This is a genomic window from Reyranella sp., assembly GCF_030651995.1.
In the GTDB taxonomy this organism is placed as follows: Bacteria; Pseudomonadota; Alphaproteobacteria; order Reyranellales; family Reyranellaceae; genus Reyranella.
Window position 1 is genome coordinate 1 of record NZ_JAUSBN010000067.1, and the last position, 53,769, is coordinate 53,769.

The 53,769-nt window shown below is 67.1% G+C and carries 58 protein-coding genes (1 of these 58 only partly in view); 31 read left to right on the forward strand and 27 right to left on the reverse strand.

The window, feature by feature from the left end; translation table 11 throughout:
- Nucleotides 1-142 precede the first annotated feature (142 nt).
- Nucleotides 143-571, reverse strand: coding sequence for a lasso peptide biosynthesis B2 protein (locus Q7V45_RS20400; protein WP_304855472.1), 429 nt, complete (start codon nt 569-571; stop codon nt 143-145).
- Nucleotides 568-1,512: a hypothetical protein gene (locus tag Q7V45_RS20405; RefSeq protein ID WP_304855474.1), complete on the reverse strand. Its 945-nt coding sequence runs from the start codon at nt 1,510-1,512 to the stop codon at nt 568-570. Before Q7V45_RS20405 ends, Q7V45_RS20400 begins: the two co-directional genes overlap by 4 nt.
- A gap of 135 nt (nt 1,513-1,647) precedes the next feature.
- On the opposite strand from Q7V45_RS20405, the gene Q7V45_RS20410 reads away from it, so the two are divergent.
- Together Q7V45_RS20410 and Q7V45_RS20415 are read left to right on the forward strand one after the other, a co-directional pair.
- Nucleotides 1,648-2,436 (forward strand): phytanoyl-CoA dioxygenase family protein, encoded by a 789-nt coding sequence (locus Q7V45_RS20410; protein ID WP_304855476.1) that lies wholly within the window; start codon nt 1,648-1,650, stop codon nt 2,434-2,436.
- Nucleotides 2,436-3,431, forward strand: coding sequence for a phytanoyl-CoA dioxygenase family protein (locus Q7V45_RS20415; protein ID WP_304855478.1), 996 nt, complete (start codon nt 2,436-2,438; stop codon nt 3,429-3,431). Before Q7V45_RS20410 ends, Q7V45_RS20415 begins: the two co-directional genes overlap by 1 nt.
- Here Q7V45_RS20415 and Q7V45_RS20420 read toward each other — a convergent pair.
- The 3 genes from Q7V45_RS20420 to Q7V45_RS20430 all read right to left on the reverse strand — a co-directional run bounded on the left by Q7V45_RS20420 (nt 3,350) and on the right by Q7V45_RS20430 (nt 7,182).
- Nucleotides 3,350-4,321, reverse strand: a complete 972-nt coding sequence (locus Q7V45_RS20420; RefSeq protein ID WP_304855480.1) for a hypothetical protein — start codon at nt 4,319-4,321, stop codon at nt 3,350-3,352. The two genes, Q7V45_RS20415 and Q7V45_RS20420, sit on opposite strands and share 82 nt — an antisense overlap.
- A complete protein-coding gene (locus Q7V45_RS20425; RefSeq protein ID WP_304855483.1) occupies nt 4,318-5,997 on the reverse strand; it encodes an ABC transporter ATP-binding protein in 1,680 nt (559 codons plus the stop codon). Before Q7V45_RS20425 ends, Q7V45_RS20420 begins: the two co-directional genes overlap by 4 nt.
- Nucleotides 5,998-6,066: 69 nt before the next feature.
- Nucleotides 6,067-7,182 carry an LLM class flavin-dependent oxidoreductase gene (locus Q7V45_RS20430; protein ID WP_304855484.1) on the reverse strand — a complete coding sequence of 372 codons (1,116 nt, stop codon included), beginning with the start codon at nt 7,180-7,182 and terminating at the stop codon, nt 6,067-6,069.
- 76 nt (nt 7,183-7,258) lie between these two features.
- Between Q7V45_RS20430 and Q7V45_RS20435 the strand changes: the two genes are divergently transcribed.
- The 6 genes from Q7V45_RS20435 to Q7V45_RS20460 are packed head-to-tail and all read left to right on the forward strand — an operon-like array spanning nt 7,259 to nt 11,736.
- Nucleotides 7,259-7,945 carry an outer-membrane lipoprotein carrier protein LolA gene (locus tag Q7V45_RS20435; protein WP_304855486.1) on the forward strand — a complete coding sequence of 229 codons (687 nt, stop codon included), beginning with the start codon at nt 7,259-7,261 and terminating at the stop codon, nt 7,943-7,945.
- Between the two features lie 41 nt (nt 7,946-7,986).
- Nucleotides 7,987-8,517 (forward strand): GNAT family N-acetyltransferase, encoded by a 531-nt coding sequence (locus Q7V45_RS20440; RefSeq protein WP_304855488.1) that lies wholly within the window; start codon nt 7,987-7,989, stop codon nt 8,515-8,517.
- Between the two features lie 53 nt (nt 8,518-8,570).
- Nucleotides 8,571-8,828, forward strand: coding sequence for a type II toxin-antitoxin system Phd/YefM family antitoxin (locus Q7V45_RS20445; RefSeq protein WP_304855491.1), 258 nt, complete (start codon nt 8,571-8,573; stop codon nt 8,826-8,828).
- A gap of 18 nt (nt 8,829-8,846) precedes the next feature.
- A complete protein-coding gene (locus Q7V45_RS20450) occupies nt 8,847-9,257 on the forward strand; it encodes a type II toxin-antitoxin system VapC family toxin (RefSeq protein ID WP_304855493.1) in 411 nt (136 codons plus the stop codon).
- The gene (locus Q7V45_RS20455) at nt 9,254-10,789 is read left to right on the forward strand and encodes a class I adenylate-forming enzyme family protein (RefSeq protein WP_304855495.1); all 1,536 of its coding nucleotides are present in this window, start codon (nt 9,254-9,256) and stop codon (nt 10,787-10,789) included. Before Q7V45_RS20450 ends, Q7V45_RS20455 begins: the two co-directional genes overlap by 4 nt.
- A complete protein-coding gene (locus tag Q7V45_RS20460; RefSeq protein ID WP_304855497.1) occupies nt 10,789-11,736 on the forward strand; it encodes a DMT family transporter in 948 nt (315 codons plus the stop codon). Before Q7V45_RS20455 ends, Q7V45_RS20460 begins: the two co-directional genes overlap by 1 nt.
- On the opposite strand, the gene Q7V45_RS20465 is transcribed toward Q7V45_RS20460, so the two are convergent.
- Entirely contained in the window at nt 11,684-12,061 is a 378-nt protein-coding gene (locus Q7V45_RS20465) for a YkvA family protein (protein ID WP_304855498.1), read from the reverse strand. The genes Q7V45_RS20460 and Q7V45_RS20465 overlap by 53 nt on opposite strands.
- Before the next feature lie 79 nt (nt 12,062-12,140).
- Between Q7V45_RS20465 and Q7V45_RS20470 the strand changes: the two genes are divergently transcribed.
- A complete protein-coding gene (locus Q7V45_RS20470) occupies nt 12,141-12,902 on the forward strand; it encodes an SDR family NAD(P)-dependent oxidoreductase (RefSeq protein ID WP_304855501.1) in 762 nt (253 codons plus the stop codon).
- Between the two features lie 20 nt (nt 12,903-12,922).
- Nucleotides 12,923-13,291, forward strand: a complete 369-nt coding sequence (locus Q7V45_RS20475) for a hypothetical protein (protein WP_304855503.1) — start codon at nt 12,923-12,925, stop codon at nt 13,289-13,291.
- A gap of 10 nt (nt 13,292-13,301) precedes the next feature.
- Here Q7V45_RS20475 and Q7V45_RS20480 read toward each other — a convergent pair whose 3' ends face one another.
- Complete coding sequence (locus tag Q7V45_RS20480) at nt 13,302-13,916, reverse strand: hypothetical protein (RefSeq protein WP_304855505.1); 615 nt, start codon at nt 13,914-13,916, stop codon at nt 13,302-13,304.
- 195 nt (nt 13,917-14,111) lie between these two features.
- On the opposite strand from Q7V45_RS20480, the gene Q7V45_RS20485 reads away from it, so the two are divergent.
- From Q7V45_RS20485 to Q7V45_RS20505, 5 genes are read left to right on the forward strand one after another with little or no spacing between them, the layout of a single operon-like run.
- Nucleotides 14,112-14,942, forward strand: a complete 831-nt coding sequence (locus tag Q7V45_RS20485) for a sulfurtransferase/chromate resistance protein (protein ID WP_304855507.1) — start codon at nt 14,112-14,114, stop codon at nt 14,940-14,942.
- Nucleotides 14,939-16,303 (forward strand): chromate efflux transporter, encoded by a 1,365-nt coding sequence (chrA, locus tag Q7V45_RS20490; RefSeq protein WP_304855508.1) that lies wholly within the window; start codon nt 14,939-14,941, stop codon nt 16,301-16,303. Before Q7V45_RS20485 ends, chrA begins: the two co-directional genes overlap by 4 nt.
- 7 nt (nt 16,304-16,310) lie before the next feature.
- The gene (locus tag Q7V45_RS20495) at nt 16,311-16,553 is read left to right on the forward strand and encodes a DUF3297 family protein (RefSeq protein ID WP_304855509.1); all 243 of its coding nucleotides are present in this window, start codon (nt 16,311-16,313) and stop codon (nt 16,551-16,553) included.
- A gap of 10 nt (nt 16,554-16,563) precedes the next feature.
- On the forward strand, nt 16,564-17,562 hold the full coding sequence (locus Q7V45_RS20500) for a TAXI family TRAP transporter solute-binding subunit (RefSeq protein ID WP_304855511.1): 999 nt from the start codon (nt 16,564-16,566) through the stop codon (nt 17,560-17,562).
- 49 nt (nt 17,563-17,611) lie between these two features.
- Nucleotides 17,612-17,833 carry a hypothetical protein gene (locus Q7V45_RS20505; RefSeq protein ID WP_304855514.1) on the forward strand — a complete coding sequence of 74 codons (222 nt, stop codon included), beginning with the start codon at nt 17,612-17,614 and terminating at the stop codon, nt 17,831-17,833.
- Nucleotides 17,834-17,837: 4 nt separating this feature from the next.
- On the opposite strand, the gene Q7V45_RS20510 is transcribed toward Q7V45_RS20505, so the two are convergent.
- Nucleotides 17,838-18,812: a tripartite tricarboxylate transporter substrate binding protein gene (locus tag Q7V45_RS20510; RefSeq protein ID WP_304855516.1), complete on the reverse strand. Its 975-nt coding sequence runs from the start codon at nt 18,810-18,812 to the stop codon at nt 17,838-17,840.
- A 94-nt stretch (nt 18,813-18,906) separates the two neighbouring features.
- The gene (locus tag Q7V45_RS20515; protein ID WP_304855517.1) at nt 18,907-20,016 is read right to left on the reverse strand and encodes a mechanosensitive ion channel family protein; all 1,110 of its coding nucleotides are present in this window, start codon (nt 20,014-20,016) and stop codon (nt 18,907-18,909) included.
- Between the two features lie 146 nt (nt 20,017-20,162).
- On the opposite strand from Q7V45_RS20515, the gene Q7V45_RS20520 reads away from it, so the two are divergent.
- Nucleotides 20,163-20,621, forward strand: a complete 459-nt coding sequence (locus tag Q7V45_RS20520) for a CBS domain-containing protein (protein ID WP_304855521.1) — start codon at nt 20,163-20,165, stop codon at nt 20,619-20,621.
- Nucleotides 20,618-20,950: a hypothetical protein gene (locus Q7V45_RS20525; protein ID WP_304855522.1), complete on the forward strand. Its 333-nt coding sequence runs from the start codon at nt 20,618-20,620 to the stop codon at nt 20,948-20,950. Before Q7V45_RS20520 ends, Q7V45_RS20525 begins: the two co-directional genes overlap by 4 nt.
- On the opposite strand, the gene Q7V45_RS20530 is transcribed toward Q7V45_RS20525, so the two are convergent.
- On the reverse strand, nt 20,947-21,318 hold the full coding sequence (locus Q7V45_RS20530) for a copper-binding protein (protein ID WP_304855524.1): 372 nt from the start codon (nt 21,316-21,318) through the stop codon (nt 20,947-20,949). The two genes, Q7V45_RS20525 and Q7V45_RS20530, sit on opposite strands and share 4 nt — an antisense overlap.
- A 203-nt stretch (nt 21,319-21,521) precedes the next feature.
- Nucleotides 21,522-21,845 carry a 4a-hydroxytetrahydrobiopterin dehydratase gene (locus Q7V45_RS20535; protein WP_304855526.1) on the reverse strand — a complete coding sequence of 108 codons (324 nt, stop codon included), beginning with the start codon at nt 21,843-21,845 and terminating at the stop codon, nt 21,522-21,524.
- 45 nt (nt 21,846-21,890) lie between these two features.
- On the opposite strand from Q7V45_RS20535, the gene Q7V45_RS20540 reads away from it, so the two are divergent.
- On the forward strand, nt 21,891-23,432 hold the full coding sequence (locus Q7V45_RS20540; RefSeq protein ID WP_304855529.1) for an ABC transporter substrate-binding protein: 1,542 nt from the start codon (nt 21,891-21,893) through the stop codon (nt 23,430-23,432).
- Nucleotides 23,433-23,531: 99 nt separating this feature from the next.
- On the opposite strand, the gene Q7V45_RS20545 is transcribed toward Q7V45_RS20540, so the two are convergent.
- From Q7V45_RS20545 to Q7V45_RS20560, 4 genes are read right to left on the reverse strand one after another with little or no spacing between them, the layout of a single operon-like run.
- Nucleotides 23,532-24,497 carry an ABC transporter ATP-binding protein gene (locus Q7V45_RS20545; RefSeq protein ID WP_304855531.1) on the reverse strand — a complete coding sequence of 322 codons (966 nt, stop codon included), beginning with the start codon at nt 24,495-24,497 and terminating at the stop codon, nt 23,532-23,534.
- A complete protein-coding gene (locus tag Q7V45_RS20550) occupies nt 24,494-25,450 on the reverse strand; it encodes an ABC transporter ATP-binding protein (RefSeq protein WP_304855532.1) in 957 nt (318 codons plus the stop codon). Before Q7V45_RS20550 ends, Q7V45_RS20545 begins: the two co-directional genes overlap by 4 nt.
- Entirely contained in the window at nt 25,447-26,313 is an 867-nt protein-coding gene (locus Q7V45_RS20555) for an ABC transporter permease (protein WP_304855534.1), read from the reverse strand. Before Q7V45_RS20555 ends, Q7V45_RS20550 begins: the two co-directional genes overlap by 4 nt.
- Entirely contained in the window at nt 26,310-27,224 is a 915-nt protein-coding gene (locus Q7V45_RS20560) for an ABC transporter permease (RefSeq protein ID WP_304855535.1), read from the reverse strand. The genes Q7V45_RS20555 and Q7V45_RS20560 overlap by 4 nt, the downstream gene beginning before the upstream one ends.
- 135 nt (nt 27,225-27,359) lie before the next feature.
- Between Q7V45_RS20560 and Q7V45_RS20565 the strand changes: the two genes are divergently transcribed.
- On the forward strand, nt 27,360-27,815 hold the full coding sequence (locus Q7V45_RS20565) for a metallopeptidase family protein (protein WP_304855537.1): 456 nt from the start codon (nt 27,360-27,362) through the stop codon (nt 27,813-27,815).
- 158 nt (nt 27,816-27,973) lie between these two features.
- Here the strand turns inward: Q7V45_RS20565 and Q7V45_RS20570 are convergent, their stop codons facing one another.
- From Q7V45_RS20570 to Q7V45_RS20585, 4 genes are read right to left on the reverse strand one after another with little or no spacing between them, the layout of a single operon-like run.
- The gene (locus Q7V45_RS20570; protein ID WP_304855539.1) at nt 27,974-28,687 is read right to left on the reverse strand and encodes a superoxide dismutase; all 714 of its coding nucleotides are present in this window, start codon (nt 28,685-28,687) and stop codon (nt 27,974-27,976) included.
- Nucleotides 28,688-28,722: 35 nt separating this feature from the next.
- Nucleotides 28,723-30,135 carry a DUF1254 domain-containing protein gene (locus tag Q7V45_RS20575; RefSeq protein ID WP_304855541.1) on the reverse strand — a complete coding sequence of 471 codons (1,413 nt, stop codon included), beginning with the start codon at nt 30,133-30,135 and terminating at the stop codon, nt 28,723-28,725.
- Nucleotides 30,132-30,674, reverse strand: a complete 543-nt coding sequence (locus tag Q7V45_RS20580; protein WP_304855542.1) for a mismatch-specific DNA-glycosylase — start codon at nt 30,672-30,674, stop codon at nt 30,132-30,134. Before Q7V45_RS20580 ends, Q7V45_RS20575 begins: the two co-directional genes overlap by 4 nt.
- Nucleotides 30,649-31,623 carry a tripartite tricarboxylate transporter substrate binding protein gene (locus tag Q7V45_RS20585; RefSeq protein WP_304855544.1) on the reverse strand — a complete coding sequence of 325 codons (975 nt, stop codon included), beginning with the start codon at nt 31,621-31,623 and terminating at the stop codon, nt 30,649-30,651. The genes Q7V45_RS20580 and Q7V45_RS20585 overlap by 26 nt, the downstream gene beginning before the upstream one ends.
- 153 nt (nt 31,624-31,776) lie before the next feature.
- On the opposite strand from Q7V45_RS20585, the gene Q7V45_RS20590 reads away from it, so the two are divergent.
- Genes Q7V45_RS20590 through Q7V45_RS20600 form a run of 3 tightly spaced genes read left to right on the forward strand, consistent with a single transcriptional unit; the run spans nt 31,777 to nt 35,182 of the window.
- The gene (locus Q7V45_RS20590) at nt 31,777-32,937 is read left to right on the forward strand and encodes an acyl-CoA dehydrogenase family protein (protein WP_304855546.1); all 1,161 of its coding nucleotides are present in this window, start codon (nt 31,777-31,779) and stop codon (nt 32,935-32,937) included.
- Complete coding sequence (locus Q7V45_RS20595) at nt 32,934-34,079, forward strand: CaiB/BaiF CoA-transferase family protein (protein WP_304855547.1); 1,146 nt, start codon at nt 32,934-32,936, stop codon at nt 34,077-34,079. The genes Q7V45_RS20590 and Q7V45_RS20595 overlap by 4 nt, the downstream gene beginning before the upstream one ends.
- A complete protein-coding gene (locus Q7V45_RS20600) occupies nt 34,076-35,182 on the forward strand; it encodes a CaiB/BaiF CoA-transferase family protein (protein ID WP_304855548.1) in 1,107 nt (368 codons plus the stop codon). Before Q7V45_RS20595 ends, Q7V45_RS20600 begins: the two co-directional genes overlap by 4 nt.
- A gap of 100 nt (nt 35,183-35,282) precedes the next feature.
- On the opposite strand, the gene Q7V45_RS20605 is transcribed toward Q7V45_RS20600, so the two are convergent.
- The 3 genes from Q7V45_RS20605 to Q7V45_RS20615 form a co-directional block, all read right to left on the reverse strand.
- Nucleotides 35,283-35,597: a GIY-YIG nuclease family protein gene (locus tag Q7V45_RS20605; RefSeq protein WP_304855550.1), complete on the reverse strand. Its 315-nt coding sequence runs from the start codon at nt 35,595-35,597 to the stop codon at nt 35,283-35,285.
- Nucleotides 35,598-35,707: 110 nt separating this feature from the next.
- The gene (locus Q7V45_RS20610) at nt 35,708-37,501 is read right to left on the reverse strand and encodes an acyl-CoA dehydrogenase family protein (RefSeq protein WP_304855551.1); all 1,794 of its coding nucleotides are present in this window, start codon (nt 37,499-37,501) and stop codon (nt 35,708-35,710) included.
- A 27-nt stretch (nt 37,502-37,528) separates the two neighbouring features.
- Entirely contained in the window at nt 37,529-38,263 is a 735-nt protein-coding gene (locus tag Q7V45_RS20615) for an NAD-dependent deacylase (RefSeq protein ID WP_304855553.1), read from the reverse strand.
- A gap of 35 nt (nt 38,264-38,298) precedes the next feature.
- Between Q7V45_RS20615 and Q7V45_RS20620 the strand changes: the two genes are divergently transcribed.
- Entirely contained in the window at nt 38,299-38,784 is a 486-nt protein-coding gene (locus Q7V45_RS20620; protein ID WP_304855554.1) for a low molecular weight protein-tyrosine-phosphatase, read from the forward strand.
- On the opposite strand, the gene Q7V45_RS20625 is transcribed toward Q7V45_RS20620, so the two are convergent.
- Nucleotides 38,768-40,918 carry a N,N-dimethylformamidase beta subunit family domain-containing protein gene (locus Q7V45_RS20625; RefSeq protein WP_304855557.1) on the reverse strand — a complete coding sequence of 717 codons (2,151 nt, stop codon included), beginning with the start codon at nt 40,916-40,918 and terminating at the stop codon, nt 38,768-38,770. The genes Q7V45_RS20620 and Q7V45_RS20625 overlap by 17 nt on opposite strands.
- A 53-nt stretch (nt 40,919-40,971) precedes the next feature.
- On the opposite strand from Q7V45_RS20625, the gene Q7V45_RS20630 reads away from it, so the two are divergent.
- A complete protein-coding gene (locus Q7V45_RS20630) occupies nt 40,972-41,985 on the forward strand; it encodes a tripartite tricarboxylate transporter substrate binding protein (protein ID WP_304855558.1) in 1,014 nt (337 codons plus the stop codon).
- Nucleotides 41,982-43,025: a phosphotriesterase gene (locus tag Q7V45_RS20635; protein ID WP_304855560.1), complete on the forward strand. Its 1,044-nt coding sequence runs from the start codon at nt 41,982-41,984 to the stop codon at nt 43,023-43,025. Before Q7V45_RS20630 ends, Q7V45_RS20635 begins: the two co-directional genes overlap by 4 nt.
- A 112-nt stretch (nt 43,026-43,137) precedes the next feature.
- On the opposite strand, the gene thpR is transcribed toward Q7V45_RS20635, so the two are convergent.
- The gene (gene thpR, locus Q7V45_RS20640) at nt 43,138-43,683 is read right to left on the reverse strand and encodes an RNA 2',3'-cyclic phosphodiesterase (RefSeq protein ID WP_304855562.1); all 546 of its coding nucleotides are present in this window, start codon (nt 43,681-43,683) and stop codon (nt 43,138-43,140) included.
- Entirely contained in the window at nt 43,649-44,368 is a 720-nt protein-coding gene (locus tag Q7V45_RS20645) for an arylesterase (protein ID WP_304855564.1), read from the reverse strand. Before Q7V45_RS20645 ends, thpR begins: the two co-directional genes overlap by 35 nt.
- A gap of 87 nt (nt 44,369-44,455) precedes the next feature.
- On the opposite strand from Q7V45_RS20645, the gene Q7V45_RS20650 reads away from it, so the two are divergent.
- The 4 genes from Q7V45_RS20650 (at nt 44,456) to Q7V45_RS20665 (ending at nt 49,158) form a co-directional block, all read left to right on the forward strand.
- Nucleotides 44,456-45,115: an ABC transporter ATP-binding protein gene (locus Q7V45_RS20650; protein WP_304855778.1), complete on the forward strand. Its 660-nt coding sequence runs from the start codon at nt 44,456-44,458 to the stop codon at nt 45,113-45,115.
- A gap of 10 nt (nt 45,116-45,125) precedes the next feature.
- Nucleotides 45,126-47,645 (forward strand): ABC transporter permease, encoded by a 2,520-nt coding sequence (locus Q7V45_RS20655; RefSeq protein WP_304855566.1) that lies wholly within the window; start codon nt 45,126-45,128, stop codon nt 47,643-47,645.
- Between the two features lie 134 nt (nt 47,646-47,779).
- Entirely contained in the window at nt 47,780-48,529 is a 750-nt protein-coding gene (locus Q7V45_RS20660; protein ID WP_304855569.1) for a Bax inhibitor-1/YccA family protein, read from the forward strand.
- Between the two features lie 122 nt (nt 48,530-48,651).
- Nucleotides 48,652-49,158 (forward strand): helix-turn-helix domain-containing protein, encoded by a 507-nt coding sequence (locus tag Q7V45_RS20665; RefSeq protein WP_304855572.1) that lies wholly within the window; start codon nt 48,652-48,654, stop codon nt 49,156-49,158.
- Between the two features lie 91 nt (nt 49,159-49,249).
- On the opposite strand, the gene Q7V45_RS20670 is transcribed toward Q7V45_RS20665, so the two are convergent.
- Nucleotides 49,250-49,438: a DUF4169 family protein gene (locus Q7V45_RS20670; RefSeq protein WP_304855574.1), complete on the reverse strand. Its 189-nt coding sequence runs from the start codon at nt 49,436-49,438 to the stop codon at nt 49,250-49,252.
- 67 nt (nt 49,439-49,505) lie between these two features.
- Here Q7V45_RS20670 and Q7V45_RS20675 point away from each other — a divergent pair, with 67 nt between their 5' ends.
- Nucleotides 49,506-52,724 carry an AsmA family protein gene (locus Q7V45_RS20675; RefSeq protein WP_304855577.1) on the forward strand — a complete coding sequence of 1,073 codons (3,219 nt, stop codon included), beginning with the start codon at nt 49,506-49,508 and terminating at the stop codon, nt 52,722-52,724.
- A gap of 8 nt (nt 52,725-52,732) precedes the next feature.
- Entirely contained in the window at nt 52,733-53,563 is an 831-nt protein-coding gene (locus Q7V45_RS20680) for a nitroreductase family protein (protein WP_304855579.1), read from the forward strand.
- Here Q7V45_RS20680 and Q7V45_RS20685 read toward each other — a convergent pair.
- A protein-coding gene (locus Q7V45_RS20685; protein WP_304855581.1) for a ribbon-helix-helix domain-containing protein crosses the window boundary here: on the reverse strand, nt 53,550-53,769 show its 3' portion. Its footprint extends 5 nt past the window's final position; 220 of the gene's 225 nt are visible here — the last part of the coding sequence; the start codon falls outside the window, past its right edge; the stop codon is at nt 53,550-53,552. The genes Q7V45_RS20680 and Q7V45_RS20685 overlap by 14 nt on opposite strands.

Consider the following 53,769-nt stretch of genomic DNA (forward strand, 5'->3'; position numbering starts at 1 on the left):
TTTGACCAGGCGCTCTCGACCGAGCGGCGTCAGACGGGCATTCTTGTGGATGTCCATTCGGCTCTCCCAAGGATTATTGAAGTCTCGACAACCTCAGCTTCCTCGGCCCGGGCCGGATGGACAACCTATTGAAAGCTCACAACTAGAGCGACGTGCCGAACGTCTTGCGCGCGTCCCATGCCGTGAGGTGGGCGTAGCGTTCGTGCTCTTCCTCTCCGATCACCACGACTCCGTCGTGAACGAGCCAGGCGTGGGCCATGAAGCCCGAGGCGTCGCGGGCGACGCCGATATGGACCTGCGACGGGTGACCAGCCGATGACAGCAGGCGCTGGAGCGTGAGGGCCGAGGAAAGGCATGTGGCGCCGGGCACGCGCCGGGCGGCGGTCCGAACCGACCAGATGATGCGGTCGACAGGCCGATTGGCTTCACGGAGATGGCCGGCCCAGCTGCGCAGCCGCTCGATCGACACGAGGTGCAAGGCGCAACGCACGGCGACGAGCGTCGCGGCAGCCTTGACCAGCAGCAGGCGGTCGCTGCCCGGCAAGGCAAGGAAGGCGGCCAGCCGGTTCACGGTCCGATGATCCGGCGGATTTCGCGCGCGACACCGTCGAGCGCCGCGACGGTCCGCGGATAGCGCAGCGCATGGACCGGCAGCAGATCGGCAACGCGGGCGACGAAGTGCATCTGGTGCTCCATGCGGCTGCTGCCTACGTACCGCGTGTCCATCGCCGACGACATCAGGGTCCGCGCGAGTTCCAGGCCGTTCAGGCGGACGCTCGAGACCTCCGTGATCGTGTCGTCATCGGGGTCGCCGAGATGGAACAGCGCGGCAAGCCGCGACGGCGCGCGGTGGCGGCGCAGCTCGCGGCGCGGCCGGACCATGATCTTCCCGCTCAACGCGTTGAAATGACCGTCTGCCACGGCATCCGGCAGGAAGCCGGTGGCGGGCTGGTCGAGCAGCTTCAGCCGATAGGGGCCGGGATGGGCGAGGATCTTGTCTCCGGCGAAGCTCACGCGCAGCATGTCGTCGGTGATCAGGTCGGCGCCGCGGCTGATCAGGTAGGCCGCGAGCGTCGACTTGCCGGCGCCGCTTTGGCCCAGCAGTCCGACGGCACCTGCCTCCATCTCGAGTACGGTCGCATGAAGCGTCTCCTCGCCCTGCACGGTGAGTGACGCGCTGACGACGAAGTTCAGGAGGTTGGCTTCGAAGGCCCTCTGCTCGACGTCGCCCAGCATGCGGCAGATGGCGGTCCGGCCGTTCGCCGAGATCGTGGCCTCGAAGACATCGCTGGACTTCATGTAGACGCTGCCGTCGTCAAGAACGACGTGTTCGATCCAGTCCTCGGGATCGCGGGCGCCGCCGGGGACGATGGCCCGGAAATAGTCCGGCGATCCGGCGAGGAGCGTGATGTCGGCGCAGCTTTCGCTGCCCGCCGCTTCGTGCACCGACGTCAGCGGCAATTCGCTCTCGATCACGAGGCCATAGACGAGGTACCGATGACGGGCGTTCACGTGCACTCCTACCGGCGGCCCGGGGCGGACAGCTTGCATGCTCATAGCAGAACGTCTTGACTTCCTCGATTGTTGCGACAGCCTTGGCGCCGACGCGATACCGCAAAGGTCCGGCTGGAATTATAGACGACGCACATGATCCGAATCGATTTTTCCGGCGTTCCGACCGAGGGCCTCTCCCGGTCGAAGGAGGTCGAGGCAGCCTTCGACGCGTTCACGCGCGAAGGCTACGTCATCCTCGACAATATTGTCCCGCAGGACACGATTCGCTCGCTGCATGAGGAGTTCCTCATACGCTACCGGGACCAGATCCGGGATATGGAAACGCCCCAATCGCTGGAAGTCGGTGCCCGGCGCTTCATGATACCGCTGCATTTTTCCGGTGGTCTCGGGGCCGAGCAGGTCTATGCCAATCCCTATGTTATCGCACTGGTGCGCATGATCCTCGACGACGAGGCGATCATCGACGCCTTCGGTGCGATTATCTCGCTGAGCGGTGCCGAGGAACAGCACATCCATCACGATGGCCCGATCCTCTTCAACTCGGCGATATCGCGCCTGCTGCCGGCCTACGCCATGACCTTCGCCCTGCCTCTGGTGGAGATGAACGAGACGTCGGGCACCACGGCGTTGTGGCCGGGCAGCCACCGGCGGGGCGAGCACGAGGGCGTCGAGCCGGAGCGGCCGACCATTCCGCTCGGCTCCGGCGTGATGTGGGACTTCCGCACGTATCATAGCGGGATGGCCAACCGGTCCGGTCAGGTGCGGCCGATGGTCTATGCCACCTATGCCCGGCGCTGGTACCAGGACCCCGTCAATTTCCGGAAGGAAACCCTGCCCCGCCTGGTGTTCGAGCCGGGCTTCCTCGGCAGCGTGTCCGAGGACCATCGCAAGCTGTTCGCGCACGTGCGGACAACCGCCTGATGCGGGCTTCTCCGGAGCAGCTCGCCGCAGCGGTCCAGGCGCTCCTGAAGCAGTCCGAACTATCGCCCGAGGACACCGAGCGGCGCATCGAGGAAGCCTTCGACGTCGATCGTTGGCGCAGGCTCGCGCCCTTCGCCACCATCGGAGGGGACGGCGACGGCGATGACGGCCCGGCGCACATTTCCGACACGGATGCCGCCCGCGAGAAGCGCCGCCTCGACGGCGAGGGCTACTTCCGGCTGTCTCAGGTGTTCGCTCCTGCGCGGATCGCCAGAATGCGGCGCATCGTCGAGGCGGTTCGTGCCGATGGCTGGCCGGTCGCCTTCGCTTTCGTCTTCGACGAATTCTGGAGTATCGCCCGGTCGCCGCAGGTCGCGTCCTTTCTCGAGTCGGCGGTCGGGGAGGGCTATCTGCAGAACACGGTCGTCTGGGCTCATTGGGTCGCGGGCGAGCGGCGCGTGGCCGGCTGGGGCCCGCACGACGACTACCGCGAGGGCGGTGACGCGTTCCTGTCGGCCTGGATCCCCCTGTCCGATGCCACGGTCGAGAATGGCTGCATGTTCCTGCTGCCGGCCGGCGTCTCGCGCGAGATTTCCGACGCCATCGATACCGACAGGCCCCTGTCGCCACGCGTCGTTCGTGCGGCCCTGCAGGATGTGATCGCCCTGCCGGCCGCGGCCGGCGCGATGATCGGATGGCGCGGCAACATCCTCCATTGGGGCGGCGCCAACGCCGGCGGTGCCGAGCCCCGTCTCAGCCTGGCCATCGAGTTTCGCGCGCAGGATGCCAGGACGTCGAAGTTTGAAAGGCCGCTGATTGACCCGCGCGCGCCGCTGCCGTCCTTCCGGCTGCGGCTGTTTGCGATCACGAAGGCGCTGCGCGAATACACCAAGTTCGAGCCGCTGCTGCTGCGCTACCTGCCGCTGACCGAGCGCATCTTCGACGAGACCTCGGACGCCAGCGCCGCCGTGTCGAATCCGCCGCCGGCATCGTAGGTCAGCCAGCCCCTTTGCGATGGGAACAGGCCGTCGGCCAGGACGATTCCGTCGCAGAGAAGACCCGTGACGTGCCCGAACGTTCCCCGTGTCGTGACGAGAAGATCGGCCTCGATCATCTCGCGCATGCTCCAGAGCGGATCGGCGTCGAGGGACAGCTGGCTCTCGGGAATGTCGAGCGTGGAAAAGTCGGATGGGACGCCCTGCGAGAAGACGCGCAGTGTGTGTTCGGGGCGAAGCTCACGGAGGATTGCGCGGACCTGCGCGACGACCCGCGTCAGACAGACCATGTCGGTCGCGTCCCCCGAATGGAAGTCGTGCCGGTTGCGCCGCCGGACATGGATGCAGACGCTCGGCGACGCTTTCGAGCGAGGCGCCTTGTTCAGGTGGTACTTGCGCCTGAAGTCGCGAACGAGCGATTCGTCGAATGGAAGATCTTCGTCCTCGACGCCGAACAGCGCGCGCAACATGGGGAAGGTGAAGGCGAAATTGACGGCATCGTGCGTGCCCCTGTCGCTGACGGTGGCCTCGCCCGCACCGAGATTGAAATGCGATTCCCAGGCCGCCGCCCATTCGTTCATCGGGCGATCGGCGTGATGGATCTCGGTGAACGGCGTGTGAACATAGGTCAGGCCTTGGGCGCGCGCGAACTCGATGGCCCTCATCGTCATCAGCGACTGGGAACCGGCGCCCTCGTGCGTCGAGGCAATGCAGGTGATCCTGTCGATCCTTCCGCGCCCGCTGAGCTGCCGCACATATTGCCGGAACAGGATGTCATCAGCGGTGAAGTGCGATGGCCGGCCGAGAATTCCTTTCACGACATTCTTGGCGAGACTGCTTGCGTAACCGAGCGACCCGAGCGCCAGCAGGCGCAGCGCGGCGCCGTTCACACCAGCCTGCCTTCGACCAGCACGACGTGACGGTCGGCCGCCGCGATGGCGGCGGGACGATGGGTGACGAGCAGGATTGTCGCATGTCCCTTCAACCCGGCGATGGTCTCCAGGATGCGCTCCTCGTTGGCGGCATCGAGTGCGCTGGCCGGTTCGTCGAGCAGGATCAGGCGTGGCGCGCGCAGCAGCAGGCGCGCCAGCGCCAGTCTCTGACGCTCGCCGCCCGACAGGCTGGCGCCGCGATCACCGACGACCGTATCGAGACCCTGCGGCAGCGCGGCGACGAAATCGCCGAGGCCGGCCAGTTGCAGCGCCTCCTGCATCGCCTCGTCCGGGGCGTCGGGGCGCGCCCAGTCGAGATTGGCGCGGATCGAGGCATGGAAGAGGAAGGCCTCCTGCGCCATCGTGCCGACCGAGCGCCGCCACGCCGGCGCAAGCTTCGGCGTGAGTTCGCGCCCGTCGATCAGGATGCGGCCCGATTGCGGCGTGAGCAGGCCGCCCAGCAGGTCGAGGATCGTGCTCTTGCCGGCGCCCGACACGCCCGACATCACAGTGAGAGAGCCGGTCGGCAGCGACAGGTCGACACCGCGCAGGATCTCCGGCTGATTGTCGTAGCCGAAGCGCACTCCCTCCAGCCGGATTTCGCGCTCGAAGGCCACGGGTTCCCGCAGGCCCGTATCCGGCACGTCGGCGGCCGCCTCGCAATCCTCGATCGCGTCGGCAACGAGCCTGTAGGCGGGCGACGCATGGACGAATTGCTGGCCGAGCTCCTGCACGCCCTGCAGCATCGGCAGCAGGCGCTGGAAGACCAGGATCAGCACCAGCAGGTCGGCCAGCGGCAAGGCGGCCCAGCTTGCCGCCATCCACAGAAAGCCCGCCAGCGCGAGGGCGACGAGGCAGTCGAGCAGGAAGCGGGTGTCGGCCTGCAGGCGGTTCGCCGCGAGGTCGGCGCCCTCGGCGCTGCGGGAGGCGTCGGCGAAGGCCTGCACATGCCGGGCTTCCGCGCCATAGGCCTTGGTGAGCTTCAGCGCCTGGAGGAATTCGCTGATCTCGCGGCTGACGCGCATGTTGGCGTCCGACGCCATCTCTCCGAGCCGCCGGCTTTCGGCGAGCTTGTGCCGCATCAGCCAGATCAGGGCCGCGCCGAAGGCGAGGGCGAGCGCGGTGAAGCCCGGTGCGATGGCGAAGGCGACCACGAAATGCGCCGCCAGGATGGAGAGGCGTGCCGGCACTTCCAGCAGCAGATGGGTCGCGTACTCGACCCGGTTGATCTCGGTCGAGAACAGAGCGTGGAAGTCGGCCGCCCGCTGGCGCCGCAGGTATGACCAGGAGGCACGCGCGATGGCGCCATAGGCCCTGACCCGCAGCGCCACGGCAAAGTCGAAGGAGAGGCGGGCCGTCACCATCTGCCGCGTGCGACCGACCAGCGCGCGGACCAGCACGATGCCCAGGAAGACCAGCAGCAGGCCGGGCAGGGTCCGGGGCAGGAAGGCGAACAGCCCCCCCTGCGGAGCGGCATCGGTCGCGCCGAGCGAATTCAGCAGGGGCACGAGCAGGGCGAGGCCCAGCCCGTCGGTGGCGCCCGCGAGCACGATCAGGAAGCTGAGGAAAGCCAGACGTGCCGGTCCGGCCTGTCCGCTGCGCAGGCGCCAGGCCGCCCTGAGATCAGCCAGCATTTCGGTCAGCCAGCATGGCCGCGATCACATCCATGCCGCAACGTATCAGGAGGATCGATGCCGCGCCTTCTACTCCGCAGCGGCGGCGAAGCGCAGGTCGGGCAGGGGCCGGGAGCGGTCGACCGGTGCGCCGGCGTCGAACGTCTTCAGCTCGGGCATCACGGTCCTGGCGAACATCCGCATGTTCCGCGCCGCCTCCTCGTGCGGCATGCCGGCATAGGAGAAGACGCCGACATAGCCGCAATTGTTCGTCTGCCTGTGGATCGCCATGATCTTCTCATTAACCTGCTCGGGCGTGCCGTAGACCTGCAGGTCGGCAAAGAATTCGATGGCCTTCTGGTCGCCATAGACCGCGAGCTTCTCGTTCATCTTGGCGTAGTACTCGTAGCCGCGCTGGTTCTTCATGTGGGCGCCGGCGAACTGGTAGTGGTCGAGGACGGTGCGGTAGTAGCCGCCGATGTACTTCACCGCCATCTCGCGCGCCCGCTCGGCGCTCTCGTCGACGAAGGTCCAGCCGGCCGAGATCGGCTGCGGCGCGTCGGTGCCGTTGATCTCGCGGTAGAGCGCATTGTACTCGGCGAGTTCCTTCTCGACCTCGCGCCATGGCTTCTGCGGGATGATCAGCAGGCCGACTCCGAGCCGCGCCATGATCCGCGCGCTCTCGGGCGAGACCGCGGCGGCATAGGTGCGGCCGCGGAAGCTCTTGAACGGCGCGGGGCGGATCTCGACCGGCGGCTGCCGGTAGTGCTTGCCCTGGTGCTCCATGATGCCGGTCTCGAGGCCCTTCAGCAGCGCCTCGCCGTATTCGACGAACAGCTCGCGGCTGTCGCCCATGTCGAGGCGGAAGCCGTCGAACTCGACCTTCCCGGCGCCGCGGCCGAGGCCCAGGATCATGCGGCCGCCCGAAAGATGGTCGAGCATGGAGATCTGCTCGGCGACCCGCACCGGATCGTGCCAGGGCAGCACCACGACCATCGAACCCAGCCGCACGTGCCGCGTCCGGCCGGCCATGTAGGACAGGAACTGCACCACGTCGGGGCACATCGTGTAGTCGGTGAAGTGATGCTCGACCGACCAGATCGAATCGAAGCCCAGCGGCTCGGCCATGTCGGCCAGTGCCAGCTCGTTCAGGTAGATCTGGCGGTCGCTCAGCGCCCGGCCGGTATTCTGAAAGACTGCAGCCATTCCGACATGCATGGCGTTACCTCCTGCTGGTGCCGCATGGTAAACGGCGGTTCATACGATTGGGAAGTACCTGCCGATGCTTGATTCCGCCGTATTCGACCGTCATATCCGCCGCATGCGCACCCTGCTCGCCGCTTTCTGTTCGGTTGCTTTCCTGTCCCTCGGCGCCGTCCCGGTGCAGGCCCAGGCACCTGCCCAGGCCCAGGCGCCGGCATCCAATCCCCAGGTCGCCGCGGTGGAACGCTACTTCAACGGCATCCGCACCCTGCAGGCCCGCTTCGTCCAGTCCAACCCGGGCGGAACGGTGGTGCAGGGCACGCTCTCGGTCAGCCGGCCCGGTCGCATGCGCTTCGAATACGATCCGCCGTCGCAGCTCAAGATCGTGGCCGACGGCAGCCAGGTGACGATGTGGGACATCGCCAACCGCGACTTCGGCCAGTGGCCGATCGGATGGACCGCCGCGTCCTTCCTGGTGCGCGAGCCGATGGTGCTGCAGGGCGGCGACCTCACGGTCGAGAAGATCGAACGTACCGACGGGATGCTGCAGCTCACCATGAGCCAGACCCGCAAGCCGAACGAGGGCAAGGTCATCGTGCGCCTTGGCGAAAACCCGATGGTGCTGCGCGGCTGGTCGATCATCGACAACCGAGGTCAGCGGGTCGACGTCTCGCTGAACGGCCTGCAGACCGGCCTGCCGCTCGCGGCTTCGCTGTTCAAGTTCGACGGTCCGGACGCCGGCGCCATTCGGCGCGGCGCTAATTGAGTCTATAGTCCCCGCCGGAACTGGCGTGGGGACTTGAAGACGTGAGTGGACTGACGGTGAGGGCCTCGACCGAGGCCGACGTGGCGCGTTGCGCCGAAATCTACGGACATCATGTGCTGCACGGCACGGCCTCCTTCGAGGTCGATCCGCCCGACCTCGCGGAGATGAGGAAGCGCCGCGGCGCGGTGCTCGACCTCGGCCTTCCCTATATCGTGGCCGAGAAGGAAGGGCGCCTGCTGGGCTATGCCTATGCCGGCCTCTACCGCCCGCGCCCGGCCTACCGCTTCACCGTCGAGAACTCGATCTACATCGACAAGGATGCCGTGGGGCAGGGCGTCGGCAAGGCGCTGCTGGTGCCGCTGATCGACCTGTGCGCCCGCGACGGCCGGCGCCAGATGATCGCGGTGATCGGCGATTCCAAGCATATGGCGTCGATCAACCTCCATGCCTCCTGCGGCTTCGCGATGGTCGGCACCCTGAAGAGCGTCGGCTTCAAGTTCGGCCGCTGGCTCGACAGCGTCCTCATGGAGCGTCCGCTGGGACCGGGTGATACGACGCTGCCGGTTGCCTGAAACGGAGACGCTGGCTATACTAGGCCTAGTCATCTGACTAGTCAGGAGGCCTGATGAAGACGTGGCCCGTACAGGATGCCAAGGCGCGTTTCAGCGAGATGCTCGAGGATTGCCTGCAGCACGGCCCTCAATTGGTCACCAGGCGTGGCAGCGAGGCGGCGGTCCTCGTGCCCATCGAGGAATGGCGGCGTCTGCGCGGCGCTCCCGTGCGGACACTCAAGGATCTCCTTCTGTCAGACGAGGCGCGAGGCGAGTTCAAGGTGCCGCCGCGCGGCCGGCATCCCCGTCGCGCGATCCCGCGCTTCGATTGACGCGACCCTCGGCGCGATATGTACCTGCTCGACACCAACGTCGTTTCCGAGCTGAGGCGGCTCAAGCCGCATGGCGGTGTCCTGGCCTGGCTTCGCGCGACCGACCATCGCCTGCTTCGGCTCTCTGCCGTATCTCTCGGGGAGATCCAGGCGGGCATCGAATTGACGCGCGATCAGGATCCCGGCCGCGCCGCGGAGATAGAACATTGGGCCGACGAGGTCGCGCGTACCCATGAGGTAATACCGATGGATACGACGATTTGCAGGACCTGGGCGAAGTTGATGCACGGCAAGTCCGACACGCTGGCCGACGATGCGCGTATTGCCGCCACGGCCGTGGTGCACGGGCTTACTGTCGTGACCCGCAATGTCCGCGATTTCGTCCCTTTCGACGTTCCGACATTCAATCCCTTTCAGGTGTCGCGATGAGACTGATCGACTATTTCGACCGCGGGGCGGATCTTTATCCGGAGCGGCACTGCCTGCATGACGGCACTCGGGGCTGGACCTATCGCGAGGTGCGCGCTCAGACGCATCGCGTCGCCAATGGGCTGCTGGCCATGGGGCTGGGACGCGGCTCCAAGGCGGCGGTCTATAGTCCCAACCATGCGGCGGCCTATGCCTGCCTGCTGGGCATCGTGCGCGCCGGCGTCACCTGGGCGCCGGTCAATGCGCGCAACGCGCTGGAGGAGAATTTCTACATCCTGAACAACACCGACGTGGAGGTGCTGTTCTACCATTCGAGCTTCGAGGGCTACCTCGCGCGCATCCGCGAGGCCTGCCCGCGCATCACCGGCTTCGTCTGCATCGACACGCCGTCCTTCGAGACATGGCTGGCGGCGCAGAAGGAAGAGGCACCGGACCTGCCCGACGCGCCGGACGACGTGGCGTTCCTCGCCAGTTCGGGCGGCACCACCGGGCGGCCCAAGGGCGTGCAGATCACCAACCGCAACATCGAGACGATGAACTCGATCTTCTGGGCCTGCATGCCGGTGAAGTCGCCGCCGGTCCACCTGATGGTGGCGCCGATGACGCATGCGGCGGGTGTCTGTTCGTTTCCGCTGCTGCCCTTCGGCGGCACCAACATCTTCATGGGCACGGCCGATCCCGGCGGCATTCTGGCCGCAATCGAGCAGCACAAAGTCACGCATGTCTACATGCCGCCGACCCTGATCTACATGCTCCTCGCGCATCCCGACGTGGGCAAATACGACTACAGTTCGCTGCAGCATCTCGTCTATGCCTCGGCGCCGATGTCGGTCGACAAGCTGGTCGAGGCCGTGAAGGTGTTCGGCCCCGTGCTGACCCAGACCTACGGCCAGGCCGAGGCCTGCATGATCTGCACCTTCTTCTCGCCGGAAGACCACGTGGCGGCGCTCGAGAGCAACAACCGCCACCGGCTCGCGAGCTGCGGCAAGGTTACGCCGCTGGTGCGGCTCGAGGTGATGGACGATCACGGCAAGCTCCTGCCGCGCGGTCAGCGCGGCGAGATCGTCGTGCGCGGCAATCTCGTGATGAAGGGCTACTACAACAATGTCGAGGCGACGGCCGAGGCGTCTGCCTTCGGCTGGCACCATACCGGCGACATCGGCGTGATCGACGAGGACGGGTTCGTCTACATCGTCGATCGCAAGAAGGATATGATCATCTCCGGCGGCTTCAACGTCTTCCCTGGCGAGGTCGAGCAGGTCCTGTGGAGCCATCCCGCGGTGCAGGATTGCGCGGTGATCGGCATTCCCGACGAGAAGTGGGGCGAGGCGGTGAAAGCCGTCGTCGAGCTGAAGCCCGGCATGACGGTCAAGGCCGACGAACTGATCCTGCTCGCCAAGGAGAAGCTCGGCGGCGTCAAGGCGCCGAAGTCGGTCGACTTCGTCGACGTGCTGCCGCGCAGCCCCGTCGGCAAGGTGCTGAAGAAGACGCTGCGCGAACCGTACTGGGTCGGCCACGAGCGGAAGATCTGATGCGCGACTGGCTGCGGCGTCTCCCGCCCAACGTGCAGGGGGCGCTGTGGCTGGTGAGTGGCGGCTTCATCTTTACCTCGACGGGCGTGATGATCCGCCTGCTCTCCGAGCAGATCGAGAGCGTCCAGACCGCGTTCTTCCGCGCCATCCTCTCGGTGATCATGCTGTTGCCGCTGATGATGACGGGCCGCGTGAAGCCCTGGCTCAGCAAACGCATCAAGGGCCACTTCTGGCGCACCTTCATGGGCACCACCTCGATGGTGCTGGGCTTCTACGCCATCTCGATGCTGCCGCTGGCCGATGCCACGGCCATCGCCTTTTCCCAGCCGCTCTTTTCCGTCCTCGTGGCCGCCGTCATCGCCAAGGAGAAGGTCCGCTGGCGGCGCTGGACCGCGACCGTCGTGGGCTTCATCGGCGTACTGGTCATGGTGCGGCCGGGCGAGAGCAGCCTGCAGCTCGGCGCGCTGGTGGCGCTGGCCAATGCCGCCTGTGTCGCGGTCTCGATCCTGCTGGTGAAGCGGCTCTCGGATTCCGAATCGCCGCTGATGATCCTGACCCAGTTCGCCATTTTCTCGACGCTGCTGCTGGCGCCGCCGGCGCTGTGGGTCTGGCGCTGGCCCGACCTGTTCGGCTGGGTGCTGGCGATCGGCATCGCGTCAACCGCCACGGTCGGTCAGTATTTCTGGGTGCAGGCCTTCAAGGCCGGCGAGATGTCGGCCATCGCGCCGTTCGAGTACATGCGCCTGCCCTTCGCGGTGTTCATGGGCTGGTTGATGTGGAACGAGATGCCGGTCGTCTGGACCTATGTCGGCGCCGCCATCGTCATCGCCTCGGCGCTCTACATCGCCCACCGCGAGCATGCGGTCGCGCGCGAACGGCGGCACGCCGCTGTGGTCAGCCCGCCGCCGAAGCCCCCGGTTGGGCCTGGGTCTGGGCCTGCTCCTTAAGGAGCCAGGCCCGCGCCCGGGCGCGGTGCCCTTCCGTGATGTGCATACGGGCGGCGGTGAAGGCCGCGACCATGATCGCGGCATCGTCGGTGAAGCCGAGGCCCAGCAGCAGGTCGGGAATGGCGTCAAACGGCAGCACGAAATAGGCCAGCGCCCCGAACAGGGTCGCGCGGATCGGCAGCGGCGTGGCGCTGTCGCTGGCGCAGTAGAAGGCCGCGACCGCATCCTCGGTGAAGGGCACGCGACCCAGGTTACGGCGCGCCTTCTGCCAGAAATTCCGGCGGACGGTGGTTTCGTTCCGGACCAGGTCGGATGTGTCGCTCATGCCGGGAAAGGTTGGGTCGGTGGGCCCGCTTGGCAAGGGGGATGGAAATGCTAAAAGCGCCCAACCACGGAGGACATGGATGAACGTCAAGGGTCAGGCCGCCATCGTCACGGGCGGCGCGTCGGGATTGGGCGGCGCCACGGCGTCAGCACTGGCGGCCGCGGGCGCCAAGGTCGCCATCTTCGACCTGCAGGACGATCTGGGCGAGCAGAAGGCCAGGGAAATCGGCGGCCTCTTCGTCAAGACGAACGTCGCCGACGCTGCCAGCGTCGAAGCCTCCGTGAAGACGGTCGTCGAGAAGCTGGGCACGCCGCGCGTCGTGGTGAACTGCGCCGGCATCGGCCGGTCCGGCCGCACGATCTCCAAGTCCGGTCCGCACGACCTGGCGATGTTCAGCCAGGTCATCCAGGTCAACCTGATCGGCACCTTCAACGTGATCCGCATCGCGGCCTACGCCATGAGCCAGTCGGAGCCGCTGGACGGCGGCGAGCGCGGCGTCATCGTCAACACCGCGTCGGTCGCGGCCTTTGACGGCCAGATCGGCCAGGCAGCCTATTCGGCCTCGAAGGGCGGCGTCGTCGGCATGACCCTGCCGATCGCGCGCGACCTGGCGAGCCTCGGGGTGCGCGTCTGCACCATCGCGCCCGGCCTGTTCCTCACGCCGATGATGATGAGCCTGCCGGCGGAAGCGCAGAAGAGCCTTGGCGCGCAAGTGCCGTTCCCCTCGCGCCTCGGCGATCCGAAGGAGTATGCCCAGCTCGCCATGAGCATCGTCGAGAACCCCATGCTGAACGGCGAGACGATCCGTCTCGACGGCGCCATCCGCATGGCGCCGAAGTAAGCGGCCCGGAGGGCATGCCGATGCGGTTTCCGACGTTGCTGACGGCGGCGGTCGTATTGGCCGCCGTCGCCACACCCGCCCGTGCCGAGCCGCGCTGGCTCGCCTGCAAGGTCACCGACCAGGGTGGTCAGGTGCGCAATTTCAGTGTCGTGTTCGACGACCGGCGCAACACGGTCGGCGTCTGGGACGGAACCTCGATGGCCGAGGGGACGAGCGTGGTCATCACGTTCCAGGCGCTGCGAGCGACCTTTCCCAATTTCTCGATGACCTACAACAGGAACGACGGCGCCTTCTCGATGACGCCGCTCGGGGCCAACTATGGCGGCCTTCTGCACGGCGCATGCCGCCGCAGTCCGCCGCCGCCCGGCGTTCCCGCCGGGCAGCGTTAGCGACGCTTCGTCAGTAGCCGAGATCTGCCGGCTGCTCGCAGCGCAGGTCGGCGACGCTGTTCTCCGTTGCCTGACGGCCCGGCGTCGTCTGGCCGTTGCAGGTGTAGCGGATGCGCAGCGTCTTGGTGAGACGATCGGGCATGCCGAAAATATAGGCCATCGCCGGCACCTGGCAGCGGGTCGAGCCGTCGCCGCAGATGTCGCGCACCTGCTGGGTGACGTCGATGCTCGCGGACGGGCCGCCCCACGAGGCTTCGAGGATATCGATCCGACGCGGCACGATGGGCGCTTGCCCGACGCAGGCCATGCGGACCTTGAAGGTCGGCGGCGCGACCTCGGCCAGCACGAAGTTCTGCGGCTGGCAGGTCCAGATCACGGTGAGCTTCTTGGCCAGGTCCGCGCGATTGTCGTTGAAGGCGGGGCCATTGGCGAACACGTCGCAGGGATAGCCCCCGGGACAGGTGACCATGCTGGTCACGTCGGCGCCGGGTCCCGCCTGTGGCAGGCCCCAGTAGGCGCGCTTGATCTGCGCCGTCGATTGCACCACCACCCGCGAGCCTTGGCTGCACGCCACGGCCGTGCCCACGACGGCCATTGCCAGAAGAAGTAGACGACCCCAAGCCATGAAACCCCCGGTCAATAACTGCACTGCCAATCCCAATTCCCGCGGGGAAACTAACGTCCGGGCGCGGTCGCGGCAATCGGCCAAGCTTGACACTATTTGCACTGTTCTTGAGAGTGAAGGCGATGGGGATCGCGATCTCCCCACGAGGCGACAGCCGAAGCATCGCGTCCTGCCATGTTCACAAAGGACGCCGCCATGCCTTCGCCCAACACGATTTCCGCCGAAAAGCTCGCCCGTCTTCTCGGGCGTCCCGATTCCCCTTCCTTGATAGACGTCCGCACTGACGAGGATTTCGACGCCGATCCTCGGCTCGTGCCGGGCGCGGTTCGCCGCCCCTGGAACGAGGCTCCAACCTGGGGGCCGGCCTATGTCGGCACCGGCCGGCCGGCCGTGGTGATCTGCAGGAAGGGCCTGAAACTGAGCCAAGGAGCAGCCGCCTGGCTTCGCCATCAGGGCGTCCCGAGCGATGTGCTCGAGGGCGGCATGGTCGCGTGGCAGGCGGCGAAGCTGCCGACCGTGCCTGTCGAGAGTCTGCCGCGGCGCGACGCGCAGGGTCGCACGGTGTGGGTCACCCGCAGCCGGCCGAAGGTCGACCGCATCGCCTGCCCGTGGCTGATCCGGCGCTTCGTCGATCCGCAGGCGGTGTTTCTCTATGTCGCGCCCTCGGAGGTGCTCGACGTCGCCGACCGGTTTGGCGCGACGCCGTTCGACGTCGACCATCCGGACGTGCACTGGAGTCATCGCGGCGAGCGCTGCACGTTCGATCTCATGGTCGAGGAATTCGGCCTGGAGACCCAGCCCCTGAAGCGCCTGGCCACGATCGTGCGCGGCGCCGATACCGGCCGCCCGGACGTTGCCCCCGAATCGGCGGGCCTGCTGGCCGCGTCGCTCGGCCTGTCACGCATGTACGCCGACGACCTGGCGCAACTCGAGGCGGGACTCGCCCTCTACGATGCCTTCTATCGCTGGTGCCGCGATGCCGTCGACGAGGGTCACGACTGGCCGCCGACCGCGAGGAAATCATGAGCGAGCCGAAAGCGCACGGCGTCCCGTTTGTCGAGGCGATGAAGGTCTGGGCCCGCGTCGCGGCCCTTTCCTTCGGGGGGCCTGCCGGGCAGATCGCGGTGATGCATCGCATCATCGTCGAGGAGAAGAAGTGGATCGGCGAGCAGCGGTTCCTGCAGGCGCTGAACTACTGCACCCTTCTGCCCGGTCCCGAGGCGCAGCAGCTCGCGACCTACATCGGCTGGCTGATGCACCGCACGGCGGGCGGGCTGCTGGCCGGCACGCTGTTCGTGCTGCCGGGCCTCGTGGCCATCATGGCGCTGTCGTGGGTCTATGTGCTGCTGGGCAAGGTCACCCTGGTGCAGGGCCTCTTCTTCGGGCTGAAAGCCGCCGTGCTGGTCATCGTGATCGAGGCGGTGCTGCGGGTCGGGCGGCGGGCGCTGCGCAACAACGCGATGCGCCTGCTGGCGGTCGCTGCCTTCGTCGCGATCTTCTTCTACGGCGTGCCGTTCCCGCTGATCGTCGTCGCGGCGGGGCTGATCGGCTTCTTCGCCACGAAGCTCGGCCGGTCGGAGTTCCAGGCCGGTGGCCACGGCGCCGGCGGCCATGCCGGCCTGGGAGATGCCCAGTCGTTGCTGGGCGACGCGACCCCCGAACATGCCAGGCCCAACCTCGTCTGGACGCTGTCGATCGGCGCCATTTTCCTGATCCTGTGGCTGGCGCCGGTCGGGCTGTTGTGGCTCCTGCGCGGACCCGACGACATCTTCACGCAGATCGCGGTGTTCTTCAGCAAGATGGCGGTGGTGACCTTCGGCGGTGCCTACGCCGTGCTGGCTTATGTCGCGCAACAGGCGGTCGACCAGTATGGCTGGGTCACCGCCGGCGAGATGCTGGACGGGCTCGGGCTGGCCGAATCGACGCCCGGGCCGTTGATCATGGTGACGCAGTTCGTGGGTTTCCTCGGCGCCTGGCGCGATCCGGGAGGACTATCCCCGCTGCTGGCCGCAACCCTGGGGGGGCTGCTCACCACCTGGGTCACGTTCGTGCCCTGCTTCCTGTGGATCTTCGTCGGCGCGCCCTATGTCGAGGCGCTGCGGTCCAACAAGGCGCTGTCAGGGGCGCTGGCCGCCATCACCGCAGCGATCGTGGGCGTGATCCTGAACCTTGCCGTCTGGTTCGGACTGCAGGTGCTGTTCGCCGAGCTGCGCCCGGTGAGCCTGCTCGGCGCCACCGTCGACGTGCCGGTGCTGGGATCCGCCAATGTCGCGGCCGTCGCACTGGCGGCGGCCTGTGCGGTTGCTGTATTCCGCTTCCGCTTCGGGATGATCCCGGTCCTGCTGGCCAGTTCGATGGCCGGCATCGTCTACGCATTGATGTTATAGGAACCCAATGACCGACACCCTCCCCGACCGCCTGTCCACCAATCCCAAGAGCCCGCACTATGACGAGGCGCTTCTCCAGCGCGGCATCGGCATCAGGTTCGACGGCCAGGAGAAGACCAACGTCGAGGAGTATTGCGTGAGCGAGGGCTGGATCCGCGTCGCCGTGGGCAAAACGGTGGATCGCAAGGGCAATCCGCTGACCATCAAGCTCAAGGGCACGGTCGAACCGTTCTTCGAGACCAAGTCCTAGAGGAGGCTGAATGGCACGGTCGCACGCGGACGAAGACCCATCGAAGTCGCGCCCGCGCCGCCGCGGCGTGCTGGGAGGAGCGGCGGCCCTCGGCGGTCTGCTGCTTGCGTCCGGGCCGGCCAGAGCGCAACCCGTGAAGGTCCGCCTCGGCACGGCAACCCCGGGCGGCGGCTTTCCGGTCTATGGCGCGGCCTTCGTCGAGGGCGTGCGCCGCTTCGATCCGGCGCTGGAGATCGAGGCGATCAATACCAAAGGCAGCACCGAGAACGTGCCGTTGCTCGAGGCCGGCACGCTCGACATCGCCCTGGTCCAGGGCGAGGTCGTCCATGCGGCGCTGCAGGGCGTGGGGCGCGCCCCGGCCGACCTGCGTGTGCTGACGGCGATGTATCCGACCGCCGGCATGTTCGTCGTGCGGGCCGATTCGCCCTATCGCACCGTCGCCGATCTCAAGGGCAAGCCGATTGCCTGGGGCGCCAGCGGTTCGGGCCTGGTGATCCTCGGCCGCTATGCCATGGACGGGCTGGGCCTCGATGCGGCCAAGGACTTCCAGCCGATCTATCTCGAGCGCGCCGGCGATGGCCCGGCGATGGTGCTCGACGGGCGGGCGGCCGCTTTGTGGGGTGGCGGCAACGGCTGGCCAGGCTTCATGACCATGGCCAAGAGCCAGGCGGGCGCCCGCTTCATCGCGCCCGATGCCGACGAGATCCGGCGGATCCTGGCACGGCACCCGTTCCTGAGGCCCGTCACGCAGGCCGCCGGAAGTTTCCCCGGCCAGGCCGCTGCCATTCCGTCCGTCGGCTCCTGGAGTTTCGTGCTGGCCCGTCCCGGTCTCGACGAGACCGTGGCCTACCGCACGGTCAAGGCGCTGCATGCCCTGCAGCAGGCCGGAAACCCGCCGCCGCAGCTCGTCGACACGACGGCGGCCAATACGGTCGCCGTTGTGCCCGGGCGCGAGAAACTGCACCCCGGTGCCGCGCGATTCTACCGGGAGATCGGGCTTCTCACGTAACCAATGGCGCGCTGCCGCGTTTCCCCGTCTGGAAACGATGGAGCACGCCATGGACAAGGCCAAGGACAAGATCGAGGGCGAAGGCAGCTACACCGCCACCGCCGACTACAACAAGCGCACCGCCGACTTCCTGAAGAAGGACAAGGTCGAGGGCGCCGCCCGCGAGGCCGCGCAGGCGCTCGATGGCGAGGAAGGCGCCTCGCTCAAGGCTGCCGAGGCCAGGGGCAAGGCGGGCGATCCCAAGGGGCAGGGCGCGGCCAAGGCGAAGTAGCCGGTTACTCCGGCTTCAACAGTCCCTTCTTGGCGAGGTCGCCGATACCGGCGTCTTCGGTCTTGAGGAATGCGGCGAATGCTTCCGGCGTCGACGGGCGGACCGTCGCGCCGAGTTCGGCGAACTTCTGCTTGATCGCCGCGTCATCGAGCGCGGCCACCACGGCGGCGTTGAGCGTGGCGATGATCGCGGCCGGCGTGTCGTGCCTGACGAAGAGGCCCAGAGTCGTGCCGCCGTCGAAAGGCGTACAGCCGGTCTCGGCCAGCGTCGGCACGTCAGGCAGTTCCGGTGCGCGCTTCTCGCCGACGACCACCAGCGCGCGCAGCTTGCCCGACTTGATGTGCGGTAGCGAGCTGCTGAGCTGATCGACGTAACTGTCGATCTGGCCAGCCAGTACGTCGTTGAGACCGACTCCCGAGCCGCGATAAGGCACGATCGCGAAGCTCACCTTCTCGTTCTCCTGGATGCGCAGGATGTCGGTGTGGTTCGGCGTGCCGTTGCCGGCGTGGCCCATGCTGATCGTGCCGGGTTTTGCCTTGGCCGCCGCCAGCAACGACTGCCAGTCCTTGAAGCGGCTGTTCGTCGGGACCACGACGATCATGGGCACCGTGCTCAGCATGCTGACCGGGGCGAAGGACGGCACCATCGATGGTTTGCCCGCCATCAGCGGCGAGACGTAGAGCGTGCCGAAAGCCGCGATCACCATCGTGTAGCCATCCGCGGGCGCCTGCAGCACCAGTTCCTGGCCGACAACCCCGCCCGCACCGGGGCGGTTGTCGATCAGCACCGGCTGTCCGAGCTTGCGCGACATGCCTTCACCCGCGAGGCGCGCGGTCACGTCGGCATTGCCGCCGGCCGCGAAGGGGACGACGAGGCGGAGGGGCTTGGTGGGAAAGGACTGGGCCCGGGTGCCGAAGCCGGTTGCCAGAGCCGTCGTTGCCGCGAGTCCGCCGAGCAGGAATTTCCGCCGCTGTGCCACGATGCATTTCCTCCGTTGTATGTTGAGGGAAGCATCTGCCCGGATGCCGGGCCGGGCTACTTGAAACGGAGGGCGCTTTCGCGGCCCGAAAGGGTCACTCCGCAGCGCGCGCCGTCATCCGCTCGAACTCGACCAGCTCGGCCCGCTGCTTGGGCAGGGCGCCGGGATACTCGTCCTGCAGGAAGGCGATCAGCTTCTCGCGCATTTCACAACGGAGATCCCAGGCCTCGGGCGAGGTTCGGGCGCTCACGAGACAGCGCAACTGCAAGGCCCGGTCGTTGCTGTCGACCACCTGCAGGTTCACGACCTGGCCATCCCATAACTTCGAGGCTTTCGCGAGCTCTTCGAGCTTCGCGCGAATCAGGGTGACCGGCACCGTGTAGTCTACCCAGAGCATCACCGATCCAATCAGGTCGGTCGTCTGCCGCGTCCAGTTCTGGAACGGCTTCTCCAGGAAGTAGGAGAGCGGGACGACCAGCCGGCGCCAATCCCAGATCTTGATGACGACGTAGGTGCCGGTGATTTCCTCGACCCAGCCCCACTCGCCCTCCACGATGACCGCGTCGCCGATACGGATGGGCTGGGTGAGCGCGATCTGGATGCCGGCGAACAGGTTCGTGAGCAGCGGGCGGGCCGCGAGGCCGACCACGAGGCCGGCTGCACCCGCGGAGGCGATCAGGCTCACGCCGTATTGCTTCACCGACTCGAACGTCATGAGGGCGGCGGCGACGGTGATGACGATCACCAACGTTGCGGCGACCCGGCGAAGCACGCGCACCTGGGTCAGGTGTTTGCGCCCGAGCGGATCGCCGCTGAAGTCGATGTCGGTGCGACGGAGGTAGAAGTCCGAAGCCAGGGTGATGGCGGCCGTGCAACTCCACCCCAGCAGGAGGATGAAGGCGACGATGAGCCAATGCCCGATCACCGACTTGCCCTCGCTTTCGAGCGGCACGAGCGGCAGGGCGAGGGCGACGGCGAAAATCACGAGCGCCGCGCGAAGCAGGGCCTGCGTGGCCGACACCAGCGAATGGAGGAACTGGTAAGGCTCCGGAATCAGCCAGCGCAGCAGGCGCATGGCGAGGCCGTGCAGCGTGACTGCCACACCCGCCGCCAGCAGCAGGAAGGCGAGGGAGATGACCCAATTCGGTGCCCACGTGGCAACGCGATCCAGCCAGGAAAGCGGATTTTCCAGTGGATTTTCCATGGCTCCCAACGTCGGTTGCGCAGCATTGTTCCCGACGTGGGAGTTCGGATTGCCAATCGTTGGCGGGCCGCGCGGTGGGTCGGCGCGCAACCACTTTCCCGGCGCCGGCATTGCTTTGCTGAACCCCAAACGAGAGGAGCAATGCCATGCGAGTGAGCGAGGCGATGACGCGCGACGTCTGCGTTGCGAGGCCGGACCATACGATCGAAGAGGCTGCTCGGATGATGCTGGCGATCGATGTCGGCCTCCTGCCGGTGGGCGACGAGGACCGGCTGGCCGGCATGATCACGGACCGTGACATAGCCGTTCGCGGGATCGGCAACGGCAAGGGTCCCGCGACCGAAGTGAGCGAGGTCATGACGCAGGACGTGAAATATTGCTTCTCCGACGAGGACACCGCGCACGTCGCCGGGAACATGGGCGACTTGCAGGTGCGGCGCCTGCCGGTGGTCGATCGCGACAAGCGCCTGGTCGGCATCCTGTCGCTGGCCGACGTCGCGTCGCATGAGAATGACGGCCGCCGGGTCGGCAATGCCCTGCGCGAGATCGCCCAGCCGGGCGGCGAGCACAATCAGGGCGACGAGGAGCGTGGGAGGGGCCTGTGAGTTCGCCGCATGCCGCCGTCTGGCTGAACGCCGACGAGGCTCACATCTATCGCTTCGGTGCAGGCGAAGTCGAGAAGCGCGACGTGAAGGCCGGCGGGGATGGTCGCGTTCGCGACGATCGGGCCTATTTCGAAGCGATCCTCGCCGAACTGACGGAGGTGCAGGGCTGGATGATCGCGGGCCCGACGGGCCCGCTGAACGACTTCGAGAAATACGTCCGCGTCGGCCACGCCGAGGAGCTTGGAGGAAAGCTGCTGGGCGTCGAGGTGATGGATCACCCGCGCGATGGCGAACTGCTTCGCCACGCGCGGAAGCGGCTGGTGTCCTAGTTGCTGTTCTCCAGATGCCTCAGCACATAACGACGGCCGTCGCGTTCGACCTCGAAGCGGACGCGATCGCCCGCGCTCAGACCTTTGAGGATTGTCGGATCTTCGACGCTGAAAACCCTGACCCCGCCTTCGGGCAGGAGGGGAAGCGGACGATAATCCAGGGTGATCTTCCCCGCCGCGGGATCGATCGCGACGACACGGCCGCTCGCGAGGGGGGCGTCGTCCGGGGCCTCGGCGGAACAGGTCTGAATGTCTGGATTGCCGTCCGCGTCGGTCGCGACGGGCAGGGCGGCGGCCGAAAGGGACGAGAGAGGCGAAAGCGCCATCGCGGCAAGCGCCGCAGCAAGCGTGAAGGACTTGGTAGACATCGGGCTGAACTTTCCAGAATTGGACGCTACACAGGACTTTCAATCTGGGACGGGGCTGCCGGATTTCCAGTGGTTACAGGTCGGTTACGAAGCAACGATCACGCTGATCACAGCCCCGAAAGCGCGTGTTTTCGGGGCTAATCTATTTGCGCGACACCAGTAGGTAAACTCGAGTTGAACCGCGGTTGAAGACTCCGCGGCACTCAGGCGACGGAGTCGATGACCTTGGCCAGCGCCACGTCCTTCTCCGACAGGCCGCCGGCGTCGTGCGTGCTGAGAACGATCTCGACCTTGTTGTAGACGTTGGACCATTCCGGATGGTGGTCGGCCTTCTCGGCGGCCATCGCGACGCGGGTCATGAAGCCCCAGGCTTCGTTGAAGTCGGCGAACTTGAAGCTCTTCTGGAGGGCATCGCGCCCGCGCACCTTCTTCCAGCCCTTGATCGAGGCCAGGGCCTGGGTGCGGGCTTTGCCGGCGAGTTTGGCGGTCATCTGTTCTCTCCTCGGTTGGCGTGAAGCTTGCCTCATCGCGGGCCAGCAGCCTAGGCTCGCTCCAACAAACCGGAGGCTTTCTTGAAAATCACCCGTCGCACTGCCCTGCTTTCGACCACCGCCGCTGCCCTCGGCGCCGCGGCTGCCGTCCCACAAGCCTTCGCCCAGAAGAACGCCGACCAGCTGCGCATCCTGTTCAACGATGCCGTGCCCAACGTCGACATGTATTTCAACAGCCAGCGTACCGGCCTGATCCTGGCGCACCAGGCCTGGGACATGCTGGTGCATCGCGATCCCGCGACCTTCGAGATCAAGCCGTCGCTGGCTACCGACTGGAAGTTCACCGATGACACCACGCTCGATCTCACGATCCGCCAGGGCGTGAAGTTCCACGACGGCAGCACGCTCTCGCCCGACGATGTCGTCTACACGATCAACATGGCCGCCGATCCCGCCTCCAAGGTGGCGACGCCGTCGAACTACGCCTGGATCGACAAGGCCGAGAAGACCGGCGACTGGACCGTGCGCATCAAGATGAAGCGGCCGACGCCGGCGGCACTCGAATATCTCGCCATGGTCACGCCGATCCATCCCAAGGCCTATCGCGAGAAGGTCGGGCCGGAAGGCTTCTCGGCCAAGCCGGTCGGCGCGGGCCCGTACAAGATCGTCAAGAACGAGCAGGGCAAGGAAGTGTTCTTCGAGCGCTTCGACGATTACTGGAAGGGCTCGCCCAAGGGCGTCCCGGCGATCAAGAAGCTGCATGTCCGCTTCGTGCCCGACCTCGCCACCGCGGTGACCGAGCTGCTGGCCCAGCGCGCGGACTGGATCTGGAACATCAATCCCGACCAGACCAACGACATCAACAAGATGCCGTTCCTGCAGGCCGTGCGGCAGGAATCGATGCGAGTCGGCTATCTCTCGATCGACGCCGCGGGCCGATCCGGCGCTGACAACCCGCTGACCAAGCTCAAGGTGCGCCAGGCCATCTGGCACGCCGTCGACCGCAAGCAGTTCGCCGACAAGCTGGTCGGCGGCGGCAGCCGCGTGCCGCCGGCACCGTGCTTCCCCAGCCAGTTCGGCTGCGATGCCGACGCCGCCGTGAAGTATGACTTCGATCCGGCGAAGGCCAAGGCGCTGCTGGCCGAGGCGGGCTATCCCAACGGCTTCGACGTCGAGATGGTGAGCTACGTCCAGCCGACCTCGTGGGGCGCGGCGATCCAGAACTATCTCACCGCCGTCGGCATTCGCGTCAAGATCACCCAGCTTCAGGTCTCGCCGGCCATCCAGAAGGCCCAGAAGGGCGAGGCGCCGCTCTACATGGCAAGCTGGGGCAGCTACTCGATCAACGACGTCTCGGCGATCCTGCCCGTCATGTTCGGCGCCGGCGCGCTCGACAACTATTCGAGGGATCCCGAGCTCGAGAAGCTGGTCGCCGAAGGCGGCGCCACGTCCAACACCGAGGCCCGCAAGAAGGCCTACTCGGCCGCAGTGAAGATCGCGACCGAGAAGGCCTACTGGCTGCCGATCAACACCTACGTGAACACCTACGCCTTCTCGAAGGGCCTGGAGTTCAAGACTTTCCCGGACGAGCTGCCGCGCTTCTACTTCGCCAAATGGAAGTGACACGCCAAAGGCGTGTCATCCCGAGCGTAGCCGAGGGATCTTGCCTGTAGCGGGCAAGGTCTCTCCACTTCGCTTCGCTTCGGTCGAGACGACAGAGACTTAAGGAACCAGCAAACACTCCACGCCGCCGCCGGGCCGAGGCCTGAGCGGCGGCGTTTCTGTCGAGCAGCGCGGTTCGGCGATCGGGCAGCGCGGATGGAAGCGGCAGCCCGGCGGGATGTTGGCGGGGTCGGGCATCACGTCGCCCAGGCCGACATCGGGCACGCCGAGACCGGGCTCCGGCGTCAGCACCGAGGCCAGCAGCGCCTTGGTGTAGGGATGCTCCGGCTGGTGGAACAGCGCCTGCGTCGGCTTCTTCTCGACGATGCGGCCGAGATACATCACCGCCACCTCGCTCGCGACATGTTCGACGACCGCGAGATTGTGGCTGATGAACAGGTAGGTGAGGCCGAGGTCTCGGCGCAGCTCGGCCAGCAGGTTCAGGATCTGCGCCTGCACCGAGACGTCGAGGGCCGAGGTCGGCTCGTCGCACACCACGATGCGCGGCCGCAGCACGAGCGCGCGCGCGATGGCGACCCGCTGGCGCTGGCCACCGGACAGTTCGGCCGGCAGGCGGTTGCCCATCTCGCCGGGCAGGCCGACACGCTCCAGCATCTCGTCGACGCGCTTGGCGATCTCGGCGCGGGAGAAGCTGCCCTGCGCCTGCAGCGGCATCGCCACGATGTCGCGAATGCGGGTCAGCGGGTTGAGCGAGGAGAAGGGGTCCTGGAACACCGGCTGGATCAGGCGCGCGCGCGCCTTGCGGTCCATGTCGACGATGCGCTGCCCCTCGACCGCGATGTCGCCGGAATCGGGCGTGAGCAGGCCCAGGATCAGGCGGGCGAGGGTGGACTTGCCGCAGCCCGACTCGCCCACCACGCCCAGCACGCCGCCCGGGGGCACGGCGAAGGAGACGCCGTCGACGGCGACCACGCGGCGGTCCTTGCCCAGGATGCCGCCCGAGACACGGAAGGTCTTGCCGACCGACTTGAGTTCGATCGCCGGGAGGGTCGTCGTCGCGGTCATGGCGCCAGCCGGCAGAGATAGTCGTGGCCTGGCGCCGCTGTCTGATGCGGGACGGTGTGGGCGCAGGTGGCGTCGGCAAAGGTGCAGCGATCGCGGAAGCCGCAGCCTTCGAAGCCCGGGCCGATGCGCGGCACGGTGCCTGGAATGGAGCCCAGCGGCTCGTCCTGGCGCTGCTTGCCCGGCACCGGCACGCAGCGCAGCAGGCCTTGCGTGTAGGGGTGCTTGGGATCGGCGAAGAGCTGCGCGGTGGCCGCGCTCTCGACCACTTCGCCCGCATACATGACCGAGACGCGATGGGCGATACGGGCCACGATGCCGAGATCGTGGGTGATCAGCAGCAGGCCGAGGCCGAGGTCGCGCTGGAGCTGTGCCAGCAGGCGCAGGATCTGCGCCTGCACCGTGACGTCGAGCGCCGTGGTCGGCTCGTCGGCGATCAGGAGCTGCGGCTCGCACATCAGCGCCATGGCGATCATCACCCGCTGGCGCAGGCCGCCCGAGAGCTGGTGCGGGAACTGGCCGAGACGAAGCCCTGGCGCCGTGATGCCGACCTGGCCCAGCAGGTCGGCGGCGCGGTCGATGGCGACCCGCTGGCTCACTTTCTTGTGGCGGCGCATCACCTCGGTCATCTGCGAACCGATCGTATAGGCCGGATTGAGGCTGGTCATGGGCTCCTGGAAGATCATCGCCATGGCATTGCCGCGAAGCCGCGCCATGCCCCGGTCGTCGAGCTTCAGCAGGTCTTCGCCCTGGAAGGTGAGGCGCTGCGCCGTGCGATGGCCGCCGCGCGCCAGCAGGTTCATGATCGCGAGCGCGGTCACCGACTTGCCGCAGCCCGATTCCCCCACCAGGCAATGGGTCTCGCCGCGCTCGACCGTGAGCGAGGCGCCGCGCACCGCCGAGGTGCGGCCGCCGAACCCGACCTCGAGCCGCTCGACGTCCAGAAGCGCGCTCATGTGCGCGACCGCGTGCCGAAGGCGTCGCGCAAGCCGTCGCCCAGCAGGTTGATGCCGAGCACCAGCACGAACAGAGCCACGCCCGGAATGACGATCACCCAGGGGCTGAAGAACATGTAGTCCTTGGCCTCGGCGATCATCAGGCCCCAGGAGGGCAGCGGCGGCGGGACGCCGAGGCCGAGGAACGACAGCGTCGCTTCGAGCAGGATGGCCAGGGCGACCTCGAGGGTCGCCACCACGACGAGGTGGCTCGCGATGTTGGGCAGGACTTCGCGCGTCAGGACACGGAAGCGCGAACAGCCGGCGCACCAGGCGGCGGCGACGAAGTCGAGATTGCGCACCTGCATGGAGGTCGAGCGTGCGACCACCGCGAAGCGGTCCCACAGGAGGAGGCCGAGCGTCAGCACCAGCAGGGTCATCGAAGTGCCGAGCAGGCCCACCACGGCGAGCGCCACGAGGACGACGGGGATGGAGAGGCGCGTGGTGATGGCGAACAGCACGGCGTCGTCGATGCGGCCGCCGAAGAAGCCGCCCAGCACGCCGATGGTGATGCCGATCACGCCGGAGACGATGGTGACGGTGACCCCGATCAGCATCGAGATGCGGCAGCCCCAGATCAGGCGCGAGAGATAGTCGCGGCCGAGCTGGTCGGTGCCGAGGATGAAGTCCGGATTGTGACCTTCCATCCAGAACGGCACGAGCAGGCGGCGGTTGAGGTCCTGCGCGAACGGATCGTGCGGTACGATCAGCGGTGCGAAGATCGCGCAGAACAGCGCAAGACCGACGATGACGGCGCCGATCCACGTGCCCGCGCTTCTCCAGCCCCGGCGCGGGCCGGCATTGATGGCGACGGCAGTACTCATGCGCGCAGCCGCGGATCGAGCACGGCATTCAACAGGTCGGAGACCATCGTCAGGGCCACATAGATGACGGCGAGCACCAGTACGACGGCCTGCACCACCGGGAAATCGTTCTTGGCGATGCTCTCCCAGGCGAGGAAGCCGACACCGTGCAGGGCGAAGACCTGCTCGATGACGATCGAGCCGCCCAGCATGAACCCGAGCTGAACGGCCGCGATGGCGACGACGGGGATGGCGGCGTTGCGCAGGGCGTGCTTCAGCAGGATCGAGGCGCGCGACAGCCCCTTGGCACGCGCGGTGCGGATGTAGTCGCTGCCCATCGCCTGGATCATGCCGGCGCGCGTGAGGCGGGTGAGGGCCGGCACCGCTGAGAAGGCGAGCACGATGCCCGGCATGACGAAATGCTCCCACGAACCGGTGCCCGAGATCGGCAGCCAGCCCAGGCTGAGGCCGAAGACGATCATCAGCAGGAGGCCCAGCCAGAAGGACGGCATGGCCTGCCCGATCAGGGCGACCATCTGCACCGCGCGATCGAAATTGGTGTTCTCGCGGACCGCGGCGAGGATCCCCATCGGAATCGAAATGAGGAGCGCGAGCGAGAGGCCCGTCAGGCCGAGCGTCAGGGTCACCGGCATGCGCTCGGCAATCAACGTCGAGACGCGGGTCTGGAAGAAGTAGCTGTTGCCGAGATCGCCGGTCACCGCGCGTCCGACCCAGTCGAGGAACTGCTCGAGCACGGGGCGGTCGAGCCCGTAGGCCTTGCGCACCGCCTCGATGTCGGCCGCCGTGGCGTTGGGGCCGGCGATCGAGATGGCGAGGTCGCCCGACAGCCGTGTGAGGATGAAGGCGAGGGTCATGACCGTCGCCGCGACGAGCAGCGCCACGATCAGGCGGCGGAAGAGAAAACGAAGCATGTGCGGCGGGAGCTTAGTGCGGATCGATCACGAAGGCGACCATGCGAATACCGCGCCAACTTCGGGATCGGGAGGTACACAAGCGGTCACGACGGGGCGCTTGGCGTGGACGCGCTGGTCCTATAAGGGGGAGTCATGCCGGTCTTCAACAATCCTCGGCGCATGCCCTGTTTCGGCCTGGCGCCCACACTGGAGGATTTCGAAGCGATCGCCGCCGAGGCGCTCGCGACGATTCCCGAGGAATTCCGTCGACATATCGGCAATGTGCGCATCCAGATCGAAGACTTCCCGAGCGACGAGATCGAGAAGCAGATGGAACTCGAGACGCCGTTCGATCTGCTCGGCCTCTATCAGGGCGTGTCGATGATGGAGCGCGGTGCCGGTCATGTCGCCAACGACATCGACCGCATCTTCCTCTATCGCCGACCGATCCTCGACTACTGGTGCGAATCGGGCGAGGATCTGCCGCACATCGTGCGCCATGTATTGATCCACGAGATCGGCCATCACTTCGGCCTGAGCGACGACGACATGGAAGCGATCGAAGCCAAGGCCGAGGAAGAATCGCAGCGCGTGCAGCCCAACGCCTAACACTCCCGTCGTCTCGACCGTAGCGCCCCTCGAATGGCTCGGGGCAGGCTCCGCTGCGGAGTGGAGAGACCTTCTCTCGACGATTTGCAGGCTTTTGGGGGAGAGAAGATCTCTCCACTCCGCACCTTCGGTGCTTCGGTCGAGAGGACGGGTTTGCTTTAAACCCGCATCGCCTCGCGATAGAGGCGCTCGGCGTTCGTCCACTTGATCGCCAGCATGAAGGCGTCGATGTACTTCGCCGTGTCGGTGCCGTAGTCGGCCGCATAGGCGTGGTCGTACATGTCCATGGCGAGCAGCGGCACGGCGCCGGCCGGGGCCATCGAATCGTTTTCGGCGCGGGAGTTCACCAGACGCTTGTCGCGCGGGGCGTAGGCCAGGATCACCCAGCCGGTTCCCGAGGCCAGGGACTTCCCGATGCCGACGAATTCCGCCTTCCAGCGGTCGAGGCTGCCGAAATCGCGCGACAGGGCCTGGGCCAGCAGGCCTGCGGGCTGGGTCGGCGCCTCGGCCAGCCCATCGAAATAGATCTCGTGCAGGACCGTCGAATTCTGCGCGGCCTGCTCGTCCCGCTTCAGCTTGCCGAGTTTTTCGGGTGGCACGGCGGAAAAGTCGAGCCTGGCCAGCTCTTCCCCGACCGCATTCAGCGTCTTCACCGCATCGGCATAGTCTTTGTCATGGTGATTGCGCAGCAGATCGGCCGACAGGCCCTTCACCTTCTCGGGGTTCAGGATCAGCGGCTTGGGCGTCGCCTTCGGCACGGGGACGGCAATCGCCACCTGCGGCGGCATCTGCTGGGAGCGTGCGCCAACTGCGAGACCACAAGCCAGCAGGCCGGCGCCCATGGCCAGAGAGCGGCGGGAGATGTCGGTCATGGGGGCCTCCTGCTTGTTCGCAGGAGCAACGCCGATCAGCGAGAGGAGTTGCGACGCACCGCCGGCACGCGGTAGCGGCCATCCCTCATCGCCTCGTCGGGTTGATAGGCGCGCAGGACCAGTCGCATCGGCCCGCCCGGTGCCGGCAGCCAGTTGGCGGCGCGCTCGCCCTGCGGGCGTTCGCGCTGGATGTAGATCGTGAGGGACCCATCGGCGTCGCGAGTCAGGTCGGGGGTGTGATCGCCGATCGAGTGGCGGGCGATCGGATTGTCGACGAAGAAGGCGCGGCCCTCCGGCGTCACCTCGTAGGCCGACAGCGACCAGAAGGCGCGTGCCGGCGGCAGGCGGTCGGCCGAAAAGGTGAGCGTGTAACGCTGCGCCCCGGAGAGAGGCCGTCGGTCCGCATCGACCGCGCAGCTCACATAGACCGCCTCTCCCGGAATCAGGGCCCCGAGTGCCGTCAGCGCCGTGGCGGCGCGATAGAGGTAGTCGTCGCCGAAATTGCCGAGGTGCCGCTCGCCATAGGTCCAGCCGTCGATCGTGCGGCCGCGCCCGGCGGCAGCACGGATGTCGGCATGACCCTGCTCCATGCCGGCGCGAATGGCGCGCCGCTCGGCATCGCCGAAGGCGCGCTGGTCGAACCTGCGTCCGGGCTTCAGCTTCAGCGGGGCAAGCGACTCGAACAGCGGGCGGTCGCGTTCGGGCAGCGGGCTCTCGCCCAGTGCCCGCATGCCGATGTCGAACAGGTCGAAGGGGACGCCGGGATCGGCGGCCGGCCAGTCGGCGACCGGCTCGGGCGGCGCCTGCGTGCGGAAGCGCATCAGCTCGCCGGTCTCGAGGATGCGTCGTTCGTTGCGCATGTCGGGCGTCTCCAGCAGCACGCGGTTCTGCAGGATGCGCACGCGGTCGAGTTCCCCGGGGCCGTCGACCAGGATGCGACCGAGCAGCCATGCCGAGGTGGTGGGCGCGCGGACCAACGTCACGTCGCCCGGCGCGTCGCCGTTCCACTTCGGCCCGACGATCATGTGTGTCGCGAGGCCGTTGCCTTTGAGGCGATTGCTGACGACGAGGAAGTTGTTGGTGAACAGGTCGACGAAGGCGTAGCTGTAATAGAGATCACCGACCGGCGGTACGGTCAGGAACAGCGGTTCCAGCGACAGGTCGAGCCAGGCGGAGGAATAGAGCGTGTCGGAATTGGGCGTCGTCACGTCGCGCGTACGTGGATCGGCGAGCGTCGGTACGTGGCGGAAGCGGTTGAGGCGCTGGCGTTGCGGGTTGCTCTCGTCGACCGTCGCGCGCCAGCGGGCGCGGTACATCTCGTAGACCGGGAAGAGGTAGATCGTGGCGCGTCGTGCGAGGTCGCGCACCACCGCCGTGGTGTCCTGGGCTTCCGCCAGCGCAGGCAGGCCCATCAGCCCGGCAAGCGTGGCACGGCGGCCGATCCTCATGCCACGCGCTCGCGCAGACGCCGCCTTTCGGTGACGAAGGTGGCGGCTTCCTTCCAGGGCGCCAGCGTCCAGAAGGAGCGGGCGCGGCCCGAGGGCGAGGCCAGCACGAAGGCCACCGCGCCTTCGAGAGGCTCCGCCTGCCGTCCATAGGCCGGCGCCTTGAGGCCAAGGGCGAGCGCCGCGGCCTTCTTGGAGGTGAAGGCGATGGCGGCGGGCCGGAAGCGCCGCAGCTTGGCGTGCAGCGACGGCGCATCCATCGCTTCGGGGGTGAGCTCATGGTCCGACCCGACCTCGGTCTTGTTGAGGTCGGTCAGGCCGAGGCCCAGCGTCAGCAGCTCGGGATAGCGCTGCGGCGTCAGCCGTTCCGGCGTCAGGCCGACCGCGTGCAGGGTCGGCCAGAAGGCGTTGCCGGGATTGGCGTAGTAGGCGCGCGCCCTGAACGAGGCCGGGCTCGGCGCGGTGCCACAGAACACCAGGTCGAGGCCCGGCGCCAAAAGGTCCGGAATGAGCGGGCTATTCCGCCTTGATGCCCGCGGCACGGATGACCTCGCCCCAGCGCTTGATCTCGGTCTGGATGTAGGCATCGATCTCGGGGACCGTCATGACGCCGGGCTCGAAGCCGCCGGCCTTCATGCTCTCCATCACGTCGGGAGACTTCAGCGCCTTCTCGGTTGCGATCCGAAGCCTGTCCTTGATCTTCGCCGGTGTGCCGGTTGGCACCGCCCAGATCGACCAGGAGGTCACGACCAGGTCCGGCGAGACGGACTCGGCGAAAGTGGGGGTGTCCGGCAGGATGGTCGAGCGCTTGGCGCCGCTCGACGCCATCGGCTTCAGCTTGCCGGCCCTGACCTGCCCCATCAGCGAGTCGATGTTGGAGATGACCATCGGCAGATGGCCGGCCAGCACGTCGGCCGCCGCCGCGGCGGCGCCGCGATAGCTGACGAAGGTGATGTCGGCACCGGTCTTCTGCTTGAACAGCTCCATCGTCAGCGTCGGCGACGTGCCGAGGCCCGATGAGCCGAACGAATACTTGCCGGGCTCCTTCTTTGCGGCCTCGAGCAGCTTGGGCAGCGTGTCGTGCGGGAAGCTGGGACTGCAGCACAGCAGGTTGGGCTGCGTACCGATCCAGGCCACGGTCTCCAGGTCGGTGACGGCGTTGTAGGCCGGCTTGCGATAGAGGTGGGGCACCAGCGCGTGGCTGCCGATGTTGCCCAGCAGCACCGAATAGCCGTCGGCCGGCGACTTGGCGACATTGTCGGCGGCGATCGATCCGCCGGCGCCGGTGCGGTTCTCGACCACGAAGGTCTGGCCGAACTCGTCGCTGAGCTTCACCGCAAGGCGGCGGGCGATATTGTCCTGCGAGCCGCCCGGCGTGAACGGGCAGACGATGCGGACATTGCGGTTGGGCCAGTCGTCGCGCTGCGCCAGGGCGAAGGTCGGCATGAACGGCAGCGTCGCCAGGCCGGCCGTGAAGTGACGTCTCCTCATCGCGTCTTTCCTTTTGTTCAGAGTTTGTTGGGCGCGATGATGCACGAGGTGTGTCGCGCCGCCTAGGGCCGTCCCTCGCCTGGATTTCGTCCTGAGGTTCCGCGGCCTTGTCCGCCCCCTTCCGTCGGGCATGATGGCGGCCGGGAGGACCGAATGAAGACGATCGACAAGGCCGACGAAGCCCAGCTGCTTGCCACCATCGACCGCTGGATCGAGCGGGAGGTGGCGCCGCGCGTGAAGGAATTCGACCATGCCGACAAGTGGCCGGCGGAGATCGTCGAGCAGATGAAGGAACTCGGCCTGTTCGGCGCCACGATCAGCCCGGAATATGGCGGGCTCGGCCTGCCGGCCACGACCTACGCCGAGATCGTGATGCGCGTCTCGTCGGTCTGGATGGCCATCACCGGCATCTTCAACTCCCACCTGATGCTGGCGCTGGCGGTCGAGAAGTTCGGCACGCCGCGCCAGAAGGAGCGCTGGTTGCCCAAGTTCGCCACGGGCGAGATCCGGGGCGGTCTTGCGTTGACTGAACCCGATGCCGGCACCGACCTGCAGTCGATCCGCATGGTCGCCAGGCGCGACGGCAACGACGGCTACGTGATCAACGGCACCAAGACCTGGATCTCGAATGGCATCGAGGGCCACTGCTTCGCCATGCTGGTGAAGACCGATCCCGAGGCCAGCCCGCGCCACACCGGCATGAGCCTGTTCATCACGCCCAAGGGGCCGGGCTTCACGGTCGGCCGCAAGCTCGAGAAGCTCGGCTACAAGTCGATCGATTCCGGCGAGCTGGTGTTCGACGACTACAGGATCCCGGCCGATCACCTGATCGGCGAGGTCGAGGGCCAGGGCTTCGCGCAGGTCGCGGGCGGGCTCGAGCTCGGCCGCATCAACGTGGCCTCGCGCGGCGTCGGCATCGCCGAGGGCGCGCTGCGGCTCGCGACCAGCTACTCCCAGATGCGCAGGACCTTCGGCAAGCCGATCTGCGAGCATCAGGCGATCCAGCTCAAACTGGGCGAGATGGCGACGCGCGCCCGCGCCGCCCGCCTCCTGACGCTCGACGCCGCCGCCATCTTCGACCGTGGCGAACGCTGCGACATGGAAGCCGGCATGGCCAAGTATTTCGCTTCGGAGGCCGCCCTGGAGAACAGCATCGAATCGATGCGCATCCACGGCGCCTACGGCTACTCCAAGGAATACGACATAGAGCGCCTCTATCGCGACGCGCCGCTGACCTGCATCGGCGAGGGCACCAACGAGATGCAGCGAATCATCATCGCGCGGCAGTTGATCAAGCGGAACCCGATCTCGTGAGCGGCAAGCCGCTCGAAGGCATCCGCGTCCTCACCCTGGAACAGTTCGGCGCCGGTCCATACGGCACGATGTTCCTGGCCGAGCTGGGCGCCGAGGTGATCAAGATCGAGGCGCCGCAGGGCGGCGATCCCTCGCGCCAGGTCGGACCCTACAAGCTTGGGCAGAACGACAGCGAATATTTCCAGGCCTGGAACCTCGGCAAGAAGAGCGTGACCCTCGACATGAAGTCGGAGGCGGGGCGTCGGCAGTTCGAGGCGCTGGTGAAAGGCGCCGACTGCGTCGTGAACAACATGCGCGGCACGCAGCCCGCGAAGCTCGGCATCGACTATGCCAGCCTGAAGCATCTGAAGCCCTCGATCGTCTGCCTCCACATCTCGGCCTACGGGCGCGATAATGAACGCAGAGATTGGCCGGGCTACGACTTCCTGATGCAGGCCGAGGCCGGGCTGATGGAGCTGACCGGCGAGCCCGACGGGCCGCCAACGCGCGTCGGCGTTTCGATGATCGACAGCATGAGCGGCCTGACGGGCATTGTCGGCCTGCTGAGCTGCCTGCTGCGCGCCCGCACCACGGGGCAGGGCTGCGACGTCGATACCTGCCTCTATGATGTCGCCATGCACCAGCTCACCTATCCCGGCCTCTGGTACCTGAACGAGGGCGATGTCTCGCCGCGGGTGCCGAGGAGCGCGCATCTTTCGCTGGCGCCGGTCCAGACCTTCCCGACCAAGGACGGCTGGATCTTCATCATGTGCATGACGCAGAAATTCTGGCTGAACCTGTGCGAAGTGATGGGACGCGGCGATCTCGTCACCGATCCACGCTTTCCCGATCCCAATACACGCGCGCGCAATCGTGCCTCGATGTCGGTCGAGCTCGACGTGACCTTTCGCACACGCACGACGGCCGAGTGGCTCGCTGCCATGAACGGGCTGCTGCCGGCCGCGCCGGTCTATCGGTTGGATCAAGCGCTCGACAGCGATTTCGCACGTGCCACCGGCATGGTCTCCGCCGTGCCGCATCCGGTGAGAGGCGAGCTGCGCGTCCTCGCCAATCCCCTGCGCATCGATGGCGAGCGCCTGGCGCAGGCCGCTTGCGCAGCCCTCGGCGCCGACAACGAAGAACTGCTGGGCAAGTCGTCATGAAACTTCAGGGCATCAAGGTCGTCGATCTCTCCTGGTTCCTGCCGGGTCCCTATCTCACTACGTCGCTGGCCGATCACGGCGCCGAGGTGATCAAGGTCGAGCCGCCGGGCGAGGGCGATCCCGGCCGTCACATCCTGCCGCCCGACCAGCGCACTTCGGTGTTCTTCCGCAACATGGGCCGCGGCAAGAAGAGCGTCGTGCTCGACCTCAAGAGCGAGCAGGGCCGTGCCGATCTCTTCCGTCTCGCCTGCGAGGCCGACGTGCTGGTCGAATCGTTCCGGCCCGGCGTCGCCGCCCGCTTCGGCATCGGCTACGAGGCCGTCGCGGCGAAGAACCCCGGCATCGTCTATTGCTCGATCAGCGCCTTCGGCCAGGACGGCGCCTATCCCGGCCGCGCCGCGCACGATCTCGCGCTGGAGGCCATGACCGGCGTGCTGAGCCTGACCCTGGGCGACGACGGCCGCCCCGCCATCCCCGGCATTCCGGTCGCCGACCTGGTGAGCGGTCTCCATGGTCTGGCCGGCGTGCTGATGGCGCTGCTGCGCCGCAAGGATACCGGCCGCGGCGACTATATCGACGTCTCGATGCACGAATCGCTGATGGCCTCCTGCGCCAACGTGGTCGGCACGACCTTCGCCGAGAACAAGGCGCCCGACGTGAAGCAGCAGCGCACGACCGGCGGCTCGGCATTCTATCGCGTCTACGACACGTCCGACGGCCGCCAGCTCGTGATCGCGGGCCAGGAGATGAAGTTCATCAGGAATCTGCTGGGGGCACTCGGCAAACCGGAGATGGCGCCGCTCTGCGAATGGCCCGGTGCGCACCAGAAGCCGGTAATGGACTTTCTCGCCGAAACCTTCCGCGCGAAGCCGCTCGCCCACTGGATGGACTATCTCGCGACGCTCGACATCTGCTACGGCCCGGTGAACACGCTCCCCGAAGCCATCGCCGACGCCAACCTGCAGAAGCGCGGCTTCATGGTGACCGACGCCGAAGGCCGCCTCCACTTCGGCCCCGTGGTGCGCTTCAGGAACGAACCGTCGAGCCCGCTCTATCGCGAGCCGCTGCTGGGTGAGCACACGGAGGAGGTACTCAGGCGTTAGAGGAAAGGTCCCTCGCTTCGCTCGGGATGACAATTATGGGGTTGCCAAAGGTGTGCGTCCGCGAATGACATTGCGCACGTCATTGATAAAACCAAAATTGTCATCCCGAGCGAAGCGAGGGACCTTTGCCGATGTTTGGATCAAGTAAATCGGCCCAAGTCGGATTGGCGGCTTCGACCAACGCGTCCTTCTTGGACCTTCGCCAGCCTTTGATCTGCTTCTCACGCACGATCGCGTCTTCGATCTGCTGATATTCCTCGGCATAGACCAAAGTATGAACCCGATACTGCCGCGTGAAGGCGCCACCCGTGCCGGCCCGATGCTCGGCGATGCGCTTCCCTAAATCATTTGTGACGCCGACATACATCACGTTGCGCTTAACGTTCGTGAGAATGTAGACGTAGTAGGTGAACATCGGTCGCCAAAGGTCCCTCGCTGCGCTCGGGATGACAACTTTCCGTAACAAATAGTGTTAGTCAACAACCCAAAATTGTCATCCCGAGCGCAGCGAGGGACCTTTTGTTGCTATGCCGCCACCAACGCCACAGCCTTCGCCAACGGCACGGGCGCGTCGTCGAGGAGGAGGTTGATCGCTTCTTCCTCCCAACCTGACTCACCGAGCGACAGTGGATCCTGCGGCGCCAGGCGGTATTCGATGACGAGGCGTGACAGGAGGAGGCGGCGGGCATCGCCGCCTTCTGCGCCCAGCGTCGCGCCTTCCCAGGCCAGGAGGGCCGCCGTCGTGGCGTGATAGAGGGCGCCGGCGGCGAGGCGGGAGCGCTTTTCCTGTCTGGGATCGGCGGCAACCGCCTCGACGAAGCGTTCGACCCGGTCGAGCGTGGCGCCGAGCAGGCCCTTGTACTGGCCGGGCAGGGCACCGCTGGGTTCGTACTTCGCCTTCAGCGCGGCGGACAGCGTCTTGTGGCCGCCCGACTTGCCGACGGCGCGCTGCACGACGTCCAGCGCGTTGATGTTGGAGGTGCCTTCCCAGATCGTGCCGATCTGGGCGTCGCGCACCAGCCGTGCCGTCACCCATTCCTCGATGTAGCCGATGCCGCCGCGGACCTCGAGGGCGGCGCTGGCGACCGGGATATTGTCGCGGCAGGCGCGGAACTTGTAGACCGGCGTCAGGACACGCAGCAGGTTCGCGGCGTCCTTGTCCCCCTTGTCGGCGCGGCCCATCGCGTCGGCGGAGAAGGCGAACATCGACAGCGCCTGCTCGGTCGGCAGCATGATCTTCATGAGCTGGCGGCGCAGCAGCGGATACTCCGACGTGGGTTTGCCGAAGGCGCGGCGGCCGCGCGCGGCGGCCAATGCCTCGTTGAGGCAGCGGCGCATCATCGAGGCGGCGCGCACGCCATGGCTCAGCCGCGACAGGTTGACCTGGCTCATCATCTGCTTGAAGCCGTGGTTCACGTCGCCGACCAGATAGGCGGTGGCGCCGTCGAGCACGATCTCGCCCGACGCCATGGAGCGCGTGCCGAGCTTGTCCTTCAGGCGCACGATCCGGTAGCTGTTGCGGGAGCCGTCCTCGAGGCGCCGCGGCAGGGCGAACATGGCGAGACCGCGGGTGCCCGCCGCCGCACCGCGCGGGCGCGCGAGGATCAACGCCAGGTCGGCATCGGCATGGCTGCAGAACCACTTCTGGCCGTAGATCTTCCAGCGCTCGATCCCGTCGGCCCCGACGCCGATGCGCTCGGCCTCGGTCTCCAGCGCGCCGACGTCGGAGCCGCCGGCCTTCTCCGTCATCAGCTGCGCGCCCTTCATCATGTGTGCCGGGTCCTGGCTCAGCAGCCGGTCCATCAGCAGGCGCTTCAGTTCGGGCGAGGCGTGGGTCTTCATCGTGAAGTTCGACGTGTCGGACATCGAGACCGGGCACATCAGCCCGAACTCGCCTTGCACGAAGAGATAGGTGAAGGCGTACTTCACCAGCGGGTGTGCCGGCTCCGCCAGGCCGAGCACGCCGGCGCGATGGCTCATCGCGTGCAGGCCGTACTCCTCATAGGCGATCTTCTCCATCTCGCGATAGGCGGGGTGGTAGTCGATCCAGTCCTCGTCGCGGCCGAAGCGGTCGCGCGGCTGCAGCACCGGCGGATGCTTGTCGGCGACCATCGCCAGCTCGTCGAGCCGGCCGCCGGCCAGCCCGCCCAGCCGCTCGAAGTGGGGCGTCATCTGCCGCAGCAGGCCGGGCTCCATGTAGAGCCGCATCAGGTCCTGGAACTGCCGGTCGATCGAATAGAAGTTCTGGCCGTGCACATCGACGGCGATGTGATGCGCGCCGTGCGGCCCTTCGTTCAGTCCGTGGGTCATGTCTGGCATGGGCTTCCTCCGTCTCTTCTTCTCGTTCTATCGCCAGCCCTGCGTCAGCACACGCGCCACATAGGGCGGCACGGTCCCGGTGGCGGGGCCATAGATGTGTTCCTGGAACAGGCTCTTGTTGCCGGTCGGCTCGAGGTTGAGCTCGACCGTGCGGGCGCGCGGCGCGTGGCGGCGCACGTGCAGCACGAAGCCGGCAGCGGGGTAGACCTCCCCCGAGGTGCCGATCGCCAGGAAAAGGCCGCAGCGCTCCAGCACCTCGTAGATCTCGTCGAGATGCAGCGGCATCTCGCCGAACCAGACGATGTTGGGCCGGAGCTCACCCACCGAATTGCAGTGAGGGCAGATCGACGTTGGATTGAGGTCGTGATCGGACGCGAACACCGTCTTGCATTCCATGCAACGGATTTCGCCGTCCTGCCCATGCATGTGGATCACCCGTTTCGACCCGGCCTGCTCGTGCAGCAGGTCGATGTTCTGGGTGATGATCGTCACTTCACCATCATACTCCCGTTCCAGCCGGGCCAGCGCCTTGTGTGCGTCGTTCGGGGCGATGCCGGCCGCGCGGAACAGGGCGCGTGTCCCATTATAGAAGTCGAGCACCTTCTTCTTGTCGCGGTGCCAGGCTTCCAGGGTCGCGACCTCCTCGAGGTCGACCCGGTTCCACAGCCCGTCAGCGTCGCGGAACGTGTCGATCCCGCTTTCCTTGGAAATGCCGGCGCCGGTCAGTACCGCGATGCCGGGCGGGAAGAAATCCTGATGCATGCCACCACTCTAGCGCCGTGCTAGGGTCGGCGACCATGACCATTGGCATCCTGTTCGTCTGCACCGCAAACCTCTGCCGCTCGCCCACGGCCGAAGGCGTGTTCCGCTCGCTGGCCACCAAGGCCGGCCTCGCCGACGCCTTCGAGATCGATTCCGCCGGCACCGGCGCCAGCCATGTCGGCCAGCCGCCGACCAAGCCGGCCATCGACGTGGCGACGGCGCGCGGATACGACATCACCGGTATCCGCGCGCGCCAGATCACGGGCGAGGACATCCGACACTTCGACCACGTGCTGGCGATGACACGTGGCCATCTCGTCGAGATGCGCTGGCTGGCGCCGCGCGACCTCGTGGACAAGCCGCAGCTCCTGATGAGCTATGCCCCGCCGCTCGGCATCCTCGACATTCCCGATCCGTTCGGCGGCACGGTCGACGACTACGAGCGGGCCATCGGCATGATCGAGTCCGCCACCCGCGGCCTGCTCGCCCGGCTGACGCCCGAAGTCAAAAAGGCCACTTGAGTCCGAGCTCGCCGAATTTGTTCACGACGTTGAAGGTGAGCCGCGACACGTCGTTGTCAAATTTGTTGTGGGGCAGGCTGCCGCAATAGGTGATCGAGCCGACCGAGAAGACCGCGCCACCTTTGGGCTTCTCGATATAGGTCATGTCGGCGCGGATCAGCTGCTCCAGCGTCTGGCCGGGAATGGTCGTGGTGAAGCCCAGCCGCTCCTCGTGGACCACGACGAAGTTCCGGCGGTCGTGGCCTTCCGACGAGGCCAGCACCACCGCGTTGAGCGGGCTGCCCAGCCGGTGGTCGAGCCGGTCGAGTTCGAAGCCCGCCGCACCGCCGCCCGAGAAGCCGTAGCCCCCGAACAACTCGTCCTTCACGCCCTCGAACACCCAGGCGTGGGTATTGTCGCGTGCCGCCGGCGATTGCCGGTAGGAATCGCCCACGAAGGTGCCCTGGCTCGAGAAGCCGATGCCGCAGAGGAGATTCGGCGGCCGGTCCGAGCGGCGCCACAGGCCGCCATAGGCGCCGTCGAAGGCGTGGTAATACTCGCCGGGTTCGGCCGCCCAGGTGCGGATGCCGCCCTCGGTCCGCCGCACCTCGATGGCGCCGGGCACCTTGGGTGACAGCGCCACGCGCCAATAGAAGCCGTTGCCGCCGAGATACATCAGCCGGCCGCCGCTCTCGGTATAGGCCTGCAGCGCGTCGAGCGTGCCCTCGGTGTGATATTCCGGATGCGAGCCGGTCAGCACGACCTTGTAGGAGGAGAGGATCTCAACGCCCTTCTCATCGAGATCGTGATCGGTCACCACGTCGAAGGCGATGCCCATGCGGTCGAGCCAGCCGGTGAGATGCGTGTCGGCCGGCAGGTGGCGCAGGCCCGATCCCGCCTCGTCGTTGAAGCTGAGGAAGTTCGGCCGCCAGGTGAGCAGCGGCCGCAGCCGCGAGGAATAGGCCACGCCCGAACCGTCGCGGTGATGGTTGTAGGTCGAGAGGCCATAGTCCCGGTGCTCGTCGGGATTGTGCGGATAGGCTTTCCAGTCGGCGACCCTCTTGCGGAAGGCATCGTCGTACACGCCGCGCGAGAAGTTGGAATAGACCTGATAGGTGAAGGTCGAGGCCAGATAGCAGACCTTGGCCTGCGGTTTGCCGACCTGCGGCCGCACGAAGAACGGGATGACGTCGCGCTGCGTCCCGCAGGAGAGCTGCATGCCGTAGATGCCGCTCTTCATTTCCTTGGGGATGGTGAAGCTGAAATCGTCGAGCCAGCCGCAATCGTGCAGGTCGTCGTCGTGGAAATGGATCGCCGCATAGTGATGCGGCGCGCGCCGCCAGTCGCGCTCGGCGCCGGTCCAGGCCGAGCCCTTCATGGCGCGGGTCGGCAGGTTGATCAGCTTGCCATGCAGACGGTTGGGGCCGGTATCCTCGATTTCCATCGAGTCCATGCGGCGGGTGAAATCCCAGGCGGCAAAGCCCTGGATGCGCGGCGCCTCGATCTTGCCGTTGAAGCAGCGCTGCGCCGGCCGGTCGGTTGCGGGCTCCGCACCGATCATCACCGGGGCGGCGGCCTCCAGGGCAGGAGACGACGCCTTGCCGCTCGCCTCGCCCTCGTCGTCGGTGCCGAAGGCGCGCGCCAGCGGTTGCTGGCCGACGCGCAGCGTGCCGCTCTCGGGATCGGCGCTCGCCCAGACGCGATACCAGATGCGCGCTCGCAGCTTCTTGCCCACCACGATGCGATCCGTGCCGGTTTCCAGCGCCATGCCGTCCGGCGTCAGCACCAGCGCGAATCCCGCGCCGGTGGCGGCCTCTCTCCGCGAGATCACGGTCTGCGGCCCGTCCTCGGGCAGGGTCGGCCAGATCAGCGCCTCGACCTGGAGCGCCCCGGGCAGTTCGATATCCTTCGCCCCCTCGACCAGGCCGTAGGAACCGGGCCAGGCGTGCTGCACGCGCGACGCGAAGCGGCCGTCGAACAGCTCGGACAGGTCCTCGAGCTTCGGCGGCGGTCCGCCGGGGTTGGGATCGCCGCGCACGATGCGGACCAGCATGGCGTGATAGGGTGCCGGTCCCGCGCTCGAGACCTTGAAGCTGATTTTCTCGCCGCTCCGTACCGAGATGCGATCTGTGTACCCAATCAATGCTGCGGTCACATTTAACTCCCAATTGGCGGACGATATAGTCGCCCGAACAAGGGAGCTTCGCCATGACCAATAAGACAATCGCCAGGATGATCGGGCGCCGCAGCCTCATCGCGGGCGCCGTTGCCGTTCCTCTTGCCGCCCCGATGCTGGCCCGCCACGGCTGGGCGCAATCGACCTACCCCAACAAGCAGGTCCGCGTCGTCGTGCCCTTCGCACCGGGCGGGACGACCGACCTGCTGGGCCGCATCGCCTCGGCGCACCTTCAGGAAGTCTGGGGCCAGACCTTCGTGGTCGACAACAAGAGCGGCGCCGGCGGCAATGTCGGGGCCGAGATCGTCGCCAAGTCCCCGGCCGACGGCTACACGCTGCTGCTCGGCACCGTCGGCACCGCCGTCACCAACCAGTTCCTCTACAAGAACATGCCCTACGACAGCGTGAAGAGCTTCGCGCCGGTCGCGCTGTTCGGCGAGGTCGCCAATGTGCTGGCGGTGCATCCCGACATGCCGGTGAAGACGGCCAAGGAATATGTCGAGTATTGCAAGAAGCAGGGCCCCAACAAGGTGAGCTTCGGCTCGCCGGCGATCGGTGGCACCGGCCATCTGGCGATGGAGTATTTCCAGTCGCTCGCGGGCTTCAAGGTCGAGCATGTCGTCTATCGCGGCAGCTCGCTGGTGCTGAAGGACCTGCTGGCCGGGCACATTCCCAGCACGATGGACAACCTGCCGCCCTACCTGCCGCACATTCAGTCCGGCACACTTCGGGCGCTGGGCGTGAGCTCGGGCAAGCGCTGGTTCGCGCTGCCGGATACGCCGACCATCGCCGAGCAGGGCTTCCCGGGCTTCGATGCGGCGCCCTGGTGGTACGTGGCGGCGCCGGCCGGCACGCCGCCGGAGATCGTGAAAAAGCTTTCCGACGAGCTGGTGAAGGCCTCCAAGGAGCCCGACGTCATCAAGAAGATCCGCGCCGCCGGCGCCGCCGAGCTGGGCGGCTCCTCGGAGGACCTCTCCAAGCACATGACCGCCGAGTATGCGAAGTGGAAGAAGGTCGTCGAGGCCGCGAAGCTGGAGCCGCAATGAGCCGTCCGGAGCTGAAGGGAAGAATCCAGACCGTCCTCGGGCCGATCGAGCCCGAGCGACTGGGGCGGACGCTGATGCACGAACACGTGCTGTGCGACATCCGTCCGCCCGGCACGCGCTCGGATAACGATCTCGGCCCCGAGATCACCCTGGAGAATGTCTGGCAGATCAACTACGGCCACGGCATCAAGCGCGCCGGCCGCAAGTACATGCTCGACCTCGAGGACATCGCCACCCGCGAGGTGGCGATGATGAAGCACGAGGGCGGCGACGCCATCGTCGAACTGTCCTGCGGCGGCCTCTCGCCCGATCCCAACGGGCTGCGCCGCATCGCGGCCGGCACCGGCGTCCATCTGGTGATGGGCTGCGGCTACTACGTGAACGACTACCAGGATCCCCGGAACCACGACCGCACGGTCGAGGACTTCGCCGCCGAGATGATCGGCCAGATCCACGACGGCGCCTGGGGCACCGACGTCTGTGCCGGCATGATCGGCGAGATCGGCTGCCAGGCGCCGTGGACCGACACCGAGAAGCGCGTGATGCAGGGCGCCTTCATCGCCGCCACCGAGACGGGCGCCTCGATCAACGTCCATCCCGGCCGCGATCCCGACCAGCCGCAGGAGATCGCCGACTTCGCCAAGGCGGCCGGCTTTCCGACCGAACGCATCGTCATCAGCCACATCGACCGCACCGTCTTCGACGAGCCGCGCCTGCTGAAGCTGGCCGACTCCGGCGTGACGGTCGAGTTCGACCTGTTCGGCCAGGAATCGAGCTATTACGGCCTGAGCGACATCGACATGCCCAACGACGCGACGCGGCTCAAGCTGATCCGCGCGCTTATCGAGGCCGGCCATCTCGAACGGGTCGTGATCAGCCACGACATCTGCTACCGCACCCGCCTTGCGAGCTTCGGCGGCCACGGCTACGGCCACATCTTCCGCAACGTCGTGCCGATGATGAACAAGCGCGGTTACAGCGAGGCCGAGATCGACGCGATCCTGGTCGGCAATCCGCGCCGGCTGCTGACGTTCGTTTGATGCTGACTCCAGTTGTCATCCTGAGCGCAGCGAAGGATCTCGCGCCCGCAAAGGAGTGCTCTGATCGTTCCGTGAGGTCCTTCGCTGTGCTCAGGACGACAGAAAGCAGGAGCTAAAACGTCAGCCGATACTCCGCTTCTGCCGTATAGATCGGCCCGCCGCGGCCGGTGCGGCTCGAATAAAGCGTGAAGTGCTCGGCGACCCACGGCTCCAGCCGGAAGGTGCCGTGGCTTGCCATGAACTGCGCGATGTGATGGCCGGTCTCGCCGCCGGCCGGGAAGCGCGCCAGGGTGACGTGCGGGCGGTACTTGCGGCGATCGACCTCGATGCCGCAATTGCGCGCGACCGTCGTCACCTTCTGCTGCAGCCAGTCGAGGCGCTCGCTGCGCTCCACCACGGCGACCAGCGCGCGCGGCTGCTTGCCGTTGCTGAACTGGTCGACGCCGGCGATCGCCACCGAAAACGGTGGCCCCGCGATGTCGGCCAACTCCTCTTCGAAGTCACGCTTCGGGCCGCCCTGGACCTCGCCCGCGAAGCACAGGGTGACATGCAGGTTCTCGGCCGGTACCCAGCGCGCATCGGGGACTCCCGATTGCAGCGCCAACAGGTCCTCCGCGATCTCGTCAGGGACGGGCAGAGCGACGAACAGACGCGGCATCGTCGAGATTCTTCGTAACGAAAGGAAGGATACGCTCGACGATGACGTCGACGCCTTTGGCGTTGGGGTGGATGCCGTCGGGCTGGTTGAGGGCGGGATCCTGGGCCACGCCATCGAGGAAGAAGGGATAGAGCGGCACGCCGTGCTTGTCGGCCAGCCTCTGGTAGAGGCCGTCGAACTGCTTGACGTATTCCGGGCCGAAGTTGCGCGGCGCCAGCATGCCGACCAGCCAGACCGAGGTGCCGGCCTGCTTCAGCTTGCCGATGATGGCGTCGAGGTTCTTTTCGGTACTGGCGGGATCGAGGGCGCGCAGCATGTCGTTGCCGCCCAGCTCGACCAGCACGATGTCGGGCTTGTCGGCCAGCATCCAGTCGATGCGCTCGAGGCCGCCCATCGTCGTGTCCCCGGAGACGCCATGATTGATGACGGTTACGTTGCGGCCCTTGTCCTTCAGCGCCGCCTGCAGGCGGTTGGGAAAGGCCTGGGCCGGGGCGAGGCCGTAGCCCGCGGCCAGGCTGTCGCCCAGGATCGCGAGCTTGACCGGCTCGGCCCCCGTTTGCCCGATTTGTGCATGGACCGTCGCGGGCGCCATTGAGGCCGCGAGGCACAGGATCAGCGCCACGAATGCCGCGATCCGTGAATTGACCGTCGCCGTAAAACCACCATATCGAGTTTGCAGTTTCATTCCTTGCCTGTCCCAGGAGCCCGCTTGGCCGAGCCGCTTCCCATCGCACAATTTCCGATCGTTCGCCTGACCGATGTGCATCTCGACATGGCGAGCGATGCCGGCACGGTCAATATCCTGCGTGGCATCACGCTGGACATCGCGGCCGGCGAGATTACGGCGGTGGTGGGGCCGTCGGGTGCCGGCAAGTCGAGCCTCATGATGGTGGCGGGCGGGCTGGAGCGGGCGACCTCCGGCAGGGTCGAGGTCGCCGGCAACGATCTCGGGCCCATGGGCGACGACGACCGGGCGCGGCTTCGGCGCGACCATATCGGCATCGTGTTCCAGGGCTTCCACCTCATCCCCACCATGACCGCCCACGAAAACGTGGCACTGCCGCTGGAATTCGCCGGTCGCTCCGATGCGTTCGGGCTCGCCGAGGCGGCGCTGAAGCGCGTCGGGCTCGGCCATCGCATCGGCCACTATCCGGCGCAGCTGTCCGGCGGCGAGCAGCAGCGCGTGGCGGTCGCCCGCGCCTTCGTCGGCCGGCCCAAGCTGATGCTGGCCGACGAGCCGACCGGCAATCTCGACGGCGCCACGGGCCGGCAGGTGATGGATCTCCTGTTCGAGGTCGCGCGCGCCGACAACACGACGCTGATCCTGATCACGCACGATATGGGCCTCGCCGAGCGGTGTGACCGCGTGCTGCGCATCGCCGACGGCCTTCTGGTCGCGGACGATCGCCTGCGCGCGCTCGCCGCGCAGTGACGGTGTCCTCATGAGCCTTGCCTTCCGCCTCGCGCGCCGCGAGATGCGCAGCGGCCTCGGCGGCTTTCGCCTGTTCATCGCCTGCCTGGCGCTGGGAGTCGGCGCGATCGCCGCGATCCTGTCGTTCAGCCGCGCCATCGAGGAAGGGCTGCGCGCCGACGCGCGCGAGATCCTGGGCGGCGACGTCGCGATCTCCCTGCTCTACCGCGAGGCGACGCCCGAGCAGATCGCCTTCATGCGCGAGCAGGGCGAGTTCGTGCGCTGGCTCGACAGCCGGGCCATGGCGCGACCGACCAAGCCCGACGGCCGCGCCACGCTGGTGCAGCTCAAGGCCGTCGAGCCGGCCTATCCGCTCTACGGCAAGGTCGAGATGGCCGATGGCGGCACGCTCGCCAATGCGCTGGGCAAGCGGGACGGCATCTGGGGCGCCGCGGTCGAGGAAGCGGCGCTGCGCCGCATGAACATGGCGCCCGGCGACACGCTGAAGGTGGGTGACACGGCGGTCGAGGTGCGCGGCATCATCGCGCGCGAGCCCGACCGCGGCCTGAACGCCTTCGCGAGCCTGGGGCCGCGGCTGATGATCCCGCTCGACGCCGCCCTGGAATCGGGTCTCGTTCAGCCCGGCAGCCTGCTCACCTGGGAATACCGCCTGCGCCTGCCGCCCGGCCGCTCGGACCGGGCGGTCATCACGGCGCTGAAGGCCCGCTTTCCCGATGCCGGCTGGCGGGTGAGGGGCCTCGACGATGCCGGTGGCGGCATCCGCTTCTGGCTCGACCGGCTGACGCAGTTCATCGGCCTGATCGGCCTCGCCTCGCTCCTGGTCGGCGGGGTCGGCGTGGGCAACGCCGTCTCGAGCTTCCTTGCCGCGCGGCTGCGCACCATCGCGACTCTGAAGTGCCTGGGCGCGCCCGAGCGGCTGGTCTTCACGACCTATTTCATCCAGCTCGCTGCCCTGGCGGCGCTGGGCGTCGGAATCGGCCTGGTGATCGGCGCGGCCCTGCCGTTCGTGGCCCAGTCGGCAATCGCCGACGTGCTGCCGGTCCGGGCGCGGGTGGCGCTCTATGCCGGACCGCTGGCGACCGCCGCGGGATTTGGCCTGCTGATCTCGCTCCTGTTCGCCCTGGTGCCGCTGATGCGCGCCCGCAGCGTCTCGGCGGCGACGCTGATGCGCGGCGCCGTGGTCCAGCAGGGCGGCCGGCTGGCCTGGCGAGATGCGCTGGCGATCGCCGCCGTCGCGGTCGCGCTGGCGTCCTTCACGATCTTCACCGCCGACAGCCGCCGGATTGCGGCCTATTTCGTGGTGGGCTCGGTCGGCGCCTTCATCGCCTTTCCCCTCCTGGCGAAGCTGCTGATGTTCGGAGCCGCCCGGATCGGCAAGCCCAGGTTCGCCGCCCTGCGGCTGGCGCTCGCCAACCTGCACCGGCCAGGCGCGCCGACGCCGATCGTCATGCTCTCGCTCGGCCTCGGGCTCACCGTGCTGGTGGCGACGGCCCTGATCGAGGGCAATCTGCGACAACAGCTGACGCAGCGCATTCCCGGCGACGCCCCGGCCTTCTTCTTCGTCGACATCCAGTCGAGCCAGATGCCGGCCTTCGAGAAGGCCATTGCCGGCATTCCCGGCGCCGGACCGCTCGACAAGGTGCCGTCCTTGCGCGGGCGCATCGTCAAGATCGGCGGCAAGCCGGTCAGCGAGATCGCGGTGCCGTCCGATGCACGCTGGGCAGTCGAGGGCGATCGCGGGGTGACCTATTCGGCGACGCCGCCCGAGGGCTCCCGCCTCGTCGCCGGCGAATGGTGGCCGGCCGACTATCGCGGGCCCCAGCTCATCTCCTTCGACGAAAATCTGGCCAACCAGTTCGGCCTGAAGCTGGGCGACAGCATCACCGTGAACATCCTGGGGCGCGACATCGAGGCGAAGATCGCCTCGCTGCGGCGCATCGAATGGACCACGCTCTCCATCAACTTCGTGTTCGTCTATTCGCCCGGCACGCTCGACAAGGCGCCGCACACCTTCCTCGCGACGGTTAAATCGACGCCGGAGGCGGAGGAGGCGATCTTCAAGGCCGTCACCGACCAGTTCCCCAATGTCACCGTGGTGCGCATCCGCGACGCCATCGAGACGGCGGCGGGCGTTCTGGGCAATATCGGGCTGGCCAGCCGGGTGATCGGCTTCCTCAGCATCCTGGCCGGCGTGCTCGTGCTGGCGGGGGCCATGCTCGCCACCCAGCGCCGCCGCGTCCACGAGGCTGTGGTGATGAAGGTGCTGGGCGCCACCCGGGCCCGCATCGCCGGGACTTTCGCCTGGGAGTTCGCCTTCCTGGGCCTGGCCACCGCGGTGGCGGCTCTGGGGGTGGGGACTCTGGCCGCCTACCTGGTGGTGCGCCGGCTCATGAACCTCGAATGGACGTTCCTCCCGACCGTAGCGGTGGCGGTCGCCGTGGGCGCCATGGCGCTCACCCTGGCCTTCGGACTGGCGGGAACTTTGGCAGCATTGAGGCAACGCCCCCTGGCATTGCTGCGCAACGAATGACCTATTCGTTACAGGGTGCGGGTCAATTTGGGTTCTAGAACCGACTCTTGGCTATTGATTCAGTCGCGCTGTAACCCCAAATTAGCCGTCGAAGGGGCTCGGCAAACGAGGCCCCCTTGGAGGCTTGAAACCAGATGGTAAATCCGAACTTCGGCACCTTTAATCGCGCCGGCACCGTTGCCGACCAGGCGTCGTTCGATGTCGGTCTGCGCGCCCACATGGTGCGCGTGTACAACTACATGGCTTCGGGGCTCGCACTGTCGGGCATCGTGGCCTTCGGCCTGTTCAGCTCGCCGGAACTCGCGGGCATGTTCTTCCAGCTTCAGGCGGGACGCGTCGTCGGCCTGAACGTGCTGGGCTGGGTCGCGATCTTCGCTCCGCTCGGCCTGCTGCTGCTCGTCTCGTTCCGCGCCGCTCAGATGAGCACCGGGGCGGTACAGGCGGTCTACTGGACGGTCACGGCATTGATGGGTGTCAGCCTGTCGCTGCTGCTGTTCCGCTACACCGGCGCCAGCGTCGCGCGCACCTTCTTCGTGACGGCCGCCGCCTTCGCGTCGCTCAGCCTCTATGGCTACACGACGAAGCGGGACCTGACGGCGATGGGCAAGTTCCTGTTCATGGGCGTGATCGGCCTGATCCTGGCCGGCATCGTCAACATGATCTGGCCGTCGGGCACGATGAGCTTCATCATCTCCGCCGCGGGCGTGCTGATCTTCTCGGGCCTGATCGCCTACGACACCCAGAGGATCAAGGAACAGTACTCCGAGGCCTGGGGTACGGACATGGTCGAGAAGGTCGCCGTGTTCGGCGCTCTCAGCCTGTACCTGGACTTCGTGAACCTGTTCCAGTTCCTGATGAGCTTCATGGGTCAGTCACGCGACTAACCGACTGAACCTTCGATAAAATCGAAAAGGGCGCCCGGGTCGAAAGACCCGGGCGTTCTGCTTTATGGCGACTGGTGGGGCGCCAAGATTGCGCCGTCCGCGTGCGGCCCTATAATTTCGGGATGCGGCGCACTTCCTATGACCAGATGAATTGTTCGATCGCTTCGGCGCTCGATGTCGTCGGCGAGCCGTGGACGCTCCTCATCGTGCGCGATGCCTTCTACGGTGTGCGCCGCTTCGACGACTTCCAGGAGAATCTCGGCATCGCGCGCAACGTGCTTACCGCGAGGCTGAAGAAGCTCGTGGAGGCCGGGGTCTTCCGCAAGACCGCCTATCGCCAGCGCCCGTTGCGCCACGAGTATCGCCTCACCGAGAAGGGCGCCGCGCTGTTCACCGTGATCGTCGGGTTGAAGCAATGGGGTGACCGCTTCGGCACGGCCGCACGCGGCGGCAAGCCGATGGATCTGGTCGATCGTGCCGACAACCGGCCGCTCGATCCGGTTCTGATCGACGCCGAAAGCGGCCGGCGCCTCGAACTGACCAACGTGCGCGCGGTGGCGGGACCGGGCGCCGACGAGAACACGCGCACCTTCTTCGAGCGCCTGGCGATCAACAGGACCGTGCGTTAAGCACCAAATAACAACCCGTCGTCTCGACCGGAGCGCCCCTCGAGTACCCTCGGGGTAAACTCCGCGCGGAGTGGAGAGACGACGGAGGCTTTTAGTCTTTCTTTTCCGGCTCCAGGCGCTTGCCGTCGATCAGACGCGCGGCGCGGTCGGCAGCGTCCCTGTCGGCGTCTTTCTCCGCGCGCGTGCGGCCGAAGCGGCGGCGGTTCGCGTCCGCTTCCGCTTCGCGTTCGCGTTTCGCCTTGTCCTTGCGCGTGCGTCGCAGGTTGACGATCTCGGCCATGGATTTCTCTATGCCGTGCCTGCAGGCGATGCGCTAGTCTCGGACTGCCGGACCGGGGAGCCCTGCCATGACACCAACAACCCGCAAGCGTCTCCTGATCGGCGGCGGCGGCATCGTCGCGCTGCTGGTCGTGGCCCTCGTGGCCTTGCCCGCGCTGATCGACGTCAATTCCTACAAGCCGCTGATCGTCTCGCAGGTGAAGGCGGCGACCGGACGCGACCTCGTGATCGACGGGCCGATCTCGCTGTCGCTGCTGCCGACGCCGACCGTCTCGGTGACGGGCGTGAAGTTCTTCAACGCGCCCGGCTCCAAGAACGCCAACATGGTCGAGGTGAAGTCGGTCACCGTGCGGCCGTCGCTGCTGGCCCTGCTGGGCGGCAGCATCGAGGTCAGCGAGGTGACGCTGGTCGAGCCCAAGATCGTGCTGGAGATCAATGCAGAGGGTAGGCCGAACTGGGAGTTCGCGCCCTCGGTGGCCGAAGCGAAGCCCGCCGCCGCCAAACCCAGTACGCCGCGGCCGCTGTCGCTCGGGCGGCTCACCATCGACAACGGCACGCTGATCTTCAGCGATTCCAAGGCGGGTCTCTCGGTCGTCGCCGAGAAGGCGAACTTCACCGCCTCGGTCGGCTCGATCGACGGTCCCTATTCGCTGGCGGGAGACGCCTCGGTCAACGGCGCGCCGCTCCGGCTCGACCTCGCGGTCGGCGCGCGCGGCAGCAACGGCCATACCGCCGACCTCGCCCTGCAGGCAGGCGGCGGCAAGCTCGGCTTCAAGGGCACGCTGAGCGAGCTGGGCGTCGCCGCGAAGATTTCCGGCGCGGCCTCCGCGTCGGCCGACTCTCTCACGACTTTCGTCGGCACGCTGGTCAGGCTCGCGGGCCAGCCCGAGCCCGTCCTGCCGCCGATCCTTGCCGGCAAGTTCAGCTTCGACGGCGGCGTCGACGTTTCGCAAACCGCGTTCGCGGCGCGCGACTTCAAGATGGCGCTGGGCCAGGACAACGGCTCGGGATCGCTTTCGGTTGTGCTGAAGCCCAGGCTCGCGGTCGAGGGCAGGATCGTCGTGCCGAAGCTCGACCTCGACCGGTGGCTGGCCGCGCTCCAGCAGCCCGCACCTGCCGCAACACCCGCTGCTCCGGCCGCTCCGCCGGCGAACGCACCGGCTGCGACGTCGCAAAGTCTCCTGGGGGATCTGACGGCCAAGCTCGCCTTCGAGATCGGCGAGGTGATCTACAACAAGCAGCCGGTCCGCAACGTCGTGCTCGATATCGATGCCAGGGGCGGCGCCGTCGCGGTGCCGAAGCTCACGGCTACCTTGCCGGGCGACATGGTCCTGCAGGCGCAGTCGACCCTGACGGGCGACGCCGCGCGTCCGGGCGTCACCGGGCAGTTCAGCCTGGTCGGGCCCAAGCTGCGCGAAACGCTGTCCTGGCTCGCCGTCGACGTGTCGTCGGTGCCGCCGTCCAAGCTGCAGAAGCTCAGCCTGCGCGGCCGCATGTCCTCGACCGGCGGCAACGTCCAGGTGAGCGATGCCGTCTTCGAGCTCGACGACCTCAAGGGCAGCGGTGGCGTGACGGTCACCTTCACCGTGCCGCTGTCGATCGTGACCAGCGTCAGCCTCGACACGCTCGATCTCGATTCCTTCCTGGTCCCGGTCGCGGCGCGGCAGAAACCTGCTGCCAGTGCCTCCGCGCCGGCCTCGGCACCCGCCGTGGCCGGCCCCACGGTCGGGCTCAAGGCCAGGGTGGCCAGGCTCATCTATAACAAGGAGACGATCCAGGGCGTCGATGTCGACGTGGCGCTGCAGGGAACCACGCTGCGGCTGAACGACGTCAAGGTTTCGAACCTGGGGGGCGGCCGTCTCGCGGTCCGCGGCACCGTGGCCAACTATTCGGCACCGCAGCCGAGGGCCGACATCGCCTTCAACTTCGAGGCGCCCGACATGAGCCGCGTGCTGAAGGTCGCCGGGACCACGGCGCCGGCCGATCTCGGGGCAGTGAGTGCGAGCGGCGGCGTCGCGGGTACGATCGAGCAGCTCACGCTGCGCGATCTGAACGTCAATGCCATGGGCCAGAGCGTGAAGGCGACCGGCAGCCTGGCGCTTCCGGGCGCGTCGAGGGGGGCGCCGCAGTCGGCTGCCTACAAGGGCAACCTGGTGCTCAACGGCCAGGCGCTCGACGGATCGATCGACGCCCGCCTGAGCGGCCGCACGACGATCAATGCCGACCTGCGCGCGAATGTGCTCGACCTCGACCGGATCGGCGGCAGCGGCGGAGCGCCCGCGCGGCCGGCCGCGCGCGGCCAGGCGGCTTCCAGGCCGATCGACACGGCGCCGCTGCGCAGCATCGACGGCTCGCTGAAGCTGGCGGCCGGCACGCTGGTCAGCTCGCCGCTGCGGATCGGCAATGCCGACCTCGCGGCCTCGCTGAAGGATGGCATCCTGACGGTCCAGCACTTCAAGGGCTCGCTCTATGGCGGTTCGCTGGCGCTCGCGGGAACCGTCAACGCCACCCGGCCGGCGCTCTCCTTCGACTTCAAGGGCGACGCCAACAGCATCATCCTGGGCGAGATGCTGCGCAGCACCTCGGGCACCAACCAGTTCGGCAGCGCCATCAAGGTGACGGTCGACGGCAAGCTGAACGCCAACGGCATCACCCTGCGCGGCGGCGGTACGACCTCCGACCAGATCCGGGCCTCGATGGCGGGCGGCGCGCAGCTCGGCGGGCACATCTTCATCGGCGCCGACCGGGCTCTGCAGATGCTGGGCTCGATGGCGGCCGGCGCGGCCAGTACGGTGATCGACCAGACCCTGGGCAATGTGCTGGGCGCCGTCGGCCAGCGCGGGATGTCGCCCACCAGCATGCTGAACGCGATCTCGCTGGTGCTGAACCGCTTCGTCAATCACGACAGCCCGATCGGAGGGCAGATCGACATCGCGGGCGGCGTGCTCACCGACAAGGGCCTCACCGTCCAGGGCAACCGCGCCACGGCGCGGATCTCCACGCGCACCAATCTCGGCGCCTCGACCACAGACACGACGGTCAACTTCTACATCGCCGAGGATGGCTCGGCGCCCTACCTGATCACGACGGCGCGCGGCTCGATGTCGTCACCGTCGCTCAACGTCTCGCGCGGCAGCGCCAAGGACCCGCCGGGCATGGCCAGCACCCTGCCGGGCGCGCAGCAGCTGCAGCAGCTTGAGCAGCAGATCCTGCCGGGCCAGCAGCGCTCGCTGGTCCCCAATATTCCGATCCCCAACATTCCAATCCCCAATATTTTCGGCCGTTAGGAGTTCCCGTGCTTGATCGTTTGAAGTCCGTGCTGAAGGCGCGGTTCGGCTCCGCGCCCGCTCTGTCAGAAGCTCCCAGGGGCGTCGAGGTCCTGGCCGAGATGGCCAACCGCCGGGTCGTGCGGCGCTATTCCGACAAGCCACTGGATCCGGCCCTGCTGGACACGCTCTGCGCGGTGGCGCTGTCGGCGCCCTCGAAGAGCGACCTGCAGCAGGCCGACATCGTGATCGTCACCGACAAGGCGCAGCGCGAGAAGCTCCAGGCCCTGATCCCGGAGAACCCGTGGGCCGCCGCCGGTCCGGCGCTGCTGGTCTTCTGCGGCAACAACCGCCGGCACCGGCTGCTGTTCGACTGGCGCGGCCGGCCCTTCGTGAACGACTATCTCGACCCGTTCTTCAATGCCGCCGTCGATGCCGGCATCGTGCTCGCCACCTTCATCGCAGCCGCCGACCGGGTCGGACTCGGGACCTGCCCGATCAGCCAGATCCGCAACCAGGCGGCCCGCGTCTCCGAGGTGCTGGGCCTGCCGCAGCATGTCTTCCCGGTGGCCGGGCTCGGCGTCGGCTGGCCGTCCTTCGAGGGCGTGATGAGCCCGCGGCTGGGACTGGACGTCTCGATCCATCGCGACCGCTACGACGAGACGGGCCTGCGGGAGAAGGTCGAGGCCTACGACCGGCGGCGCAACGAGACCCAGCCCTACAAGAACCAGCGCTTCGTGGAGACATTCGGCGAGGACCCGGCCTATGGCTGGTCCGAGGACAAGGCCCGGCAATATTCGGTGCCGGAGCGCGCCGATTTCGGCGCATTCGTGCGCGCGAAGGGCTTCAATCTCGACTGATCGTGCGTTTCTTCAGTTCGTGCAGCACATGAAGCCGGAGCGCGCTCGACAGGTTGGCCTGCCCCTGTGTCCGGCCGCGGTCGACCTCCGCCACCAGGGCGTTGAGCGACAGGCCGCGCGCCTGGGAGAGGGCTGAAAGCTCGGTCCAGAAGGCATCTTCCAGCGAGATGCTGGTACGGTGGCCGTCGATTGTGACCGAGCGTTTG

Bases quoted from the DNA above. Each gene is read 5' to 3' on its own strand.
- Q7V45_RS20410 (WP_304855476.1), top strand. From the start codon at position 1,648: ATGATCCGAATCGATTTTTCCGGCGTTCCGACCGAGGGCCTCTCCCGG.
- Q7V45_RS20415 (WP_304855478.1), top strand. From the start codon at position 2,436: ATGCGGGCTTCTCCGGAGCAGCTCGCCGCAGCGGTCCAGGCGCTCCTG.
- Q7V45_RS20425 (WP_304855483.1), bottom strand. From the start codon at position 5,997: ATGCTGGCTGATCTCAGGGCGGCCTGGCGCCTGCGCAGCGGACAGGCC.
- Q7V45_RS20430 (WP_304855484.1), bottom strand. From the start codon at position 7,182: ATGGCTGCAGTCTTTCAGAATACCGGCCGGGCGCTGAGCGACCGCCAG.
- Q7V45_RS20435 (WP_304855486.1), top strand. From the start codon at position 7,259: ATGCTTGATTCCGCCGTATTCGACCGTCATATCCGCCGCATGCGCACC.
- Q7V45_RS20445 (WP_304855491.1), top strand. From the start codon at position 8,571: ATGAAGACGTGGCCCGTACAGGATGCCAAGGCGCGTTTCAGCGAGATG.
- Q7V45_RS20450 (WP_304855493.1), top strand. From the start codon at position 8,847: ATGTACCTGCTCGACACCAACGTCGTTTCCGAGCTGAGGCGGCTCAAG.
- Q7V45_RS20455 (WP_304855495.1), top strand. From the start codon at position 9,254: ATGAGACTGATCGACTATTTCGACCGCGGGGCGGATCTTTATCCGGAG.
- Q7V45_RS20460 (WP_304855497.1), top strand. From the start codon at position 10,789: ATGCGCGACTGGCTGCGGCGTCTCCCGCCCAACGTGCAGGGGGCGCTG.
- Q7V45_RS20465 (WP_304855498.1), bottom strand. From the start codon at position 12,061: ATGAGCGACACATCCGACCTGGTCCGGAACGAAACCACCGTCCGCCGG.
- Q7V45_RS20470 (WP_304855501.1), top strand. From the start codon at position 12,141: ATGAACGTCAAGGGTCAGGCCGCCATCGTCACGGGCGGCGCGTCGGGA.
- Q7V45_RS20475 (WP_304855503.1), top strand. From the start codon at position 12,923: ATGCGGTTTCCGACGTTGCTGACGGCGGCGGTCGTATTGGCCGCCGTC.
- Q7V45_RS20480 (WP_304855505.1), bottom strand. From the start codon at position 13,916: ATGGCTTGGGGTCGTCTACTTCTTCTGGCAATGGCCGTCGTGGGCACG.
- Q7V45_RS20485 (WP_304855507.1), top strand. From the start codon at position 14,112: ATGCCTTCGCCCAACACGATTTCCGCCGAAAAGCTCGCCCGTCTTCTC.
- chrA (WP_304855508.1), top strand. From the start codon at position 14,939: ATGAGCGAGCCGAAAGCGCACGGCGTCCCGTTTGTCGAGGCGATGAAG.
- Q7V45_RS20495 (WP_304855509.1), top strand. From the start codon at position 16,311: ATGACCGACACCCTCCCCGACCGCCTGTCCACCAATCCCAAGAGCCCG.
- Q7V45_RS20500 (WP_304855511.1), top strand. From the start codon at position 16,564: ATGGCACGGTCGCACGCGGACGAAGACCCATCGAAGTCGCGCCCGCGC.
- Q7V45_RS20505 (WP_304855514.1), top strand. From the start codon at position 17,612: ATGGACAAGGCCAAGGACAAGATCGAGGGCGAAGGCAGCTACACCGCC.
- Q7V45_RS20515 (WP_304855517.1), bottom strand. From the start codon at position 20,016: ATGGAAAATCCACTGGAAAATCCGCTTTCCTGGCTGGATCGCGTTGCC.
- Q7V45_RS20520 (WP_304855521.1), top strand. From the start codon at position 20,163: ATGCGAGTGAGCGAGGCGATGACGCGCGACGTCTGCGTTGCGAGGCCG.
- Q7V45_RS20530 (WP_304855524.1), bottom strand. From the start codon at position 21,318: ATGTCTACCAAGTCCTTCACGCTTGCTGCGGCGCTTGCCGCGATGGCG.
- Q7V45_RS20535 (WP_304855526.1), bottom strand. From the start codon at position 21,845: ATGAGGCAAGCTTCACGCCAACCGAGGAGAGAACAGATGACCGCCAAA.
- Q7V45_RS20545 (WP_304855531.1), bottom strand. From the start codon at position 24,497: ATGACCGCGACGACGACCCTCCCGGCGATCGAACTCAAGTCGGTCGGC.
- Q7V45_RS20550 (WP_304855532.1), bottom strand. From the start codon at position 25,450: ATGAGCGCGCTTCTGGACGTCGAGCGGCTCGAGGTCGGGTTCGGCGGC.
- Q7V45_RS20555 (WP_304855534.1), bottom strand. From the start codon at position 26,313: ATGAGTACTGCCGTCGCCATCAATGCCGGCCCGCGCCGGGGCTGGAGA.
- Q7V45_RS20560 (WP_304855535.1), bottom strand. From the start codon at position 27,224: ATGCTTCGTTTTCTCTTCCGCCGCCTGATCGTGGCGCTGCTCGTCGCG.
- Q7V45_RS20565 (WP_304855537.1), top strand. From the start codon at position 27,360: ATGCCGGTCTTCAACAATCCTCGGCGCATGCCCTGTTTCGGCCTGGCG.
- Q7V45_RS20570 (WP_304855539.1), bottom strand. From the start codon at position 28,687: ATGACCGACATCTCCCGCCGCTCTCTGGCCATGGGCGCCGGCCTGCTG.
- Q7V45_RS20575 (WP_304855541.1), bottom strand. From the start codon at position 30,135: ATGAGGATCGGCCGCCGTGCCACGCTTGCCGGGCTGATGGGCCTGCCT.
- Q7V45_RS20585 (WP_304855544.1), bottom strand. From the start codon at position 31,623: ATGAGGAGACGTCACTTCACGGCCGGCCTGGCGACGCTGCCGTTCATG.
- Q7V45_RS20590 (WP_304855546.1), top strand. From the start codon at position 31,777: ATGAAGACGATCGACAAGGCCGACGAAGCCCAGCTGCTTGCCACCATC.
- Q7V45_RS20600 (WP_304855548.1), top strand. From the start codon at position 34,076: ATGAAACTTCAGGGCATCAAGGTCGTCGATCTCTCCTGGTTCCTGCCG.
- Q7V45_RS20605 (WP_304855550.1), bottom strand. From the start codon at position 35,597: ATGTTCACCTACTACGTCTACATTCTCACGAACGTTAAGCGCAACGTG.
- Q7V45_RS20610 (WP_304855551.1), bottom strand. From the start codon at position 37,501: ATGCCAGACATGACCCACGGACTGAACGAAGGGCCGCACGGCGCGCAT.
- Q7V45_RS20615 (WP_304855553.1), bottom strand. From the start codon at position 38,263: ATGCATCAGGATTTCTTCCCGCCCGGCATCGCGGTACTGACCGGCGCC.
- Q7V45_RS20620 (WP_304855554.1), top strand. From the start codon at position 38,299: ATGACCATTGGCATCCTGTTCGTCTGCACCGCAAACCTCTGCCGCTCG.
- Q7V45_RS20630 (WP_304855558.1), top strand. From the start codon at position 40,972: ATGACCAATAAGACAATCGCCAGGATGATCGGGCGCCGCAGCCTCATC.
- Q7V45_RS20635 (WP_304855560.1), top strand. From the start codon at position 41,982: ATGAGCCGTCCGGAGCTGAAGGGAAGAATCCAGACCGTCCTCGGGCCG.
- thpR (WP_304855562.1), bottom strand. From the start codon at position 43,683: ATGCCGCGTCTGTTCGTCGCTCTGCCCGTCCCTGACGAGATCGCGGAG.
- Q7V45_RS20645 (WP_304855564.1), bottom strand. From the start codon at position 44,368: ATGAAACTGCAAACTCGATATGGTGGTTTTACGGCGACGGTCAATTCA.
- Q7V45_RS20650 (WP_304855778.1), top strand. From the start codon at position 44,456: ATGGCGAGCGATGCCGGCACGGTCAATATCCTGCGTGGCATCACGCTG.
- Q7V45_RS20655 (WP_304855566.1), top strand. From the start codon at position 45,126: ATGAGCCTTGCCTTCCGCCTCGCGCGCCGCGAGATGCGCAGCGGCCTC.
- Q7V45_RS20660 (WP_304855569.1), top strand. From the start codon at position 47,780: ATGGTAAATCCGAACTTCGGCACCTTTAATCGCGCCGGCACCGTTGCC.
- Q7V45_RS20665 (WP_304855572.1), top strand. From the start codon at position 48,652: ATGCGGCGCACTTCCTATGACCAGATGAATTGTTCGATCGCTTCGGCG.
- Q7V45_RS20670 (WP_304855574.1), bottom strand. From the start codon at position 49,438: ATGGCCGAGATCGTCAACCTGCGACGCACGCGCAAGGACAAGGCGAAA.
- Q7V45_RS20675 (WP_304855577.1), top strand. From the start codon at position 49,506: ATGACACCAACAACCCGCAAGCGTCTCCTGATCGGCGGCGGCGGCATC.